Here is a 56915-nt window from a genome sequence, read left to right on the forward strand (position 1 = left end):
GGGAGGGCCGCGGGGAGGGTGGGGAATGGGGTTGGTTTGGGGGTGGGGTCGATAAAGTCGGGGGGTGCGGATTCTTCATGAGGCTGTTCTTAACTGGTATGCCGAGCACAATCGGGATTTGCCTTGGCGGCGGGCGGAGGCTACGCCGTGGGGGATTCTGGTGAGCGAGATCATGCTTCAGCAGACACCGGTGGTGCGGGTGCTCCCCGTTTGGGAGGAGTGGATGGAGCGATGGCCGGAGCCGGGGGCGCTGGCCAAGGAGGCTCCTGGGGAGGCTGTGCGGTATTGGGGGCGGCTGGGGTATCCGCGTAGGGCTTTGAATTTGCACGCGTGCGCCAGGGCTATTACAGAGCACTTTGGGGGGCTTGTTCCGGCGAGTTATGACGAGTTGCGGTCGCTGCCGGGGATTGGGGACTACACGGCGGCGGCGGTGGCGAGTTTCGCGTACGGCGGGCGGCATGCCGTACTGGATACGAATGTGCGGCGAGTCCTGGCGCGAGTGATGCGAGGCGAGGAGTATCCGCCGAAGGCGACGACGACACCGGAGCGGCGACTGGCCGAATCGCTCATTCCCCCGGTGGACGCCCCCCGCTGGGCGGTGGCGGTGATGGAACTGGGCGCCCTGATCTGCACGGCCCGCGCGCCACGTTGCGCCGACTGCCCGGTGGCCGCCCGCTGCGAATGGCTCCTGACCGGCAAGCCCGCCCACGACGGCCCACCCCGCAAGGGCCAGACGTACGCGGGAACCGACCGCCAATGCCGGGGTAGTCTGCTTGCGGTGCTCCGAGACGCCCCAGGCCCGGTCCCGAAGGCCGCCCTGGACGCCGCCTGGGCCGACGCCCCGCAACGGGAACGCGCCCTGGACGGCCTGCTCGAGGACGGCCTGGCCGAACTCCTCGACGACGGCAGCTACGCGTTACCGAGCTGAAACCCGGCGCGAAGATCCCGACCTGATCTCAATGGGACCGAAGGTGTTTCACGCCACCAAACGTAGTACTACACTTCGTAGAGTGAATTCGGCCGAGTCACACCAAGTGGATCACAAGTCGCCACGTCTACGGTGAGCTCGCTGCCGACGTCATCCTGGCGACGTACCGAACATCGCCTGCGGGGCTGACGCGTAGACCGGTGCCCGAGAGCAAGCTCGCCGTACCGGGCCGGATTCCCGGCACGGAAGGGACTCGTGTCCCATGCGACCAGGACAGGTCGTGTGGGCCAATAAGGGTCGGAGCTTGGAGGCATTCGATGCGGCTGCGCCACCACGACGGGACGGTCGTTCACCTGGCCTACAACGCGGGGGTCCACCCCGCCGAGGACCTGGAGAACCTGATCGCCCACCTGACCAGGTACGCCGTGCCCGTACGGCGCCGCCTTGGCGTGGAACGACTCGGCATCGGCCTATGGCTGGCGCCCCAGGTCGCCGACCACCTGATCGCCGACCGGATCGAACTGGTCCGGCTCCGCCGCTCACTGGAGGAGCGCGGCCTGGAAGTGGTCAGCCTGAACGGCACCGGCGGCCGCAACCAGGAGGCCCCCGGCCCCGACTGGGCCAAGCCCGAGCGCTACCGCTACACGATGGCCCTGGCCAAGATCCTCGCCTTCCTGCTCCCCGACGACGTCCGGTTCGGCAGCATCTCCACCATCCCCATCGGCTGGCGCCGCGACTGGCCGGCCGACCTGCACGCCATCGCCTCCCGCCGCCTGGAGCGCCTCTCCCGCGAACTGCGCGGCATCTACAGCGTCACCGGCAAGACGATCAGGGTCGGCTTCGAGCCGTGGCCCGGCTGCGTCCTGGAGACCACCGAGCAGGCCCTCCAGCGGGTCTGCGGCATCGACTCCGAGCACCTCGGCGTCTGCCTGGACGTCTGCCACCTGTCCTGCGGCCCCGAGGAGCCCGAGGCGGCCCTGCGCGGCCTCGCCCAGGCCGGCGCCCCCGTGGTCAAGCTCGGCCACGTCCACAACCACAGCCACGAAATCCCCAGCACCCAGCCCATCCTGCAGGACACCCTGACGGCCCTGCTCTCCGGCGCCGTCAACGGCTCCGCCCACATCGAGGTCGAGGCCCACGACTGGACCGCCCCCAAGTCCAGAGGCCCCGCCGCCCTGGTCGCCCGCCTCGCCGACGACCTCGACTGGACCCGCCAACACCTCACCGCCCTCGGCCTGAAACTGGCCGCGTGACCTCCTACCGGATGGCGGCGCTCGGCAGGGCGTCGTAGGCGGCCAGGACCTCCTCCGTCAAGACGGCGAACGACGCCGCGACGACATCGGGATCGTCGAGCACGCCCACCGCGCGCACCGCGAGACGGGCGAGCTCACCGTCGGGTTCACCGCCGTGCCGCCGCAAGATCGCCACCGCCTCAGTGGTCACCCCAGCCGCCAGCGGGTCATCACTGAGGCGCCGAAGATCACGGGCCAGCGGTTCCGCCTCAACGGCCCGGAGCAGGCGCAGCATGTCCAGTCCATCTTTGGGCTTGAGCCGATCCCGCTGGTCCAAGCGTTCCTTGACCTTGATGGCCTTCGCCACGAGCAGCGCGGCCACCCCGGCCACGCGGATCGTGAAGGTCCGCTCATCGGTTACGTCCAGCGCTTGTAGTTCATGATCACGGTTGTCCACAAGCGCCGGTTCCAGCCCGACGGTACGGCGGGCGACGCGATTTCCGTGTACGGGAAGCCGGGCACCTCGCCTGCCGCCCGAACCACTCAGCGCCTCCGGCACCATCAGGTCCACGGCGATATGGGACGTGCCGTGCCAGGTTCCTGGATTCGCACCGGGGACGAATCCCGCGCTGCGGAGAGCGGCCTCAAGAAGTGGCTCATCATGGAGAAGGTCGGGGGCGAGGGCGATGTCCGCATCCGTTGTGGTCGGTGCCACGGCCAGGTCGGCATCGCCGGTGTGCAGGTAGACCGCCTGAGCGCCGACTAACACCACCGCGTCACGATGAGGCCCGAGAGCCTCCAACACGTCCAGCAGGACCTGGCGCGCCAGCACGTATTCGGTGGGATTGGTGACGGTCATCGGTTCCATTCCGGGTCAGTGGTGGCCAGGAGTTCGATCAGTTGTGCGGCCTCTTCGGCTGATCTCCCGGGGCCGGTCAGCAAGTCGGCGATCGCCTGAGCCGGACTGACGTAGCGCAGCCGATCACGTGCCGTGGCGTTCTGGTGGACGACGTCGTCGAAGGGCTCGATGAGCAGGACGTTCGCACCGCGCTGGGTAGCACGCAGGCCAAGGTCCCGTTGTGCGGTGACGGCGTTGTCGACGTACAGGGCCAGGAGCGCCAGCGGCGCCACCGCGGCACGTTCGGGTGGCAGATAGGCCTGAAGCGCCGCACCCATCGTCAGGGAATAGCGGCCGGGGTAATCGCGCAGATCATGCAGAACTCGATCGACTCCCCGCGCGGCCAGTACAGGCACCGCGTGGTTCGACAGGGTGACCCCATAGTCCTCCACCCAGCGGCGCATCAGGGAACGCTTGCGGGTCGCGGTGATCGCCCCGCCTGGGTCGCGCTCCACCAGGCTCTCCCGGGCCAGCAGATCGAGCACCCGCGAACTGGTGGCCGCGCTGACCCCGGCGTCGCTCGCCAGCTCCCGTACCCCCCGGTATCCCTGCCCGTCCATGAGCGCGCGAACGATACGCGCGGCGGCCCGTCCACGGAGTGATCGCAACGGTCGATCGGGCGCCGGATAGGGGTTTCGATCAGCTCCGTGCCGATCTATGAAGATCAGCGGCTGCGGCAGTTGCAGACGCAGATTTCCGGCTGAATCAAACCACCCTGTGTGTTCCGCAGCGAGCAATTCGCGGACTCTGGGGGAAATGTAGGAGGCCACGATTACTCTGCCGCTCCGACGAAGCGTCTCGCCGGGCAGCCGCTCTTCGTAGGCCGACATCACCCGAAGCACCCTCGGAAGATCGCGCGGCTCCAGATGGCGTTTTATCGCGATATGGATGCGGCCACGCGCATTTTCCGCTGCCTCGATCTCGTAGACGGCGTCGATTCCGGTATCCGAACTCCACGCCGGTTCCGGCACGTGGGCAATCGTCCAGTCCGGGGGCAGCACCGAGCGCACCGCCTCTCCGAAGAGGTGTTCGAGTTCTGTTTCGCGAGGAGCCCCGTTCCGCGTCACGTGAAACAGTCTAATCTGTGGAACACCCCCGGTGGTGCTGATCAGAGAACACGCGAAAGCGCCCCTCCCCCAGCGGGGAAGGGCGCCTTCGTGGTTGTTCTCGGTTACTTCTTGATGGTTTCGACGATGGAAGCCGCCGAGTCCGGGACCGTGGGGGTCTTGTTCTCGCCGACGAAGGTGAAGACCGCTGCTTCGCCCTCGCCCTCGATGTCGACCTTGACGATCTGGCCGGGGCGGAGCTCGCCGTACAGGATCTTCTCGGAGAGGGAGTCCTCCAGCTCGCGCTGGATGGTACGGCGGAGCGGGCGGGCACCGAGCACCGGGTCGTAGCCGCGGTCGGCGAGGACCTGCTTGGCGGCCGGGGTGAGGTCCAGGCCCATGTCGCGGTCCTTGAGGCGGGCGTCCACCTGGGCCAGCATCAGGTCGACGATCTTGATGATCTCGCCCATGGTCAGCTGGTGGAAGACCACCGTGTCGTCGACGCGGTTGAGGAACTCGGGCCGGAAGTGCTGCTTCAGCTCCTCCTGGACCTTCGCCTTCATGCGGTCGTAGTTGCCCTCGACGTCGTTGTTCTTCGCGAACCCGACCCCGATGCCCTTGGAGATGTCCCGGGTGCCGAGGTTGGTGGTCATGATGATGACCGTGTTCTTGAAGTCCACCACCCGGCCCTGGGCGTCGGTCAGGCGACCGTCCTCCAGGATCTGCAGCAGCGAGTTGAAGATGTCCGGGTGGGCCTTCTCGATCTCGTCGAAGAGGACCACGGAGAACGGCTTGCGCCGCACCTTCTCGGTGAGCTGGCCACCCTCCTCGTACCCGACGTAGCCGGGCGGGGAGCCGAAGAGCCGGGAGACGGTGTGCTTCTCCATGAACTCCGACATGTCCAGCATGATCAGCGCGTCCTCGTCCCCGAACAGGAACTCGGCCAGCGCCTTGGAGAGCTCGGTCTTACCGACGCCGGACGGGCCGGCGAAGATGAACGAGCCACCGGGACGGCGCGGGTCCTTCAGCCCGGCCCGGGTGCGGCGGATCGAGCGGGACAGGCCCTTGATGGCGTCGTCCTGGCCGATGATCCGCTTGTGCAGCTCGTCCTCCATGCGGAGCAGGCGCTGCGACTCCTCCTCGGTCAGCTTGAAGACCGGGATGCCGGTGGCGGTGGCGAGCACCTCGGCGATGAGCTCCTCGGTGACCTCGGCCACGACGTCCATGTCGCCGGCCTTCCACTCCTTCTCCCGCCGCTCCCGCTTGATCTGGAGCTGCTTCTCCTGGTCGCGGAGGGCGGCCGCCTTCTCGAAGTCCTGCGCGTCTATCGCGGACTCCTTGTCCCGGCGGACGTTGGCGATCTTCTCGTCGTACTCGCGGAGGTCCGGCGGCGCGGTCATCCGGCGGATGCGCATCCGGGAGCCCGCCTCGTCGATCAGGTCGATCGCCTTGTCGGGCAGGAAGCGGTCGCTGATGTACCGGTCGGCCAGCTGGGCCGCGGCCACCAGGGCGCCGTCGGTGATGGAGACCCGGTGGTGCGCCTCGTACCGGTCGCGCAGACCCTTGAGGATCTCGATGGTGTGCGACAGCGACGGCTCGGCCACCTGGATGGGCTGGAACCGGCGCTCCAGCGCCGCGTCCTTCTCCAGGTGCTTGCGGTACTCGTCCAGCGTGGTGGCGCCGATGGTCTGCAGCTCGCCCCGGGCCAGCATCGGCTTGAGGATGCTGGCGGCGTCGATGGCGCCCTCCGCGGCGCCCGCGCCGACCAGGGTGTGCAGCTCGTCGATGAACAGGATGATGTCTCCGCGGGTGCGGATCTCCTTCAGCACCTTCTTCAGGCGCTCCTCGAAGTCACCCCGGTACCGCGAGCCGGCCACCAGCGCGCCGAGGTCGAGCGTGTAGAGCTGCTTGTCCTTGAGCGTCTCCGGCACCTCGCCCTTGACGATCTTCTGGGACAGCCCCTCCACCACGGCGGTCTTGCCGACGCCGGGCTCGCCCACCAGCACGGGGTTGTTCTTGGTACGGCGGGACAGCACCTGCATGACCCGCTCGATTTCCTTCTCCCGGCCGATCACCGGGTCCAGCTTGCCCTCCCGGGCGGCCTGGGTCAGGTTGCGGCCAAACTGGTCCAGCACAAGGGAGGTCGACGGCGCGGCCTCCTGCGGGCCACCCGCGGCGGCCGGCTCCTTGCCCTGGTAACCGTGGAGCAACTGGATGACCTGCTGCCGCACCCGGTTCAGGTCGGCGCCCAGCTTCACCAGCACCTGGGCAGCCACACCCTCACCCTCGCGGATGAGCCCGAGCAGGATGTGCTCGGTGCCGATGTAGTTGTGTCCCAGCTGCAAAGCCTCGCGGAGCGACAGCTCAAGGACCTTCTTGGCCCGCGGGGTGAACGGGATGTGCCCAGAAGGTGCCGACTGGCCCTGGCCGATGATCTCCTCGACCTGCTGGCGAACACCCTCAAGACTGATGCCCAGGCTCTCCAGAGCCTTGGCGGCAACGCCTTCACCTTCGTGGATCAAACCAAGAAGAATGTGCTCAGTACCGATGTAGTTGTGGTTGAGCATCCGGGCCTCTTCTTGGGCCAGGACGACAACCCGCCGCGCACGGTCGGTGAACCTTTCGAACATCTCGTCGCTCCTCACAGAGCGGTCAGGCGCGGCCGGGAGATCCGGCCGCGTCGTTCCGCATGCCAGCTCCGGCCCGGCGACCGCCTCTATGTAGCAAGACGTTCCCCGGGCGCAGGGCGTTCACCCTCCATCCAACTACCGATCGGGGGCGAGGTGTTCCCGATACGCCGCAAGCGAACGACGTTTATTACCTGATAACGCGATCGTGCGGCCATGCGGGCCGTCAGGGAAGATCCCCGGCGACCGCATAACCGCACGATCAAGAAGTGACCAGTGAGCGTCTTAGTGCGCTTGGTCGTAGGCCTCGACGATCGAGGCGGCAATCCGGCCGCGCTCGCTCACCGGGTGGTTGTTCGCCTTGGCCCAGGCGCGGATCTCCGCGCTCTTCTCCCGGGTCATGGCCCGCTGGGTCCCACCGCCACCACGACGACGGCCCCGAGTTGACCCTGTTTCGCCCTTACGGGCGCTGGAGACGAAAGGCGCCAGCGCTTCCCGCAGCTTCTTGGCGTTCGAGTCGCTCAGGTCAATCTCATAAGGCAGGCCGTCAATCGCGAAGGTGACCGTCTCATTGGCCTCGCCGCCATCGAGGTCGTCGATGAGAATCACCTGCGTGTGCTTGGCCATCCGGCAATCCTTTCACGAGCATAGTTTGATTCGTCTGCCAAACATATACCCAGTTACGCCGGATGACAATTCGAGCCAAGGCATTTCTCAGGGAAGGGTGGTCTTGTCCGAGGGGTTCTCGGCGGGTTCGCGTCTTCCGCGCAAGCCTGCCGCCTCTGAACGAACCAACTTAACCACCCCGTAGACCACTGCCGCGCCGACCAGAAGCGGTGGGATCAGGGCTGAGATTACCTCGGTCATTCGTCTTCACTCCTTGCCGGGAGGTTGCCGGACTGTTTCAACCGGATCGCCCGTGAAAATAGGGGTATCCGGCGCCTGATGGCCGTCCTGTGCAGCTGATCCATAGCCTGGCGCGGAGGACAAGTATCCACCAGGGTGGTCAGAATGCTTACCCGATAGAACAAAATCGTACCCAGGAATGGCGAGTGGGGTGGCCGGGAGCGGCCACCCCACTCATTGGAACACAGATCGGGCTACAGCTTCACCACGACGGTTCCGGCGACCTTGTCGTGAATCGCCTGCTGGAGCGGCTTGTCCCAGAGCGGCCAGAGCACGTTCACCAGGCTGAAGATGCCGGCGATCATGTTGAGGACGGTATTGAAGCCAAGAATCTGCGGGCCGTACAGCACCCCGATCCGCTTGATCAGCGTCTCGGTGTCGACGCCGCCCTGAAGGGGGGCGCCGAGCTTTACGATGCGGATCTTCATGACCTTCTTGCCGATTGTCTGCCCGTCCCGTGACACCAGGAAGAACTCGTACGCGCCGTACAGCAGGACGCTGATGATCGCGCTCAGCAGCAGGCCGGTGAAGGAAACGGTCTGGACTTGGGCCGAGACACCCAGCACGCTGACTGTCTCAGTCGTGCTGAAGGCGGACGCGATGATGCGGCCAATAATCAGGTACACGACCACGCCGAGGATAACGCCGTCGATCAGTCGTGCCACCAAACGCTGCCACCACTCCGCGAGCGGCGCGGGAACTCCGGGCGGAAGGGGCATGCCCATGGGGGCGTTGTAGGCGCCGGCAGGCGGGTATCCGTGCTGCGGCGGCGGCGGGTATCCGCCAGGCGGCGGGTATCCACCCGGAGGGGGAGCCGAGCCATACGGGTTCTGGCCGGGGGGAGGTTCCGGGTTCATTGCGTTGCCTCTCGTGACATCTATGAGGACCGGTGTTCTTGGTCCCATCGCACGGTAGCAGTAACCCGTTACGGCTTTTAGGGTGTTATTTCGGATGGAACGGCCCGAACACGCTGCGTGCACGAAACAGGGCCGATGGTCCGTTCCATCGGCCCCGTTCCGGATTTTCCTGAGGTCTATGTCACTACTTGACCTTGACGACCACCGTGTTCGCCACCTTGTCGAGAAGCGACTGCTGCAACGGCTTATCCCAGAGGGGCCAGAGCAACGCGGCCAGCCAGTAGAGGTAGACGAGCCACGGAAGAATGGTCTGAAGGCCGGGAATCCATGTCAACAACACCGGCCCGGCAAGAGCTCCCGAACGGCGCAGCGCGGTCTCATTGTCCAGCCCGCCCGCCAGTCCCTGCCCGACGCGCACCACCTTGATACCCATAACGATCTTGCCGAGGGTCTGGCCGCGCTGCTTCAGCAGAAGGAATTCGTAGCCGAACAGCGCCGCCGCGCCGAGCAGCGCGGGCACCAGGAAGGTGAGAATCGACGGCGAGCTGAGCTGGCCGGTCTCGAAGTCGAAGGTGGTGTTCCGCACCCAGATGGAAGCGGCGATCATGCCGATCACGAAGCTCAGCACGAAATAGAGCGCGCCGTCGATCAGCCGGGCCACCAGGCGCTGCCACCACTCCGCCAGCGGGGCGGGCGCGCCCGGCGGGACGGGGGCCGCGGCGTAGCCGGGGGCCGGAGCGCCCGGCTGCGGGTAACCGGCGTATCCGGGCTGCTGGCCGTAACCCGGCTGGGGCTGCTGCTGGTAGCCCTGACCGTAGCCCTGGCCATACCCCTGCTGGCCGTAGCCCTGCTGGGGCTGCTGGTAACCCTGCTGGCCGTAACCGGGCTGCTGGGGGTAGCCCGGCTGGGAGTAGCCCTGCTGCTGGGCGTGCTGCTGGTCCTGGCCATAACCGGGTTGCTGGGCGTAGCCCTGCTGCTCATAACCCTGCTGCTGCTGAGCGTAGCCCTGCTGCTCGTAACCCTGTTGCTGGCCGTAACCCGGCTGGGAGTAGCCCTGTTGCTGGGAGTAGCCCTGCTGCTGGCCGTAACCCTGGCCATAGCCTTGCTGCTGCTCGTATCCCTGCTGCTGCCCGTACGGCTGCTGGCCGTAGCCCTGCTGGCCGTACCCCTGCTGCTGGCCGTATCCCTGGGCCTGGGGCTGGGACTGGCCGTAGCCCTGACCGTACGGCTGCTGCTGGCCATAGCCGGGCTGCGGCTGTTGCGGCTGTTGCGGGTAGCCCTGCCCGTAGGGGTTGGTCCCCTGCTGCTGCCCGTACGCCCCGGAGCCCTGCTGCCCGTACACCGGCTGCTGGCCGGTGCCGGAGGGGTTGCGGCTCACGATGGTGACGTCGGGGTCGAAGTTCTGCTGGTCGCCCTCTTGGCTCTGATCGGATGGCGGCGGTGCGTTGCCGGCCTTGTCGTCCTGCGGGTACGGCGGCTCAGGATTGCTCACCGTGTCACCTCACTTCGGGTTCGAGCGTGGGCACGACACGCACGCTTGACAATCCCCAAAGTATCGATAGCCGGATTAACAGTCACCTTTCCCCCCCGTTATGGCGGGAGTCAACCCGCGGCCCGAGGTGCAGCAGCATGCGGGTGTTGCCCAGGGTGTTGGGCTTGACGTGTTCCAGGTCGAGGAACTCGGCGACACCTTCGTCGTAGGAGGCGAGCAGCTCCGCGTACACCTCGGGGGAGACCGGGGTGCCGTTGATCGGGACGAAGCCGTGCCTGGCGAAGAAGGCCACCTCGAAGGTGAGGCAGAAGACCCGGCGCACGCCGAGCTCGCGGGCGGTGTCCAGCAGTGCGGCCACCAGGCGGTGGCCCAGGCCCTGACCGCGGACGGACGGGTCCACCGCGACGGTCCGGATCTCCGCCAGGTCCTCCCAGAGCACGTGGAGCGCGCCGCAGCCGACCACCACGCCGTCCACCTCGGCGACCCAGAACTCCTGCACGTCCTCGTAGAGGGTGACCGTGGACTTGGTGAGCAGCCGCCGCTCGGCGCCGGAGTAGGCGTCGACGAAACGCCGGATGATGCGGACGTCCGCCGTGCGCGCGCGACGCACCACCGCCGAAGGCCGGACGGCTTCCTCGACGGCCGGCGCCACCTGTTCCATGTCCCCGAGAGTAGCGGCGGATCGCAGGGCAGGCACGGCGGGCCGAGTATCGGCCGTGCCCAAACCCTATACACAAGGTCACGGAATAACGATGAGTAAGGGCGTGGTGACAATTCGCGCACTCTCTGGCGTACCTGGGGCTTTCGATCGCCCCAACCACATCAAAGGGAACTAATCGCAGGACATTCTTGGTGGTCACGTGACCTTTTCGTGATCGTTCGGTTGTCGAACCTAGACGGATTTCTCAGTTCTGGTTGAGCACGAACCTGACGTGCACTAATGTCCAGCGCGGATTGTCGGCCTCCCGAACCCGTCGGCTGATCCGGTAGGCGGCTCTGGAGAGGAGATCGGTTGCGCAGTCGTGGCAGGCATACCCGCGGCCCTCGAAGACCCCGGGTGCTCAGCAGGATCGTGTTCGTCGGCGCCGCGCTGACCATGATCACCATCGGCGCCCCGGTCGTCTCGGCCACCGCCGACCCTGAGCCCACGCTGAAGGAGCTCACCAAGGAGGTCGAGGACCTCTACGTCGAGATCGAGACCGTCACCGAGGAGTACAACGGGGAGAAGGTCCGGCTCAAGGAGGCCCAGCGCTCCGCCGAGCTGGCCAAGACCACGCTCGCCAAGAGCGAGGCCGAGCTGGCCGGCCTGCGGGAGAAAGCCGGCCTCTTCGCGCAGAACTCCTACATGACCGGCGGCGCCAACGGCTTCGGCCTGATGAACGCCGCCGACCCGGACACCTACCTGGACGTCGCCGCCACCACGTACGCGCTGCAGCTGCAGAGCGGCGAGGAGGTGCTTCAGGTGGAGAAGGCCATGGAGACCGCCCAGCGGGCCCGGGAGGGGGCCAAGGCGCGGCAGGACGAGGTGGCCAAGCTGCTCAAGAGCCTGGACGCCCGGACCGACAAGATCCGCAGACTGGTCAAGAAGACCGAGAGCTCCCTCTACCGCCAGGTGGCCGGCCAGGTCCGCCGTCCCTCCCGTCTTGACCTGCCCGTGGTCGGGGACGGCAAGGCCGCCCAGGCCGTACGGTGGGCGCTCACCCAGCAGCTCAAGCCGTACGTGTGGGGGGCCGAAGGGCCCAACTCCTACGACTGCTCCGGCCTGGTGATGGCCGCCTACCAGCGGGTCGGCATCAGCCTGCCGCACTACACCGGCGACCAGTGGACGGCCGGCACCCACGTGAGCAAGGAGGACCTGCGCCCGGGCGACCTGGTCTTCTTCTACAACGACCTGCACCACGTTGGCCTCTACATCGGCGGCGGCTACATGGTGCACGCGCCGCAGACCGGCGACGTCGTCCGGGTGGCGACGATCGCGACCCGCCCGTTCGCGGGAGCCGTCCGGATCGCGGACTGACGACCGGTCACCGGCACAGCCCGTAAACGAGCACGCGGACCGCTCCAGAAGCGGTCCGCGGTTGTTCGCACCCGATCAGATGAGGCGGCGGCGGGCCGCCCAGGCGACCGCCTCGATCGCGGTCGCCACTCCGATCCGATCGCAGATACCGCGGAGCCGCCGCCGGACCGTACGCCCGCTCACGTCGAGCCTGCGTCCCACCCGGTCCACCGTGACTCCCTTCGCCAGCTCCGCGAGGAGCAGTAGTTCGTCATCGGTCAGACCGGCACGCTCCATATCCAACTCTTTTCGGCCAACCTCTGTTCGGCCAACCTCTACGCGGCCAACCTCACTGCGGGCAACCACCTCGGAAAACGACATCGTGAGCCCCTCTCCCACGACGAATGATTTCGCCACCCTTGGGGACGGTAAACGCCGTCGTGAAAGGTCGTCAAGGAGGGTCATTGACAGGGCAACCATTAGGTGTAGTGCGTGTCCCCCACCGCTGACCTGCCCAGACGACCGGCCCGGGGGCTGTCTCCCGGGCCGGGAAATCTCTCAGAAAACCCTCAGAAATTAGGCCGCACCAGCGGGAAGAGGATGGTCTCCCGGATGTTCCTTCCGGTGAAGGCCATGATCATCCGGTCGATGCCGACCCCGACGCCGCCGGTGGGGGGCATGGCGTACTCCAGCGCCGCCAGGAAGTCCTCGTCCAGCTGCATGGCCTCCAGGTCGCCCCCGGCGGCCAGCAGCGACTGCTCGGTGAGCCGCCGCCGCTGCTCGATCGGGTCGATCAGCTCCGAGTACGCGGTGCCCAGCTCGGTGCCGAAACCGATCAGGTCCCACTTCTCGGTCAGCAGCGGGTTCTCCCGGTGCTGCCGGGTCAGCGGCGAGGTCTCCACCGGGTAGTCCATGACGAAGGTGGGCTGGATCAGCGTGTGCTCGACCAGCGCCTCGAAGATCTCCTGGACCAGCTTGCCCGCGCCCCACTTCGGGTCCCAGTGGATCTCCCGCTGGTCGGCGTACTTGCGGAGCCGCTCCAGCGGGGTCTCGGTGGTGACCTCCTCGCCCAGCGCCGCGGAGACCGAGCCGTACAGCGTGATCCGCGGCCACTCGGCCAGGCCGAGATCCACCTCGTGCTCGCCGTGCCGGACCACCGTGGTGCCCAGGGCGGCCACCACGGCCCGCTGGTACATCCGCTGGGTCAGGTCGGCCATGCCGTGGTAGTCGAGGTAGGTCCCGTACGCCTCCAGCATGGTGAACTCGGGGTTGTGGGTGGCGTCGGCGCCCTCGTTGCGGAAGTTGCGGTTCATCTCGAAGACCTTCTCGATGCCGCCGACCACCAGCCGCTTGAGGTAGAGCTCGATCGCGATCCGCAGGTAGAGCTCCATGCCGTAGGCGTTGATGTGGGTCTTGAAGGGCCGGGCCGTCGCGCCGCCGTGGATCGGCTGGAGCATCGGGGTCTCGACCTCCAGGTAGCCCTCCTCGTGCCAGAAGTCGCGGACCGCGCGCACGGTGTCGCTGCGCACATGGGCCAGCCGCCTGGCCTCGTCGTTGACGATCAGATCCACGTACCGGAGCCGGACCCGGGCCTCCGGGTCGCTCAGGCCGGCGTGCTTCTCCGGCAGCGGGCGCAGGCACTTGGAGGTGATCTGCCAGCTCTCGGCCATGATGGACAGCTCGCCCCGGCGGGAGGTGATCACCTCGCCCTCGACGCCGACGTGGTCGCCGAGGTCCACGTCGCGCTTCCAGGCGGCCAGTGACTCCTCGCCCAGCCGGTCCAGGGACAGCATGATCTGCAGGTCGCCGGAGCCGTCCCGGATGGTGGCGAAGCAGAGTTTGCCGCCGATCCGGGAGAGCATCACCCGGCCGGCCACACCGACGCGGTCGCCGGTGGCCGCACCGGGCTCCAGGTCGGCGTATTTCTCCCGGATCTCCGCGTTGGTCGCGGTGCGCGGAAAGGTCACGGGATAGGGATCGACGCCCTCGGCGCGCAGCCGGTCCAGCTTCTCCCGCCGGACCCGCATCTGCTCCGGAAGCTCGTTCAGGTCTTCGCTCACCCGGTAAAGGCTACCGAGTCGCGGCGAGCGGAATTGCAAGCGTTGTGCTAGCGACGGTCAGGGCGGGTGAAAGGGCGTGCGCGTATCTATGTATCACCACCCCGAAGGAGCCCTGATAACAATGAAGCGCCTCATATTCGCCCTGGTGACCGGCTTCGTGGCCGCCGCCCTCGCCCTCCCCGCCACCGCCGCCAGCGCCATGCCCGCCAACGAGTGGGGTCCCTACTACTCCGCCAACGACCTCGCCCGGGTCAAGGGCACCATCGACATCAGCTGGAACCAGCACCAGACCGTGAACACCGTGCACGTGACCGGCCAGCTCTGGGACGACGACGCGCGGTACTACAAGCACGGCGGCAAGTGCGCGTACGTGAAGTTCCAGGTCACCAACCTGTACAGCCACAAGTGGTACACCACCAAGACCTACAAGCACTGTGGCGCCGGCACCTTCAAGCACTTCGAGTTCTGGAAGAAGAGCGTGAGCAGCCTGCGCTTCAAGGTCTGCCAGTACAACCCGTACAACAAGAAGGTCTCGTACTGCGGTGACTGGAACTACCTGTACACCGCCGAGAACGAGTGATCCGCACAGCTCGAGGGCCCGTCTCCCATCCGGGGGCGGGCTCTCACGTCGTGTTGCGGGCGTAGATCAGACGCAGGCCGATCAGGGTCAGCCAGGGCTCGTGCTCGTCGATGGTGCGGGCCTCGCTGACCACCAGGGGCGCGCCCGGGCCGGTGGCCACCACGGTCACGTCGGCCGGGTCGTCGGCCAGTTCGGCGGTCATCCGGTCCACGATGCCGTCCACCAGGCCGGCGAAGCCGTAGATGATGCCGGACTGGAGGGCCTCGACGGTGTTCTTGGCGATCACCGAGCGGGGGCGGATGAGCTCCACCTTGTGCAGCTGGGCCCCGGCCGCGGCCAGCGCGTCCACCGAGATCTCCAGGCCGGGGGCGGTCACCGCGCCGATGTACTCGCCCCGGGCGGAGACCGCGTCGAAGGAGGTGGCGGTGCCGAAGTCGACGATCACGCAGGGCCCGCCGTACAGGGTGGTGGCGGCCAGCGCGTTGACGATGCGGTCGCTGCCGACCTCCTTGGGGTTGTCCATGCGGACCGGCACGCCGGTGCGCACGCCGGGCTCGACGACCACCGTGGTGACGTCGCCGTAGTACCGGCGGGACATCTCACGCATCTCATTCAGCACCGATGGAACGGTCGAACAGATGGCCACGCCCCCAATATCCGCATTTTTCAGGATGGGCGACTGGGAGAGCAGGCCCTGGAGGACGACGGCGATCTCATCGGCGGTCCGGCGGGGGTCGGTGGCGATCCGCCAGTGTTCAAGGACTTCCTCACCCTCGAACAGGCCAAGCACCGTGTGGGTGTTGCTGACGTCGATGGTGAGCAGCATTCCCTGATTATGCACTACGAAGATCCAGAGCAATATCGAGCGCAGGGGCCGAATGTGTCAGTCCGCCCACGGCGAGGTAATCCACCCCCGTGGCGGCGACCTCGGCCGCGTCGGCCAGGGTGAGGCCGCCGCTGGACTCCAGCCGGGCCCGCCCGCCCACCAGCCGGACCGCCTCGGCCAGCTCGGCCACGGTGAAGTTGTCCAGCAGGATCTCCTCGGCGCCCTCGGCCAGCACCGGCTCGATCTGGTCGATCCGGTCCACCTCCACCTCGATGGGCAGCTCCGGGTACGCCTCCCGGACCGCCCGGAAGGCCGCCGCCACGCCCCCGGCGGCCACCACGTGGTTGTCCTTGATCAGGGCGGCGTCGTACAGGCCGATCCGGTGGTTGACGCCGCCGCCGCAGCGCACCGCGTACTTCTCCAGGGCGCGCAGGCCGGGGATGGTCTTGCGGGTGTCCCTGATCCGGGCGCCGGTGCCGGCCACCGCGTCCACCCAGGCGCGGGTGCGGGTGGCGATGCCGGACAGGTGGGTGAGGAAGTTGAGCGCGGTCCGCTCCATGGTGAGCATCGCCCGGGTGTGGCCGCGCACGGTCAGCAGCACGTCCCCGGCCCGCACCCGGTCGCCGTCCCTGGCCACCCGCGCCACCTCCAGACCGGCCTGCCGGAAGACCAGCTCGGCCACCGGCAACCCGGCCACCACGCCGTCCTTCCTGACCACCACGTCGGCGGCGCACTCCTGCCCGGACGGGATGGTGGCGGCCGAGGTGACGTCCTCGCCCTCGGCCAGGTCCTCGCGCAGGGCCGCGGCGATCAGCTCGAGGACCTCCCGGGGGTCGAGCCCGGCGGCGGTCAGTTCCTCGGCGTGGTGGTCGGCGGTGGTCATGGCGAGTTCCCCGTTCTCGGTCAGGGTCACGTCGATGTGACTGAGCCAGCGGCTGTCCCGGCGCGGGAAGTCCTCCCGCCAGTGGGCGCCCCTGGTCTCCTCGCGGAGCGCGGCGGCGGCGGTGAGCGCGGTGGCCACCGTGTGCAGGTTGGTGGTCTCCCAGGATTCGGTGCAGGGCTCGACCGCGACCGGGGTCCAGCGGAAGTTCTCCAGGGCCCGGCTCACCTCGGCGAGGGAGTCGCGGCTGCGCAGCACGCCCGCGCCGCGGCTCATGAAGGTCTGCACGCGGGTTCTGGTCCGGGGGTCGATGAGGCCGGTGGGGCGCTCGTCGTCGATTTCGCCGGGTGTGGGGCGGGCCTCGATCAGGTCGGAGGCGATGCGCTCGGCGAAGACCAGGCCCTCCAGCAGGGAGTTGGAGGCCAGGCGGTTGGCGCCGTGCACGCCGGTGCAGGCCACCTCGCCGCAGGCGTACAGGCCGGGCACGGAGGTACGGCCCCGCAGGTCGGTGCGGACGCCGCCACTGGCGTAGTGCGCGGCGGGGGCGACCGGGATGGGCTCGGTGACCGGGTCGATGCCGTGTTCCCGGCAGACCGCCAGGATGGTGGGGAACCGGGACCGCCACTTGGCCTCGCCGAAGGCGGTGGCGTCCAGGTGGACGTGGTCGGCGCCGGTCTCGGCCATCCGGCGCATGATGGCCTTGGCCACCACGTCGCGGGGGGCCAGGTCGGCCAGCTCGTGCACGCCGGTCATGAAACGTTCCCCGGTGGCGTCGACCAGGACGGCGCCCTCGCCGCGTACCGCCTCGGAGACCAGCGGCTGCTGGCCGGTCGAGCCTTCGCCCAGCCAGAGCACGGTGGGGTGGAACTGGACGAACTCGATGTCCCTGACGGTCGCCCCGGCGCGCAGCGCCAGCGCGACCCCGTCCCCGGTGGAGACCAGTGGGTTGGTGGTGGCCGCGTAGATCTGGCCCATGCCGCCGCTGGCCAGCACCACCGCCCCGGCGCGTACGGCGCCGACGCCGTCCCTGGCGCCCTCGCCCATCACGTGCAGGGTCACCCCGCGGGCGGCCCCGGTGGCGTCCTTGATCAGGTCCAGGACCAGGGCGTGTTCGATGATCTCGATGCCCGGCTGCCGCTGGGCCGCCTCGACCAGGGCCCGCTGAACCTCGGCGCCGGTGGCGTCGCCGCCCGCGTGCACGATGCGGTTGCGCCGGTGGCCGCCCTCCCGGGTCAGCTGGAGCTCCCCGTCGGCGTCCCTGTCGAACTCCGCGCCGTGCTCCATCAGGCGCTTCAGCGCGTCCGGCCCCTCGGTGACCAGGACCCGGACGGCCTCCTCGTCGCAGAGCCCGGCTCCGGCCAGCAGGGTGTCGCGCAGGTGCTCGCCGGGGGTGTCCTCGGGGTCGAGCACGGCGGCGATGCCGCCCTGGGCCCACTGGGTGGAGCCGGCCGCGAGCACGTCCTTGGTGACGACCAGGACCCGGCCTTCGGGGGCGAGTTCGGTGTAGCGGAGCGCGACGGTGAGGCCGGCGATGCCGGAACCGACCACGACGACGTCGGCCGTCACCGTCCAGCCGGGGTCGGGTGCGGTCAGCCTGCTGGGTATCCGGGTCATCGCGAGCCCCTTTCGTCAATATGACGATAACGCCTGGGCGCACGTTTCCCGTCCCCGGGTGGCCAGATCGCCGTCAGCCCAGGTCAAGCACCATATTGTCGATGAGCCGGGTGGTCCCGACCTTGGCGGCCACGGCCAGCACCGCCTGCCTCCGGTAGCCCTCCCCCACGTCGGTGAACGAGGCGGGGTCCACCAGCGCCAGGTAGTCGAGCAGCAGCGGCGGATCCAGCCGGGCCGCCTCCTCCAGCACCGCCCTGGCGGCCTGCCTGATCCGCGCCGGCTCCCGCTGTACGGCTCCCGCCCGCAACGCCCGGGACAGCTCCAGCGCGGTGACCCGCTCCCTGGCCGACAGGTACCGGTTCCGGCTGGACAGCGCCAGCCCGTCCGGCTCCCGGACCGTCGGGGCCGCCACGATCTCGACCGGCACGTCCAGGTCGGCCACCATGCGCCGGATCAACGCCAACTGCTGGGCGTCCTTCTGGCCGAAGATCGCCAGGTCCGGCTGGACCAGGTTGAAGAGCTTCAGCACCACGGTGAGGACCCCGTCGAAATGGCCGGGCCGAAACGCCCCCTCGACCACCGTGCCCATGGCGCCGGCCGAGACCGCCACCTGCCGGTCCGGCAGGTACATGTCGGCGGCGGACGGGGCGAAGACCGCCCGGACCCCCTCCTGCTCGCAGACCGCCAGGTCGGCGTCGAAGGTCCGGGGATAGCGGGAGAAGTCCTCGTTCGGGCCGAACTGGAGGGGGTTGACGAAGATGCTCACCACCACGTGCTCGGCACGCTCCCCGGCCAGCCGGATCAGCGACCGGTGGCCCTCGTGCAGCGCCCCCATGGTCGGCACCAGCGCGTACCGGCCAGGACCGGCGACCTCCCTGGCCTTGCGCAGCTCGGCGCGGTTCCCGGCGACGATCAGGTCCATATGTTCCCTCCCAGCGCGTCCAGCAGGAGCTCGGCCGCCTCCGGTTTGAGCAGCCCGGCGGCCAGCGCCCGGTCGGCGGTCAGCCTGGCCAGCGCGATGTAGGCGTCGGCGGCCTCCGGCGCGGCCAGGATCAGCGCGTCCACATGCTTACGCACCGTCCCGGCGTCGCCCCGGACCACCGGTCCGGTGAGGCCGTTGATGCCGAGCCTGAGCACGTTGTCCAGCGCGGCGCCGAGCAGCGGCCCGAGCATGCGGCCCGGGTGCTCCACCCCGATTCTGGCCAGCAGGTCCTGCGACTCGGCGATCAGGGTGACCATGTGGTTGGCGGCCCCGGCGATGGCCGCGTGGTAGAGCGCGCGGTCGGCCTCGGCGATCCAGACCGGCTCGCCGCCCATCTCGATCACCAGCGCCTCGGCCACCGGGCGCAGCCCGTCCGGCGCGGTCACCCCGAACGAGCAGCCGGTGAGCCGGTTGAGGTCGTCGGGGCGGCCGGTGAAGGTCATCACCGGGTGGAGCGCCAGCGGGACGGCCCCCGCCGCCACCGCCGGGGCCAGCACGCCCAGACCGTACGCCCCGCTGGCGTGTACCAGGAGCTTGCCGCGCAGGTCCGCGCCGGTGGCGGCGAGCCCGGCGACCAGGCCGGGGAGCACGTCGTCCGGCACGGTGAGCAGGACCAGTTCGGCCCGTCTGATCACGTCGTCGGGCCGGGACAGCGCCACTCCCAACGTTTCGCTCGCCCGCCGCTCGGACGCGTCGGAGACCCCACTGGCCGCCACCACCCGGTGGCCCGCCTGCGCCAGTGCGGCCCCGAGCACGGAACCGACCCGGCCGGCGCCGAGCACCCCCACGGCCAACCGTGCGGGGCGATCGCTTGTGTCCATGCCGTCCTCCCGATCGCCAGCGTAACGGGGGGAGATGAAGAAGCACGGAAGGGAGCGGGCAAGCTGGGTTAGGGCTTGATCACTTTCCTGTCGCGTTATTGTCGCGGGCGCTGTCTGTAACGGCGTACCGTGCCCGCCGGGGGAGCGGGCCGGGACGCCGCTCCACGGTACCGCAAAGAATGCGCATGGCGTGGTCAACCCGCTACTCCTCGTGTCGCGATAAGGTCAGCCGTTGTGTGGCTCAGCTGGCGGGAGGCGATGGCCAGGGCGCTCTACGGCGCCGGCGGCTTCTACCGGCGCGAGCGCCCGCACCGGCACTTCCGGACCTCGGTCCACGTCTCGCCCGCGTTCGGCGCGGGGGTGACCCGGCTGCTGGCGCGGGTCGACCGGCGGCTCGGCGGCCCGGCCGTGCTCGACTTCGTGGACATGGGCGCGGGGGACGGCAGACTCGCCGCCCAGGTGCTGGCGGGCGCGCCGCCGGAACTGGCGGGGCGGCTCCGGGTGACCGCCGTGGACCTGTCGGACCGGCCGCGGGACCTGGACGGGCGGATCCGGTGGGCGGCGGCCGTCCCGCCGGGGGTGACGGGGCTGATCTTCGCCAACGAGTGGCTGGACAACGTGCCGCTGGACGTGGCGCGCGGGTCCCGGCTGGTGCTGGTGGACCCGGCGACCGGGGCCGAGCGGGACGGCGGGCCGCCGTCGGAGCGGGACCGGGAGTGGCTCGCCCGCTGGTGGCCGGGCGGGGAACGGGCCGAGATCGGATGGCCGCGCGACGACGCCTGGGCGGAGCTGGTCGCCGCGCTGGAGCGGGGCATGGCGGTGGCCGTGGACTACTCGCACACCCGGCAGACCAGGCCGCCGCTCGGCACGCTGACCGGCTACCGGGACGGCCAGCAGGTCGCCCCGGTGCCGGACGGCTCCCGCGACCTGACCGCGCACGTCGCGCTGGACGCCTGCGCCGCCGCCGGCGAGCGGGCCGGAGCCGCGGAAACCGTGCTCACCACCCAGCGCGAAGCCCTACGTGAGCTGGGCGTACGCGGCGCCCGCCCCCCGCTGGAACAGGCCCGCACCGACCCGGCGGGCTACCTGCGCGCGCTCAGCCTGGCCACGGCGGAGGCCGAGCTGATCGACGCCACGGGCCTGGGCGCATTCGGCTGGCTGACCCAGATACGGTAAACGTCGTGGAAATCGAACAGACTTCACTGCCGGGGATCGGACTCAAACACGAGTTCACCACCCACACCGGCCGCCGTATCGGCGTCGTCTCACACCGGACCGGGCGCCGGGACCTGATCATCTACGACAAGTATGACCAGGACAGCGCCTGCGAGAACATCCACCTCAACGACGACGAGGCGGACGCACTGGTGGAACTGCTCGGGGCGCCGCGCATCGTGCAGCGCCTCAACGCCCTGCACCGCGAGGTGGAGGGCCTGGTCAGCCTGCAGCTCCCGATCACGCCGCGCTCGCCGTACGACGGGCGCACCCTCGGCGACGCCCGGGTCCGCACCAGGACCGGCGCCTCGGTGGTGGCCGTGGTCCGGGCCGGGCAGGTCCACGCCAGTCCAACACCGGACTTCCGCTTCCTGGCCGGGGATGTGGTGGTCGTGGTGGGAGACGAGGAGAACACCGCCGCCGTAGCCGACATACTGACCGACGGATAGGCCGCCGCGTGCCCGCTCTCCTCGCCGTAAGCGCGTCCTCGGATTCGGTCGCGATCCTTTTCCTCGAACTAGGCGGAGTCATCCTCGGCCTCGGTGTGCTCGGCGCACTGGCACTGCGCGTCGGCATCTCTCCCATTCCCCTCTACCTGATCGCCGGTCTCGCCTTCGGCACGGGCGGCATCTTGCCGCTGGCCACCAGTGAGAACTTCATCGAAGTCGGCGCCGAGCTGGGCGTCATCCTGCTGCTGCTGACTCTCGGCCTGGAGTACAACGCCGACGAACTGGTGACCAGCCTCAAGAGCAACGCCCCGGGCGGCCTGGTCGACCTGGTGCTCAACGCCGCGCCGGGCGCGATCGCCGCGCTGTTGCTCGGCTGGGGGCCGGTCGCGGCCGTGGCCATGGCCGGGGTGACCTACGCCACCTCCTCCGGCATCACCGCCAAGGTCCTGTCCGACCTGGGGTGGATCGGTAACCGCGAGACCCCGGTGGTGCTCTCGCTGCTGGTCTTCGAGGACCTGACCATGGCCCTCTACCTGCCCATCCTGACCGCGCTGCTGGCCGGGGCCGGGCTGGTGACCGGCTCGATCACGGTGGCCATCGCGCTGGGCACGGTGACCGTGGTCCTGGTGATCGCGCTGCGCTTCGGCAACTGGATCGAGAAGTTCGTGGCCAGCCCCAACTCCGAGGTGCTGCTGCTGAAGGTGATCGGCCTGGCCCTGCTGGTGGCCGGCATCGCCCAGCAGCTCCAGGTCTCGGCGGCGGTCGGGGCGTTCCTGGTGGGCATCGCCCTGTCCGGGGAGCTGGCGCACGAGACGCGGGCGCTGCTGATGCCGATCAGGGACCTGTTCGCGGCGGTGTTCTTCGTCTTCTTCGGCCTGCAGACCGACCCGACGAAGATCCTCCCGGTGGCCGGCCTGGCCGCGCTGCTCGCCCTGGCCAGCATGATCACCAAGCTGCTCACCGGCGCGTACGCGGCCCGCCGGGCCGGGATCGCCAAGGCCGGGCGCATCCGGGCCGGTATCGCGCTCGTCCCCCGCGGTGAGTTCAACATCGTCATCGCCGGGCTGGCGGTGGCCGCCGGCGTGCACCCGGACCTGGGCCCGCTGGCCGCCGGCTACGTGCTGATCCTGGCCGCCTTCGGGCCGCTGGCGGCGCGGGGCATCCAGCCGCTGGTGAACGCCATCGCGCTGCGCAAGCAGAGCAGCCCGGTGCCGTCGGAGCGGGGCATCTCCGAAACGGGGTATCCCTAGACCGACACCTGCAGCGACTCCAGGCCGCGGATCACGTAACCGGGCTTCCAGGTGGGCTCCTCGACCAGTTCCAGGTCCAGGTCGAGGAGCGCGCCGAAGGACTCGGCGAGCTCCACCCGGGCCAGCGGCGCGCCCAGGCAGAAGTGGATGCCCGCGCCGAAGGAGATGTGCGGGTTGTCGGCCCGGCCCACGTCCAGCCGGTCCGGTTCCGCGAACGCCTCAGGGTCCCGGTTGGCCGAGCCGAAGAGCAGGGCGACCTCGACGCCGCGCGGGATGCGCACCCCGCCGACCTCGATGTCCTCAAGCACCCAGCGCTCGAACATCTGGAGCGGGGTGTCGTAGCGCATCAGCTCCTCGATCGCCGCGGGCAGCAGCGAGCGGTCGGCGCGGAGCCTGGCGAGCTCGCCGGGGTTGCGGAAGAGCGACCACCAGCCGTTGCCGGTGACGTTGACGGTGGCCTCGTGCCCGGCGTTGAGCAGCAGCACACAGGTGCCGATCAGCTCGTCCTCGGTCAGCTCGACCCGGGTGAGCGCGCTGATCAGGTCGTCCCCGGGGTTCTCCCGGCGCAGGCGGCTGAGTTCGCGCAGGTAGTCGGCGAACTCCTTGGCGGCCCTGACCGCCGTGTGCTGGGCCTCCAGGGTGGGGTTGAGCTCGTACATGCCGCAGATGTCGGCCGACCAGGGCCGGAGCAGGGGGCGGTCGGTCTCGGGCACGCCGAGCATCTCGGCGATGACGGTGACCGGCAGCGGCTCGGCCACCTCGGCGATCAGGTCGCCGCCGCCGCGTTCGGCCAGGCCGCGGGCGAGTTCGGCGGCCATCGCGGCGATCCTGGGGCGGAGCGACTCCACCATCCGGGGCGTGAACGCCTTGGAGACCTGGCGGCGCAGATGGGTGTGGACCGGGGGTTCCACGTCCAGCATGCCCGCCCTGACCACCCGCCAGAACGGTTCCTGGAAGTCCGGCTCCGCTTCCCTGCCGAACTCCTCGTGGCCGGCCACGTGCAGGTAGGACCGGCCCAGCCTGCGGTCCCTGAGCAGCGCGTTGACGTCCTCGTGGCGGGCGATCAGCCACTGTCCTGTGGGCTCGAAGAAGCTGACGGGGCGCTGGTCGCGGAGCTCCCGGTACGCCGCGTAGGGGTGGGCCACGAACTCGGGATTCCAAGGATCAAACTGCACAAAACACATGCTAGAGGGCGGGATGGGTGCTGTATCCGGCGTATCCTGCCGAGAATTTCGTCGCAACGGTGGGCTATAGTCTCGACTCAGGTCATGAGTGCCAGCGCACAGCCCCGGCTTGCTGGCCGGCAACCCTCCGTCCGTGGCGGGGTGCCCCGGGTGAGGACCGGGTCCGGCGCGGGGTGCGCCGGGCAAGCGCGGACTCCTGAGGGGGTCCCATGACCCCAGGAGGCGTCCCATGTCCGCCACGCTCACTCTCGGCCTGCCCGCCGTCGTCGGCTCCGATCTTCAGGCGCCGTTGCGGGACGGGCGGCTGGTGCCGTACGCGAACCTCGACTACGCGGCGAGCGCGCCCTGTCTGGAGACGGTCAGGGACGCGGTGGCCGCCGCCCTGCCCGCCTACTCCAGCGTGCACCGGGGGGCCGGATACGCCTCCCAGGTCACCACCTGCCGCTACGAGCGGGCCAGGCAGACCGTGGGCGCGTTCGCCGGCGCCAGGACCGACGACGCGGTGCTCTTCGTGCGCAACACCACCGACGCGATGAACCTGCTGGCCAGGAGCCTGCCCGAGGGCACCACCGTGATCGTCTTCGACACCGAACACCACGCCACCCTGCTGCCCTGGCCCTCCCCCGTACGGCTGACGCCCCCCGCCCTGCCCGGCGAGGCCATCCGGGCCGCCGACGAGGCGCTGGCCGGCGTCGAGGGACCCGCGCTGCTGGTGGTCACCGCGGCCTCCAACGTGACCGGGGAGCTCTGGCCGATCGCCGGTCTGGCCCACGTCGCGCACCGGCACGGGGCCAGGATCGCGGTGGACGCGGCGCAGCTGGCCCCGCACCGGCCGCTCAACGTGGCCGCGCTCGACCTGGACTACGTGGCCTTCTCCGGGCACAAGCTCTACGCGCCCTTCGGAGCGGGCGTGCTGATCGGGCGGCCGGACTGGCTGACCGCGGCGGAGCCGTACCTGAAGGGCGGCGGGGCGGTGCGCGCGGTCGGCGAGACGGCGGAGTGGAGCGCGGACCCGCAGGCCAGGCACGAGGCGGGCACCCCCAACGTGCTGGGCGCGATCGCGCTGGCGGCGGCCTGCGAGACGCTCGCCGCCACCGGCTGGGCGGCGCTGATCCGCGAGGAGGAACGCCTGCTCGGCCGCCTGCGGGCGGGGCTGGCCGCCCTCCCCCGGGTGCGCGAGCTGGCACTCTGGCCGGGCGACCATCCCCGGGTGGGCATCGTCTCCTTCACCGTCGAGGGGCGGACCGCCCGGGAGGTGGCCGAGATTCTCGCCGGCGAGCACGGCATCGGCGTCCGGGACGGGAAGTTCTGCGCCCATCCGTTCGTCCGGCACCTGCTCGGGGTCGAGGACGGCGGCTGTGAAGACGGCACCGCGAGCGCGGTCCGGGCCTCGATCGGCCTGGGCAGCACCGAGGAGCACGTCGACCGGCTGCTGGCCGCCCTGCGCGCGCTTTGACGCATCGTGGCGTCGTGGCAGCATGGAAAGGTGTCGCATGAGGTAGTCGTTGGGGTCGGCGCGGGCGCCGCGGCGGTGCCCGGCAAGGAACTGGCCACCGAGGACATGATCCTCAACATCGGCCCGCAGCACCCGTCCACGCACGGCGTGCTCCGGCTCCGCCTCACCCTGGACGGGGAGCGGATCGCCACCGCCGAGCCGATCGTCGGCTACATGCACCGGGGTGCCGAGAAGCTCTTCGAGGTGCGCGACTACCGCCAGATCATCGTGCTGGCCAACCGGCACGACTGGCTGTCGGCGTTCGCCAACGAACTCGGCGTGGTGATCGCGGTGGAACGCATGCTCGGCATGGAGCCGCCGGTGCGGGCGGTCTGGGCGCGCACCCTGCTGGCCGAGCTCAACCGGGTGCTCAACCACCTGATGTTCCTCGGCTCCTACCCGCTGGAACTGGGCGCGATCACGCCGGTCTTCTACGCCTTCCGGGAGCGGGAGACCATCCAGGCGGTGATGGAGGAGATCTCCGGCGGGCGGCTGCACTACATGTTCAACCGGGTGGGCGGCCTCAAGGAGGACCTGCCGCTCGGCTGGCTGGACCGCACCACCCAGGCCGTGGCCGAGGTGCGCCGCCGGTTGCCCGACATCGAGCAGCTGATCAGCGGGAACGAGATCTTCCTGGCCCGCACCACCGGCGTGGGCGTGCTGGACCGCGAGACCATCCTTCAGTACGGCGTGAGCGGCCCCATCGCCCGCGCCTCCGGCCTCGACCTGGACCTGCGGCGGGACGAACCATACCTGGCCTACGGGGAACTCCCGGTCAAGGTGGTCACCCGCTCGGCCGGGGACTGCCACGCCCGCTTCGAGGTCCTGCTCGACCAGCTCAAGGTCTCCCTGGACCTGGCCGACGCCTGCGTGGCCCGGCTCAGGGAGCTCCCGCCCGGGCCGATCAACCAGCGGCTGCCCAAGATCCTCAAAGCGCCGGAGGGGCACACGTACGCGTGGACCGAGAGCCCCCTCGGGCTCAACGGCTACTACCTGGTCTCGCGCGGCGAGAAGACCCCGTGGCGGCTGAAGCTGCGCAGCGCCTCCTACAACAACGTCCAGGTGCTGCGCGAGATGCTGCCCGGCCACCTGGTGGCCGACATGGTGGCCATCCTCGGGTCGATGTTCTTCGTCGTCGGCGACATCGACAAGTAGCTACTTCTGGTCGCGGTCCTTCTGGTCGGGGACGCGGCAGCTGAACTCCAGGTAGAGGGCGGCGCAGATGAGCAGCACGCAGGAGACGAACGAACCGCCGGCGATGAACGCGTCCTGCCGGGGGTCCGGCACGTCGATCAGCTCCAGGGTGTGGATGACGAAGCCGCCGAACACCCCCGCGAACACCGCCCCCGTGGCCGAGGTGGCCTTGGCCAGCGCGGCCAGCCGGGCCACCGCCAGCGGCTCCACCGGCCTGGTCCCGGGCTTGCGGGCGATCCTGCCCCGGGTCAGCCACCCCGTGTACGCCTCCCCCAGGGCCAGGATCAGCAGCGTCGGGATGGCCGTCCACGGCAGCGCGGGCAGCGTGGTGTACACCTGCTTCAGCACGGCCCAGGTGAGCACGGCGAAGATGATGACCAGCCCCACCAGGACGCCAGGGTTGCTCGGCTTCACAGCTGACTCTTCACGGATGCGCTCCTAGACCGGGGGTTGCAGCGAAAGGTCGGTGCGGAGCCGGACCCCGCTCTGGTCGAGATCGTCGAGCAGGTCCGCCACCGGACCGTACCCGGGCAGTTCCGCGGCCGGGTCGGCCTGGAGCCAGGGCGCCAGCACGAAGGCCCGCTCGTGGGCGCGCGGGTGGGGCAGGATCAGCTCGGGATCGTCCGAGATCAGGTCCTCCACGGCGATCAGATCCACGTCCAGGGTGCGCGGGCCCCAGCGTTCCTTGCGCTCCCGGCCGAAGGCGTCCTCGACGCTCAGCGCGCGCTCCAGGATCGAGCGTGCGCTCACCTCACAGTCCGCGATCACCACGGCGTTCAGGTACGCCCCCTGCTCGGGACCGCCCACCGGGTCGGTCTCGTACACCGGGGAGAGCGCCACGAAGGTCATGCCGGGGGCGTCGAAGAGCGCGTCCACGGCGCCCTGGAGGTTGTCGATCCGGCGTCCGAGGTTGCTGCCGAGGGCGAACACGACCCTCACGCCCGGGACCTCCGCACGGTCACCACCACGTCCGCGAACGGCACCTCGATGGGGGCGGCTGGCTTGTGCACCCGGATCTCGGCCTCGACCACCGGCTCATGGGTCAGACAGGCCGTGGCCAGCCGGTCGGCCAGCGTCTCGATCAGGTTCACCGGCTCCCCTGCCACGATCGCGGCCAGTTCCGCGGCCAGCCGGCCGTAGTCCACCGTCCTGGCCAGGTCGTCGTCGGCCGCGGCCGGACGGGTGTCCAGAAAGAGGGTGGCGTCCACGACGAACTCCTGGCCCAGCTCCCGCTCGGCCGGCAGGCAGCCGTGCCGCCCTCGTGCGCGGACCCCCCGCAGTGCCACGCTGTCCATCACCCGGATCCGCCTCCCGCGTTCTCCTCGCCGTCATCCTCGTCTTCGTCGTCACCCTGCAGGACCGGGGAGCCGTGGTGGTGCCAGAGCCGCCAGCCCTCCGGGGTGCGCACGTAGGTGTTGGTGGCCACCACCCGGCCCGCCGCGAAGCCGGTCTCGTCGGCGCCGGCCGCGGTCAGGATGTTCTCCGCGCAGGTCAGCACGGCCACGTCGCCGAGCACGGTGGTGCTCACGTCGGTCAGCACGAACTGGATGTAGGGCGTGTTGGCCATGATCAGTGCCCACGAGCGGAGCACCTCGGAGCGGCCGCTCAGCATCGGCCAGCCCGGATGCACGCACATGGCCACCCGGCCCGCGACGTCCTCCACCCAGATCTCGGACATACGGTCCAGGTCGGCGCTCTCGATGGCGTTGTAGAACGCCTGGTTGAGATCCTCAACGTCCTTCATGGCGTCCCTCACCGGTCGCGGATCTCTGTTTGCCCCGCCATTTGCCTCGCCGCGGCGGGGATGACGGATCGTTTCTCGGCCCGCCGCCAGGCCGCCGCCACCCGGACCGCGTCGGCGTTCGGCCGGACCTCGTGCACCCGGACGCACCAGGCGCCCGCCCTGGCCGCCAGGGCGGTCACCGCGAGGGTGGCGTCGTCGCTCTGGTCGAACGAGCGGGGCGCGCCGTCCTGGTCGGCCAGCAGCCGCCCCAGGAACCGTTTGCGGGAGGCCCCGACGATCAGCGGGTGGCCCAGTTCGGCCAGCGCGGGCAGGCCGGCCAGGAGCTCCCAGTTGTGCTCGGGCTGCTTGGAGAAGCCAAGACCCGGGTCGAGCACGATCTGCTCCTCCCCGACCCCCTCGGCCAGCACCGAGTCCACCCGCTTGCGCAGTTCCTCGGCCACCTCGGTGACCACGTCGGCGTAAATGGCGCGGCTGTCCATGTCCCTGCTGTGGCCGCGCCAGTGCATCACCACGTACGGCACCCGGGCGGCGGCGACCACGCGGGGCATCACCGGGTCGGCCAGCCCGCCGCTCACGTCGTTGACCAGCCGGGCCCCGGCCGCCAGGGCCGCCTCGGCCACCTCGGCGCGCATGGTGTCCACGCTGACCACCACCCCGGCCTGGCTGAGCGCCCGGATCACCGGCGTCACCCGGCGCAGCTCCTCCTCCAGCGGGACCCTGGCCGCCCCCGGCCGGGTGGACTCCCCGCCCACGTCGACCAGGTCGGCGCCCTCGGCCACCAGCTCGAGACCACGCGCCACCGCCGCGTCCACGTCGAACCAGCGGCCACCGTCGGAGAAGGAGTCGGGGGTGACGTTGACCACGCCCATCACCAGGCATCGCCCCAGATCGGGCAGCCCTGGCACGGCCATCTTCTCGCTCCTCACCTGCGACCTGAACGCCACGCTCCTGAACACCAAGCCTAGGCTCTTACCCGACGTCGTCAGTCGCGTGGGCGCAGCCTGTGGATAACGATCGGGATCATCGCGCGATGATCAACGACATCGCCTCTGCACGGGTCTTGTCGTCCTCACGGAACAGGCCACGCACCGCAGAGGTGATGGTCTTGGCCCCCGGCTTGCGCACCCCGCGCATCGCCATGCACATGTGCTCGGCCTCCACCACCACGATCACGCCGCGCGGCTCGAGCACCTCCACCATCGCGTCGGCGATCTGCGAGGTCATGCGCTCCTGGACCTGCGGGCGGCGCGCGTACACGTCCACCAGTCTGGCCAGCTTGGACAGACCGGTGACCTGGCCCTTCTCGTTCGGGATGTAGCCGACGTGGGCCACCCCGTGGAACGGCACCAGGTGGTGCTCACAGGTGCTGTAGACCTCGATGTCGCGGACCAGCACCATCTCGTCGTGGTCCGCGTCGAACATCGTGGTCAGCGCGTCCGTGGGCGCCTGCCCCAGCCCGGCGAACTGCTCCGCGAACGCCCGGGCCACCCGGGCGGGGGTGTCGAGCAGGCCGTCCCGGTCGGGATCCTCGCCGATGGCGAAAAGGATCTCCCGAACGGCCCGCTCGATCCGGGCGTGGTCGAACTTGGGGGGCGGGCCCGGCACTCAGGCCTCGTCCTTCTTGGGCGTCGCGGGCTGAACCGCGGCGCCGCTGCCGGCCTGGAGCGCCGGGGCGGAGCCGTTGCCGTTGGCCAGTTCCTTGGCGGTCACGACCGGCGGGCGGTCGGACGGCAGGCGCTTGCCGTACCCGGCGTAGGAGGGACGCTTCTCCTTGGGCACCACCGGGGCGAAGATCTGGAGGACCTGCTCCCGGGAGAGGGTCTCCTTCTCCATCAGCTCCAGCACCAGGTTGTCCAGGACGTCCCGGTACTCCACCAAAACGTCCCAGGCGATGTCGTGGGCCGACTCGATCAGGCGGCGCACCTCGTCGTCGATGGTGGAGGCGATCTGCTCGGAGTAGTCCCGCTCGTGGCCCATCTCGCGGCCGAGGAAGACCTCGCCGTTACCTGAGCCGAACTTGCGGGCGCCCAGCTTCTCGCTCATGCCGTACTCGGTGACCATGCGCCGGGCGATGGCGGTGGCCTTCTCGATGTCGTTGGAGGCGCCGGTGGTGGGCTCGTGGAAGACCAGTTCCTCGGCGGTCCTGCCGCCGAGCAGCATGGCCAGCTGGTCGTTCATCTCCGACCGGGTGGCCAGGAACTTGTCCTCCATGGGCAGCGTCATCGTGTAGCCGAGCGCCCGGCCCCGGGACAGGATCGTGATCTTGTGCACCGGGTCGGAGTTGGGCAGCGCGTGCGCCACCAGGGCGTGGCCGCCCTCGTGGTACGCGATGATCTTCTTCTCCTGGTCGGACATCACCCGCGACTTGCGCTCGGGCCCGGCCATGACCCGGTCGATGGACTCCTCAAGGGTTTCCATCGTGATCAGCTTCTGGTCGTTCCGCGCGGTCAGCAGCGCCGCCTCGTTGATCACGTTGGCCAGGTCGGCGCCGGTGAAGCCGGGGGTCCGGCGGGCGATCACGTCCAGGTCCACACCCTCGGCGAAGGGTTTGCCGCGGCCGTGCACCTTGAGGATGCCCTTGCGGCCCTCCAGGTCGGGCCGGTCCACGGTGACCTGGCGGTCGAAGCGGCCGGGGCGCAGCAGCGCCGGGTCCAGGATGTCGGGCCGGTTGGTGGCCGCGATCAGGATCACGCCGCCCTTGACGTCGAAGCCGTCCATCTCGACCAGCAGCTGGTTGAGGGTCTGCTCACGCTCGTCGTGGCCGCCGCCCAGACCGGCGCCACGGTGGCGGCCCACCGCGTCGATCTCGTCGATGAAGATGATCGCGGGGGCGTTCGCCTTGGCCTGCTCGAACAGGTCGCGCACCCGGGAGGCGCCGACACCGACGAACATCTCCACGAAGTCGGAACCGGAGATCGAGTAGAACGGCACCCCGGCCTCGCCGGCGACCGCCCGCGCGAGCAGGGTCTTGCCGGTGCCGGGCGGGCCGTACAGCAGCACGCCCTTGGGGATCTTGGCGCCGATGGCCTGGAACTTGGCCGGGGCCTGGAGGAACTCCTTGATCTCATGGAGTTCCTCGATGGCCTCGTCGGCGCCGGCCACGTCGGCGAAGGTGGTCTTGGGGGTGTCCTTGGTGATCAGCTTCGCCTTGGACTTCCCGAAGTTCATCACCCGGGAGCCGCCGCCCTGCATCTGGTTCATGATGAACAGGAAGATGAGGACGATGATCACGATGGGCAGGAAGCTGAGCAGCAGGCTGACCAGGAAGTTCTCCCTGGGCACGTCGACGGTGAAGCCGCCCTTGACCTTGCCCTGGGCCTTCTGCTGGGCCAGCTGGTTGACCAGCTCGACACCCTGACCGGTCACCCAGGGCGCCTGGATACGCTTGGTGAGCCGGCCGTCCTTACCCGCCTTGACGTCGTTGATCAAGGTCAGCTCGATGCGCTGTTCCTTGTCGATCACCTTGGCGTTCTGCACGTTCCCGGTCTGGATCTGCTCCATCACCTGGGAGGTGTCCGTCGCGGTGTAGTTGCCGTCACTGGTGAACACCGAGGCGACGAGCAGGAGAACCACGACGATGCCAAGGATCCACAACAGTGGCCCACGTGTAAATCGCTTGAGATCCATCCGATGCGGAACCCCGGCGGGCCCGTCCCTTCCCTGACCACGGCCTGGCCCCCCTCCATCGAGGGGGTCGCGGCACCTGTTTGCCGCTCCAACTGACTACCCAGAGCTGTCCCTGCGCTATCAGAAGGTACACCGCCCCGGCCGCGCAGAGTCACTGTGCGGCCAGCGCCCGGTACTGCCTACCAACGTACGTCAGGGATGCCCGTGTTCCCCGACCTGGGAGCAAATAACGCGCCTTTGGCCGGGTACTTCGCTCAGGGCTTACTCGCCACCGTAGACATGCGGGGCGAGCGTGCCGATGAATGGCAGGTTCCGGTACTGCTCCGCGTAGTCCAGGCCGTATCCGATCACGAATTCGTTGGGTATGTCGAAGCCGACGTACTTCACGTCGATCGGCACCTTGACCGCCTCCGGCTTGCGGAGCAGGGCGCAGATCTCGGCGGAGGCCGGGTTGCGCGACTGGAGGTTGTTCATCAGCCAGGACAGGGTGAGCCCGGAGTCGATGATGTCCTCCACCACCAGCACGTGGCGGCCGGCGATGTCGGTGTCGAGGTCCTTGAGCACCCGGACCACACCGGAGGACTTGGTGCCCGCCCCGTACGAGGACACCGCCATCCAGTCCATCTGGACCGGAAGGTGCAGAGCCCTGGCCAGGTCGGCCATGATCATGACGGCGCCCTTGAGCACCCCGACGAGCAGCAGATCCTTCCCGGCGTAGTCCGCGTCGATCTGACCGGCGAGTTCTTTGATCTTGGCCTGGAGCTCGTCTTCGGAAATGAGGACGTTGGACAGGTCACTGCCCAGGTCGGCTGCATCCACCTGCGGGATTCCTTAGGATTAATGAGAAACTCGTGATCTGGGCAGCCACAGCGGAGAGCCCCCTGGTCGGAGGCTATGTGGCTGTCCATGGGACGGGTTTCTCGTTAACAGAGGTTGCTGGCGAATATCAGGGTGCCACATCGTCGCTGTGCGCCGACCCCCCCGGGTAGGTCGACGCCGCGCTGGCCGCGCCAGTCGGTGACCAGGCGGTCCACCTCCTCGATGTGCACGGCCGCGAGCGCGCCCGCCGGGGATCCGGCCGCCACCGCCGCGCGCTGGATCACCCGCCGCCGGACCGCGGCGGGCAGCGCCCGCAGGGTGGCCACGTCCAGGCCCGCGCCCAGCTCTCTGGCCTGGGCGTAGACCGCGTCCGCCCACTCGTCCAGGGCGTCGGCGTCGTCCCGGCAGAGCCGGGCGGTGCGGGCCAGCGCCTCGGCGATGCCGGGGCCGAGCGCGGTCTCCAGCGCGGGCAGCGCCTCCCGGCGCACCCGCACCCTGCGGTAGGCCGGATCCTGGTTGTGCGGGTCCTCCCAGACGGCCAGCCCGAGGGCGGCGCACGCCTGCTCGGTACGGGTACGGCTCAAGCCCAGCAGCGGCCGCCGGTACCGCCCGGCGCGCTCGGCCATGCCCGCCAGGGAGCGGCTGCCGCTGCCCCGGGAGAGCCGGAAGAGCACGGTCTCGGCCTGGTCGTTGAGGGTGTGGCCGAGCAGTACGGCGGCGGCGCCCAGGCGGTCGGCGGCGGCGTCCAGAGCGGCGTACCTGGCCGCCCGCGCAGCGGCCTCCGGGCCGCCCTCGGTGCCCACGGTGACGGTGAGCGCCTCGGCCGGGTCGAGGGCGAGGCCAGGCGCCAGCAGCACCAGGTCGCGGGCCCGGTCGGCGGAGCCGGGCTGCAGACCGTGGTCGACGGTGAGCAGACCGGCCCGCAGGCCCATCCGGGGCGCGGTGAAGCCGAGGCAGGCGGCCAGGGCCAGCGAGTCGGCGCCGCCGCTGCACGCGGCCAACACGAGCGCTCCGGGCGGCAGGTCGGCCAGGGCGGCCCTGATGGCCCTGCGGATGTCGGCGACGGCGGGATGGGGCCCCATGGAGCCATTGTGGCCCCAGGGGGACGCCTACTCCGCCGGGGCGTCCTCGCCGTGCTCGGCGGCGGGAGCGGCACCGTTCTGGCCGTGGTGACCGTTCTGGCCGTTCTGGCTCGGCGGGAGCGCGCCGCTGCTGAGCACCCGGCGCATCCAGGACTGCGGGTCAGCGATCTCCTGCCGGGTGGGCAGGGTCTCGGCCGAGGTCCAGACCTTGTTGAAGCCCTCCATCCCGGCCTCGTCCACCACGGTGCGGACGAAGGTGGAGCCCTCCGCGTACTGCTTCATCTTGAGGTCCAGGCCGAGCAGGCGGCGGATCAGCTGGTCGACCCGGGAGCCGCCGCCCCTGCGGCGCTGGAACTTGGCCCGGATGTCGGCCACGGTGGGCACCACGCTCGGGCCCACCGCGTCCATCACGTAGTCGCCGTGGCCCTCGACCAGGGTCATCACCGCGGTCACCCGGTCCAGCACGGCCTTCTGCTCGGGCGTCTGGATGGCCTCGATGATGTTGCCCTCGCCGCCGCGGAACGCGTCGGCCACCGCGTCGGTGACGTCCCGCATGCGCTCCAGCAGGGTGGACAGGTCAAGCTCGGAGATGGTGAGGAACTCGGTCATCTGCGCCTGCAGGTACGGCCGGAGCCAGGGCACGCCGGTGAACTGCACCCGGTGGGTCTCCTCGTGCAAGCAGACCCAGAGGCGGAAGTCGCGGGTGTCCACCCCCAGCTCCCGCTCCGCGTGCACGATGTTGGGCGCGACCAGGGTCAACCGGCCGGTCGGCGCGTTGCCGTCGGGGTCGGGCGGCAGGAACAGCTCGTACTGCCCGAGCACCCGGGAGGCCAGGAAGGCCAGCACGGCCCCGACCTCCACCCCGGTGATCCGGGAGCCGACGGCGCTCACGATGGCCGGCATGTTCGAGCCGACCTTCTGGGTCAGGGGTTCCAGGACCACCTTGAAGCCGTCCACGTTGGCCCGGATCCAGCCGGGCCGGTCCACCACCGTGGCCTCCTCGGGCGGCGCGGAGTCGATCCCGGTGAAGTCCTTGACGTGGCCCTCGGCCTCCCGGGAGAGCCGCCGGAGCTCGGCGACCGCCTGCCTGGCCTCCTCCCGGCTGACCTGCGGCCCGGGGCGGACCAAACGCACCCCCGTGGCGACGGCGAGGTCCCAATCGATCACTGCGGGCATGGCGTCCTCACCGTTCCTCTGCTTGGTTCCGCATGTTTCCCACCGTATGTCAGGCGGTCAGGACGCGCGCGAGACGATGGCGGCCAGCCGGTCGAGCATGGCCACCGCCTTCGTCGGATTAGCCACGTCGTTGGCCATGAACGCGAAGCTGAGCAGCCGTCCGTCCACCGTGTAGACCAGGCCGGTCAACGTGTTCACTCCGTTGAGCGTGCCCGTCTTGGCGCGCACCAATCCGGCTCCGGGCCGGGATTCGGCCTGGTCGTAGCGGTTGTGCAGGGTGCCGGTGTAACCGGCCACCGGCAGGCCGCTGACCAGCGTGTGCAGTTGGGGGTGGGCGGGGGAGGCGGCCAGCGCGACCAGTTTGGCCAGGGCGGCGGGGGTGATGCGGTTGCGGGTGGACAGGCCGCTGCCGTCGTGCACCTCGACGCCGTCGGCGGCGCCGAGCCGGGTGAGCACCCGCCGTACGGCCTCGGCCTGGCCGAGGAAGGTGGCAGGCTGCTGCTCCTTGATCGCGACCTGCCGGGCCAGCGCCTCGGCCAGGTCGTTGTCGCTCTCCGTGAGCATGTGTTCGACCAGCTGGTAGACGGGGGGCGAGTCGACCTTGGCCACCTCGGGGAAGGCGGGGGTGGCCTTGCCGGGGCGGATGGTGTCGCCGACCTTGATCCCATTCTTCTCCAGCAGCGCGGCGAAGGCGGTGGCCGCGGCCTGGGGCGGGTCGGCGGAGCGGGCGTCGCTGTCCGGGGAGACCCGGCCCTCGTCGATGGCCAGCGCGGTCACCGGGGCCGCGCTGCCCTCCGGCACGTACGTCGGTTTCCACCCGGGGGCGAGCACCGGCCCCTGGAACAGGGTGGCGTCGTACCGGAGGGAGACCGCTCTGACGCCGTCCGCCTTCAGTGCCTTGGCGGTGCGGGCGGCGAGCACGGCCAGCGAGGCGGGACGGGGGTAGATCCGTTTCTTGGCGTCGGTCCTGGGCCCGGCCAGGGTCGGGTCGCCGCCGCCGATCAGCACGATCGAGGTCTTCCCCGAGCGGGCCACCCGGGTGCTCAACCGCGCGTCGGCGCCGAGAGAGGCGAGCGCGGCCACCCCGGTGACGACCTTGGTGGTGGAGGCGGGGGTGAGTGCGCGGGCGGCCGCGGAGTCGAAGAGAGTCTGCCCGGTCTCGGTGTCGATCACAGCGGCGGCCAGATTGCCCGCCGCCTCAGGGTCCCCCAGCGCCGCGCCGAGCAGGGAGCTCAAAGTACCCTTGGCGGGGAGGGGTCCATCCTCCGCTGCGACCAGCACCGGGCCGGCGGTGACGATCGGGGTGGGGGTCGGTTGTGGTGACGCGATGGGGAGAGGCAGCCGGCCGATGCCGTTGGCGATCACATAGACGCCCACGGCGACGGCGAACGCCTGCAACAGGGCGAGGGTGACCAGCACCACCCACCGCTCGCGTCGCACCAACGTAACCTCTCCCTGCTATACGGGTTCCTGGATGTTCCCGGGCGGTGTTCCGGTACGACCGCCCAGGTCACGCGATTCTGGCTAAACGAGACACTAATGCCACCCCGGGACCGCCCGGAGTGCTTGAGCGGAGGAACCGCAGTGCAATTCGACGTTGTCGTTGAGATTCCGAAGGGGCAACGGAACAAGTACGAAGTGGACCACGAGACCGGGCGGATCCGCCTGGACCGCATGCTCTTCACTTCCACCCAGTACCCCGCGGACTACGGCTTCATCGAGAACACCCTCGGCGAGGACGGCGACCCTCTGGACGCCCTCGTCCTCCTCCAGGAGCCGACCTTCCCCGGCTGCCTGATCAAGTGCCGCGCGGTCGGCATGTTCCGGATGACCGACGAGAAGGGCGGGGACGACAAGGTGCTCTGTGTGCCCGCCACCGACCCCCGGATGGAGCACATCAGGGACATCCACCACGTTCCCGAGTTCGACCGGCTGGAGATCCAGCACTTCTTCGAGGTGTACAAGGACCTGGAACCCGGCAAGTCGGTCGAGGGCGCCAACTGGGTGGGCCGGGTGGAGGCCGAGCTGGAGATCGAACGTTCCATCAAGCGCGCCCAAACCGAGGATCATTGACGGATTAGGCCGGGCGGGTGGCGCCGACCAGATCATGGCGCCACATCGAGGCGATCCGGACCACGTCCCCCGTCTGGGGGGCGTGGACCATCCGGCCCCGGCCGATGAAGATTCCGACGTGGTGGATGGTGCCAGGGTCGGCGGTCCGGCGGCCGAAGAAGAGCAGGTCGCCGGGGCGCAGCCGGTTCAGTGGCACGTGCGGCCCTGACGTCCACTGGGTCCCGGTCCAGTGGTCCAGGCCGACGCCGGCGCGCTGCCAGGCCCGCATGGTGAGCCCGGAGCAGTCGTAGCTGCGAGGCCCGTCGGCCGCCCAGACGTACGGCTTGCCGAGCTGGGTGAGCGCCCAGCGGGCGGCCACGCCTCCCAGGCCTGCCGAGGCGGCGCGGGCCCAGCCGGGGACTGTCTGGTTCTCCTGTTCCCTGCGCAGCCGTTCCGCGCGCAGGCGCTCCACCCGGGATTTGGCCGCCGCCAGCTTCCCGGTCAGCTCCGTCTGCTCGGCCTTGATCTCCTTGGTCTCCCTGACCTGGGCGGCGACGGCCTCGGCGGCCTGCCGTTTCAGGTGCTCGGCCAGGGCCGCGGAGGCCCGGCGCTGGAGCAGCGCGCGGGCCGCCTGGTCCCGCAGGATGGTGTAGACCCGCTGGCTGGCCCGCAGGCTCCGCATGGCGGCGGACTTCTCGTTGCCGAGCTGGCTGACCAGGCTCGCCCTGCGGAGGAAGGTGCTGCCCGCCCCCAGCAGGGTGAGCATCGGGACGGTGAGCCCGGATTGGCTGTACTGCTCGGCCGCCATCGCGCCCACCTGCTCCCTGACCTGCTCGACCTCGTCCCGCGCCCCGTCGAGGCTGGTGCTGAGCGTGCGGTGCCGGTTCTCGGCGGCGCGGAGCCGGACCAGTTCCCCGTTGTACGCCTCGACCCGGCGCTCGGCCTGGGCGGTGAGCTCGTGCAGCCGGGCCTTGGCGTTGGCCAGGCGGAGCTGGGCGCGGTTGAGCTCGCGGCTGCGCTCCTTGACCTTCTCCTTGGCGGCGCGGATGTCCGCCGGGGTCGGGCTGGGGTCGGCATCGGCCGGTGACGCTCCGCTCAGGACGAGAACGCACACGGTCGCGGTGACCAACCATGGTGACCTGCGGAGTGGCATTGTTCTCCCTTCCCGTTACCTCCACTCCCACAGTTCCCAATGGTTACTCTGTGTAATCACTGATCTGGACAGGGGCGCTTTCGGGTGTGCTGGGGCTCGGGGGACGAGGAGGGCGTGGAAGGGGTCGCCGAGGGGGTCGCGGTCGGCTGTTCCGCCGGCGACGGGCTGGGGGCCGGAGTGGGCGGGCAGGTACGGCTTGGCCGGGGCCGCTGAGGCCGCTGAGGCCGCTGCCGGGCCGGAGGCGTCTCCGTGGTCACCGTGATGGTCACCGTGGGGGTGGGCTCGGGGGCGTCCGGGGTCGGGTCGGCTGTCTTGACCGGGGCTTTGGTGGGCGTCTGACGCTTGGTGGGGACCGGCCGGGCGTAGCTGTCCGGGCGGACCCGGTGCCGCACGACGGGGGGGACGGCAGGAGTCGTGGCCGGGGTGGACTTGAGGTCGTGGGGTTCCAGCGGCGTGTCCCTGGGCGCCGGCGGGTCGGGAAGCTTGGCGGAGGGCGTTTTCACCGGGAAGAGCTCGGAGGCGGTGACCGCGGTCTGGCCGGCCCGGTCGGAGCCGAGCTGGCTGAAGGCGAAGACGACGGCCGCCACCGCCGCGATCGCGGCCACCACGCCGAGCACCGCGTGCGGCCAGCGGCGCGGCCGGCCAGGCGGCACGGGGAACCCGGCCTCGTCCAGCCGGCCCACCCGGCGGGCGACGTACTGCCGGTAGGGCACGAGTTCCGGGTCGATGAAGCAGCTCATCACCCGGACCCTGAGCGTGTCCGGCAGGGGGGCCTCGGGAAGCAGGGCGAACACCCTGGCCGCGGAGACCTCGCCCGGGCCGGCCAGGGCTCCGGCCGGCGACAGGGCCGCTCGCAGGCGCTGGGTGGCGCCCTCGCGTAAGGCCTCGGCCTGGCGCGGCGAGCGGCCCAGGACGGCGGCCAGGTCGAAGCCGGAGAGGCCGTGGCGGGTGCTGAGCTCCAGGACCTCGCGGTCCTCGTAACTGAGGGCGCGGGTGGCGTTCCAGGCCGCCAGGCGCTGTTCGGAGTCGCCCTCGCCGGTGGTCACCGCGACCCCGGCCGGGTCGGTCTCGTCGGTCACCACGAAGCCCGGGATACGCCGCCGGGCGCACTCCGCGCGGGCCAGCGCCAGCAGCCACTGCCGGAGCCTGCGCGGTTCGGCCAGGGCGCCGACGTGCGCCTCGGCCGCGATCAGCGTGTCCCTGAGCGCCACCTGGGCGCCGTCGGGACTGCCCAGCATGGCCCAGCAGTATTGGTAGAGGCTTTCTGCGTAGGTGTCGTAGAGCTCGGCGAGGGCCCCCGGATCGCGCTCACGGAGGGCCTCGACCAGCAGGCGGTCATCCATGTGACCGAAGGTAATGGATTAGTAACTATCAGTTCCAGTGATTCGCGGTTCTGCTTCGTCCCGCCACATTTACCCAGGGAAATCCGCTCAGGCCAGTCAGAGTAGTATGACCACAAAAATGGTGGCGAGGGCGATACCGGCGAGAATCAGGGTCACCACGGCACAGTCCGAGGCGGCCTGAACCATGCCGGAGTCGGTGAAAGCGGACGGCCCGCCCCTGATGTCGTCCAGCGCCCGGGGCGCCAGGACCAGCGCGGCCACAGCTGGGAGCACGCCCAGCCCGGCCAGGAAGAACAGCGGCAATGAGGAGAAACCCAACCTGGTCGCCCATATCACGCGTCGCCGGTTGATTATCCGCTCTTGTCGCGTTTCCAACATTTGTGGCGTCATGCCAAATCGAACCTCCGTGCCGGTTTATTACCTCCTTTCACGCGGTACCCGGATGTTCGTTATTGATAACGTCAAGAAGGTTCAGGAAGGGGCGATTTGGAGGCCCGCCGCGGCGCAGCCCTCGGCCAGCGCGTCCAGGCCGAACGCCTCCACCGGGCCGAGCGCGCCGGTGCCGCCCACCCCGCGCACCAGCGCGGTGGTCGCCGCCCAGGCCAGCACCCGGGCCGTGAAGTCGTACGGGTCGCCCCCGTCCAGCCGTACCGTGGCCAGCAGCCGCCCCGCCCGGTCGTAGGCCTCCGCCACGGTCTGCGAGGAGATGGCGGGGTCGGCCACCGCCAGCCGGTTGCCGGTGCGGATCGCGCGGTCGGCCATCGCCTCGGTCATCCGGCGGGCGCCGGGCAGCGCCGCGATCACGGGGGTGGCCCTGGCCAGCACCCCGGCGGCCCGGGTCAGGCCGCCCAGCCAGCCCAGGTAGACGTTGACCTCGCGGAGCCGGGGGTAGGCGCGGGGCAGCGCGAAGTGCTCGCTGGCGCCCAGGGAGATGCCGTGGCGTTTCCGGCCGCCGACGTCGAAGAGCCGGGTCCGGCCGTGCTCGCGGATGATGCGGCCGTCGCGGAAGCCGTACATGGGCTCCAGGATCATGCCGAGCGCGGAGGCGCGGGTGCCCGCGCTGGCGCGGCGGGCCATGTTGCCGCGGACGAAGTATCCGATGTCCACCCGGACCGCCGCCGTGCCCGCCTTGCGCAGGGCCAGCGCGGCGGCCAGGTTGCCGGGCACGTAGTCGTACCCGAAGGCGGTGACCAGGGCGGCGCCGCGGGCCGCGGCGGCGGGGCCGTACCGCTGGAAGACCCGCTTGATGAACGGCGGCTCGCCGGTGGAGTCCAGGTAGATCGCCCCGGCCTCGGTGACCGCGCGAACCGCCGGCTCACCCCAGCGGGCGAACGGCCCGACGGTGGAGATCAGCACGTCCCCGGACTCCACGATGCGGCGCACCGAGTCCGGCCGGCTCACGTCGGCCACCGCCGTCGGCAGCCGGGTCGGCAGCGCCGCCGCCAGCGCGGCCAGCCTGGCCGGATCTCGGCCCGCCAGCAGCGGCAGGGCGCCCCGGGCCAGCAGGGCCTCGGCGGTGAGCCGGCCGGTGAAACCCGTGGCGCCGAACAGGACGATCCGGGGGGTGGTCATGTGTTCACGGTAACCCGGTCCCGATTTCAAGATCCAGAGTGGTTGGTCGCTGATCACGAGCGTTTGTCGAGGATCGCCTGGTACCCGCGATCCTTGGCGAACGGCTCGGTGGTGGGCTTGACCGTGTGCACCGGCACCGCCCCGCCCAGCGCCAGTTCCTCGTACGGCTTGGCGGTGGCGCCCCAGGTCCTGGCCATCACCTGGGTGGCGGCCACCTCGGCGTCGCCGCTCACGCTCTCCACAGTGATGATGAACCGGCGGTTGACGTCCGGCCGCACGTCGTCCACGAACGCCGTGCCGCCGCCCACCAGCTTGCCGGCCGCGTCCCGCAGCAGCGCGGTCACCACCAGGCTGCTGGCCGGCTTCAGGTACGGGTCCGCCACGTACCCCGTGATCAGGTAGTTTCCGGTGCCCAGCTTCTCGGTGCGCACGTTGCTCACCGGGAACGACTTGAACGCCGACGGGATGCGGGCGGCCAGGTGCCAGACCGCCGGGCGGTAGGAGATCTTCACGGTGACCGGCTTCTCCGCGGCCAGCGCCTCGCCCGTGAAGGCCAGCGAGGCCGTGGGCGGGACGGCGTCCAGCGGCTGCTCCATGCGCACGACCTCCTTGCCGGCCGCGTCCAGCGCGCTGATGGTGGCCACGGTGTTCTCCCCGAAGTGCCACCGGTTGGCGTTGGCGAGCACGCCCGCCCAGTTCACCACGTAACCGCCGCTGGCCTGCGCCACCGAGGAGGTCTGCTCCTTCAGCGCGAGCGGGGCGAGCTGGGAGGGTTTGGCGGATTCGTCTTTCGAGCATCCCGCGAGAACCACCAGGGTGGACAGGGCCAGTGCTGTCATACGCTGCGTCACTAGGCCGTGATAACCCGTGAACGCCCTGGCCTGCCCGGATTACACGCCGACCCCGGGGAAAGCTTTACCGCACGCGTTCGACCCGGCCCTCGTCCCAGACCGGCTCAGGGGCCTCGTACACCCGGCCGTCCGCGCCGAAGACCAGGTAGCGGTCGAAGTCGGCGGCGAACCAGCGGTCGTGGGTGACCGCCAGCACGGTTCCCGCGAACGAGTCCAGACCCTCCTGCAACGCCTCGGCGCTGGCCAGGTCCAGGTTGTCGGTGGGCTCGTCGAGCAGGAGCAGGGTGGCGCCGGACAGTTCCAGCAGCAGGATCTGCAGGCGGGCCTGCTGGCCACCGGAGAGCGTCTCGAAGCGCTGCTCGGCGATGGTGCCGGCCAGCTCGTACCGGGCGAGGATCTTCATCGCCTCGTTCCTGAGCCTGGCGTGCTCGGTCATGACGATCTCGCACGGGGTGCGCTTGGCCAGTTCCGGGCGGGCGTGGGTCTGGGCGAAGTGGCCGGGCACCACCCGGGCGCCGAGCCTGGCCACGCCGGTGTGCCGGATCTCCTCGCCCGCGATCAGCCGGAGGAAGTGGGACTTGCCGGAACCGTTGGAGCCGAGCACGGCCACCCGCTCGCCGTACCAGATCTCCAGGTCGAAGGGTTTCATCAGGCCGGTCAGTTCGAGGTTCTCGCAGATCACCGCGCGCTTGCCGGTGCGGCCGCCGCGCAGCCGCATGGTGATCTGCTGGTCCTTGGCGGCCAGCTCGGGCGGGCCGGCCTCCACGAACTTGCGCAGGCGGGTCTGGGCGGCGTGGTAGGCGGCGGCCATGCCGTCGTTGTAGGTGGCCTTCTGCTTGAGCATGTTGACCAGGCGCTTGAGCTTGATGTGCTCCTCGTCCCAGCGGCGGCGCAGCTCCTCCAGGCGCTCGTTGCGGTCCTTGCGGGCCTGGACGTACGTGGCGAAGCCGCCGCCGTGCACCCAGATGTTGCCGGCTTCGACGGTGACGATGCGGTCGGCGGCGTTGGCCAGGAGCTGGCGGTCGTGGGAGACCAGCAGCACGGTCTTCGGGGTCTCCCGCAGGGCCTGCTCCAGCCAGAGCTTGCCCGGCACGTCCAGGTAGTTGTCCGGCTCGTCCAGCAGCAGCGTCTGGTCGGGGCCGCGTAGCAGGGCCTCCAGGACCAGGCGTTTCTGCTCGCCGCCGGAGAGGGTGGTGACCTCGCGGTACTTCACATTGTCGTACGGGGCGCCGAGGGCGGCCATGGTGCAGGTGTCCCAGAGCACCTCGATGTCGTAACCGCCGGCGTCGGAGTAGTCGGTGATCGCCTGGGCGTACCTGAGCTGGGTCTTCTCGTCGTCCCGCTCCATCATGAGCAGCTCGACCTCGGCCAGCTTCTCGGCCGCCTGGCGGACGCGGACCGGGGCCACCGAGAGCAGCAGGTCGTGGACAGAACGCCCGTCCCGGATGCTCCCGATGAACTGCCGCATCACGCCGAGCCCGCCGGAATTGGCCACCGACCCCTCAACGGGCTGGAGATCCCCGGAGATCAGCCGCAGCAGGGTGGTCTTCCCCGCGCCGTTGGGGCCGATGAGGGCGGCCTTGACCCCTTCACCGATGCGGAACGACACGTCGTCCAGCAGCGGTCTGCCATCCGGCAGCACATACGTCAGATGACCGACCTCAACGTGTCCCACGCCCACTCCCTGAATCCCCGCGAAGGGTATCCGTCGGCCGGGTGAGGTGGCATCCCAATTTCTGGGATCGCTAGATGATCACGGTCATTGAGGTGCTGGTGATGGTGAAGCCGATTCGGGCGTAGGTGTTCTTGGCGTGGTTGGCGTAGGTCACCGCCAGGCCCATCTCGGTCAGGCCGCCGGCGGCGGCGCGGAGCTGGACGTGGCGGAGCAGGTGGGCTCCCAGGCCGCGTGGGGAGCGTTCGGGGTGGCGGAAGACCTCGGAGATCCAGGGAGTGCCTTTGAAGCCGTTGACCAGGACTCCCGCCACCACGTCGCCGTCGGTGTCCAGCGCCACCGCGCTACAGGGGAGGAGTTCGCCGATCAGCTTTCCGGCCACCAGGGGGACCAGTTCCTCCAGGAACGCCTGCTGGTCGTCGCGGGTGGCGGAATGGTCCGGGTGGCCGGGCGGGAACGCGGCCACCCAGGACTCGAACATGTCCTCCGCCGTACGCTCATGGGCCGGGATGAAGCGGAAGCCTTCGGGGGCAGGGCCTTCCAGCGGGGGCAGTGCGGACAGATCGGTCAGGTCGCAGTGCATGGTGTGGGCGTGGCGGGAGAGGCGGGCGCCCTTGTCGAGGAGTTGCCGGCCGAGGTCGACCGGGGTGGAGACCGCCCAGCCGGTCAGATCCGTCATGATCAGGTCGACCGGGTCGGGGCCGATCACCTCGACCATGTCCGCCCACGGCCGCCCGTCCCGGAACCCCTCAAGGTAACTGATCACCGGAACGCCTTGGGCATTCTTCCTGATCTGTCGCATTCTGCGAGAATCGCGTATCCGCCCCGGACCGGGCAATGGATTTACCAATCCCTGACGTGATCACGAGGTCCACCTGCCCGGACCTGCCCGAAGGGCCTGTGCAAGGCAAACACAGACCTGAAGGGTGCGAACCCAGTGAAGCGTTTTCTGATCGTGTCCGCCCTCGCCGTGCTGCCCCTGATGGCGGCACTCCCGGCGACGGCCGACCGATCCGTCCCGGGCAACCCGGACGGCCGGATCACCACCGGGAAGGACGTGGTCTCCCCCACGGTGACCGGTGACATCGCGTACGTCGTGGAGGGCTGGGACCTGCCCGCCAACGCCCGCCTGACCGTGTCCAGCAGCGGCCTCGCCACGGCCTGCTCCGGGGGTTCCACGCTCCGGGCCAGGAAGGTGCGCACGGACGACAACGGCCACTTCGTGCTCCCGGCCAGGGCGTCCAGCTGCGTGTCCGGCAAGTACCTGATCGAGGCCACCGAGGCGCGGGCCCCGTTCCGCACCCACTACACGACCCTCGCGGTCGGCACCCCCAAACGCTCCGGCGCCGGCACCTCCTTCACCACCGCCCCCGGCACCACGGTCCTGACCAGCGACGGCGTCATGGCCTTCATCCTGGACGGGGTGGACTTCGCACCCAACGCGAAGATCATTCTGGACAGCGCCGGCCTGACCAAGGGCTGCGACGGCGGGACCAACCTCAGGGACACCGTGGTGACCGCCGACAGGAACGGACGGTTCTCGCTGGCCGTGACCGGTAAGGGCTGCGCGTCCGGCGCGTACAAGATCGAGGCTACCGAGCAGGGCACCCCGTCCCGCACCCACACCACCTCGATCACCCTGGCCGAATCCGAGTAACGCCTGGGGTCATGGCGGTTCCCGGGGACTACTACCGGATCGTCCTGGTCGTCGATGACTGGTGGGGCCGGCCGATCCGGAGCGGCCTCACCCGGCTGTTCCTCGACCACACCGCCCGGCGGCGCGTTCGTCCGCCACGATCCGGTCGACGCTCTTGTTCTGGTACTGCTTCCGCTGGTCGGGGGTGAGCTGGTAGCGCCACTCCCCGTGCTGGTGGACGAAGGTGAAGGTTTCGGTCAGCTTGGCACGCGTGGCGGTCACGGCGGCCTTGGTCCCGGAGACGGCCACCTTGCCGATCACCCAGGGGACCCCTTCGCTGGGGGACGGACACTCCCGGAATCTGCGGAGGTAGTCGGCACGCCGCACCAGCGGTTGGTCCTCGCTCACCCACCGGTCCCAGAACTTGCCGTACTCCCCGCCGGCGTAGAGCTCCAGCGCCCGCTGCGCCGCCGCCCGCGCGCCCGCCCTGGTCAGCGGCTCATCGGGGGAAGGCTCCGGGCTGCTCAGCACCACCGGCTGGGTGCTGACCGTGCTGACCGTGCTGTCCACGGGACCACTCGCCACCGGCTCGGGTAAACGTTCCACCACCAGCACCACCGCCACGATCGCCGCGCACAACGCGGCGATCGCCACCCCGAGCGCCAGCACCGCGACCCCGCTTCCGGCCCCCCGCCGTTTCCTCGGCATCCGCGTCGCCATGACGTGCTCCCCCTCGAACCTCCGGCAAGGACCACTACCCAGTGGGACGTGCCAGAGACGCGTGAGGTTGCCGTGACGCCAGTTAGGACTCCCACTTCCTCGCCCAGTCGGGCAGCTCGGTGAAGGAGTTGCCATCCAGGTAGAGCGAGGTGAGGCCGGTCAGGTTGGCCATCGAAGCGGGCAACTCGGTGAGCGCGTTCCTGGACAGGCTCAGGTGGATCAGCGAGGTGAGGTTCCCCACGGAGTCCGGGAGCCGGGTCAACCGGTTGCGCTCCACGTTGAGCGACTCAAGGGCGGTGAGCCTGCCCAGCGAATCCGGCAGCTCGGTGAGCTGGTTTCCGCCGAGCCCCAGCGTGGTGAGCGCTCTCACGTTGCCCAGGCTGGCCGGCAGCTCGGTCAGCCGGTTCTCGCCCAGGCCCAGGTTGAACAGGGCGCCGAACTCGCCGAACCAGTCGGGCAGCTCGGTGATCTGGTTTCCGGCCAGCTGCAGGTAACCCAGCTCGGTGAGGTCCCCGAGCCGTTCCGAGATATGGGTCAGCCGGTTCCTGCCGAGGTTGAGCTCGGTCAGCGCGGTCAGCTCGCCGAGTTCGTCGGGCAGGTCGGTCAGGGCGTTGCCGTACAGGTTGAGGGTGTGCAGCACGCTGAGTCTCCCCAGCGAGACCGGCAGTTCGGTGAGCGCGTTGCGGGACAGCCCCAGGTAGACCAGCGACTTGAGCTCGCCCACCACCTCGGGCAACTGGGTGAAGGCGTTGCCCTCCAGGTACAGCCGGTTCAGCGCGGTGAGCTCGCCCAACGAATCCGGCAGCGTGCTCAGCTCCAGACCCGCGAGATCCAGCGACCGGGCGCCCTCCCGCCCCGCCCGCTCGATTCGTTTTTCGGCCTCCGGCGACATGCCCACCCCAACCATGATCCACGCCACGAAAACACCGCACTTTAGCACCGGCCACCGATTCCGATATGCCACATCCACCTGATGACCGATACAGATCACGACACATCCTGAGACGCACCCCTCGTCCCATTGGACCGATCTAACCTACTAGCTGGTTCCATCCGGTGGCGCCCCACACCCCGGAACGGCGTGGGGCGCCACATGGTTCAGAGCAGTCGGCGGATTTCGCCGTACGCGCGGTAGAAGCCGCCGCGGGCGGCGGGGCGGAGGCCTTCGACGAGATAGCGGGCGCCGGGTTCGCGGATTTCCTTGGGGAATTGGACGTGCCAGGTCTCGAAGCCGGGGGTGATCACGCGGATGCGCAGACGGCTGCCTTCTGGGACGCATTCGAGGATGACGCCGTCGCCGGGGACGGTGGTGGTCTCCAGGTGCAGGGAGGGTTCGACGGTGGGGAGGGAGGCGGCGGCCTTGATGTCGAGCCTGGTGGGCACGGTGCCCTCGCGGGCGGCGGCGATGGCGGGTTCGCTCGCGTCGATGCAGGCCAGGGAGCCGTCGGTGGTGACGATGTAGAGGTGGTCGTCCAGGAACTGCATGGAGAAGGCGGAGCCGCAGCCGGTGCCCAGCTTCCAGAGGCGTTCGCCGGAGGCGGTGAAGCAGTACACCGAGGAGTGGCTGTCGCCGGCGAAGACGTACCGGCCGCCGGGGGAGGTGGCGCAGGAGTAGACGGGGGCGTCGCACTGGTAGACGGCCTGCACGGCGCCGTCGGACTTGGCGAGGCGGTGCACGGTGCGCCGGGCCGTGCCGGCGTAGACGGCGTCCTGCTCGTGCCAGCCGAACAGGACGCCGTCGGCGGCCGAGGTCTGCCAGACGGGGCGGCCGTCGGCGATGTCGTAGCGGGCCACGCCGCCGGAGTGGCCGTGGTAGACCGAGTCGGCGTCGCAGCGGACCATCCAGGCGGAGTCGCCGTTGGCCTGGCGCGCCCACTGGAACTCGTCCTCGTAGTCGATGGTGGTGATCCGCCCCGCGCGGTCGGAGACGCCGAGCACGCCGTCGTGGATGTCCAGCCAGTAGATGTCCACGTCGGCCGCGATCTCGTACGCCGCCCGGGGCACCTTGCCGCTCAGGTCGTAGACCTTGCCGTCGTCGCAGCCCGCGTAGATCCAGAAGTCGTCGGCGACGATGCACTTGACGCCGTCGGGGAGGCGGAAGCGGCTGGTCACCGTGCCGTCGTGGGAGACGGTGTAGACGTCGCCGTCCTGGTTGCCGACCCAGCAGCGGTCGCCGTCCACGAAGATGCCGAACGCGGGGGCGCCGCTGGCGAAGCGCCAGAGCACGGGGGCCTGCTGGGCGGTGGAGTGGGAGCTGACGATCGGGCGCCGGGTGATGGACCGGCGCTGCCGCACGCCGCGGACGGCAGGGGCGTAGCCCTTCCGCACCTTTTCGGCGATCTTCTTCGCGGCAGCGGCCTGGGCCTTCTCCGCAGTGGGGAACGTGGTGACCTTGGCCTGCCCGCTCTCACCGATACGCCCGAAAGTGATCGTCACCTGGGTGCCGTCCACCACGGTTTCGTAGAACTTGTGCGCCGAGCCACCGTCCTCGGAAAGCTCAAGGTAGGTCATATCCGCGTTCCTCCGGAAATATCACTAGATCAACTGATCCGGAGAGTAGAGGAGACAGCTGACAGTTTCGCCGAAAGCTACGGCCCAACCGTCAGCCGCTTACGGAACACCCAGTAGGTCCAGCCCTGGTACAGCAGCACCACCGGGGTGAAGATGGCCGCCACCCAGGTCATGACCGTCAGCGTGTACGGCGTGGACGCGGCGTTGGTCACGTTCAGGCTGTTGGCCGGATCGAGCGCGGGCATCACGTCCGGCCACAGGTTGCCGAACAGGGTCGCGGTGATCGCCACGATGGCCACCGCGTTGGCGGTGAAGGCCCAGCCGTCCCGGCCGCGAGCGGTCGCGACCAGAGCGGCGAGGATGCCCGCCGCAGCGACCCCGGCGGTGACCCAGGTGGCCGGCCTGCCGCTGTCGAGCTGGGTGAGCACCAGGAACACGCCACCGACGAGCAGCGTCAGCAACCCGGCCTGGCGGCCGAGCCGGGTGGCGGTCGCCCGGAGCTCGCCCTGGGTGCGCAGGGCCAGGAAGACCGCGCCGTGGAAGGTGAACAGCGTGAGCGTGGCCGCGCCCCCGAGCAGCGCGTACGGATTGAGCAGGGTGAACAGGTTCCCGGTGTACTCGTGCGAGGCGTCCAGCGGCACCCCGTGCACGATGTTGGCGAAGGCCACCCCCCACAGGAACGCCGGCACCAGGGAACCCCAGAAGAACGCCCGGTCCCATCCCCGCGTGTGATCGCTCTTGCTCCGGTACTCCAGCGCCACCCCCCGGGCGATGAGCGCCAGCAGGATGAGGAACAGCGGCAGGTAGAAGCCGCTGAACAGGGTGGCGTACCACTCGGGGAAGGCGGCGAACGTGGCGCCGCCGGCCACCAGCAGCCAGACCTCGTTGCCGTCCCACACGGGCCCGATCGAGGCGATGACGGTACGGCGCTCGGCCTCGTCGCGGGCCACGAACGGCAGCAGCACGCCGACCCCGAAGTCGAAGCCCTCCAGGACGAAGTAGCCGGTCCACAGGACGGCGATGAGCACGAACCAGACAGTCGTGAGTTCCACGGTGACGGTCCTTCTAGTACGAGAGGGCGGGCAGCGGTTCGGCTGGTTCCGTGCCGGTTTCCGGCTCGGGTCCCAGGCGGACGTACTTGATGAGCAGCCGTACCTCGATGGCCGCTAGCACGGCGTACACGAGGGTGAAGCCGACCAGGGTGAGGGCCACCTCGAGCACGTCGGCGCCGGGTGAGACGGCGGCGGAGGTGCGCATCAGGCCGAAGACGGCCCATGGTTGGCGGCCCATCTCGGTGAAGATCCAGCCGAGCGAGTTGGCCAGGAAGGGCAGGCTGATGCCCAGCAGGGCGATCCGGGTGAACCACGGATTTCGGGGGAAACGGCCGCGGCGGGTGAACCAGAGCCCGGCCAGGGCCAGCAGCGCGGCGAGCGCGCCGAAGCCGATCATGAGCCGGAAGGACCAGTAGGCCAGCCCGACGATCGGACGGTAGTCGCCCGGGCCGTACAGGGCCTGGTACCTGGCCTGGATGTCGTTGATGCCCTCGACCTTGCCGTCCAGGGAGTTGGTGGCCAGCAGGCTGAGCCCGCCGGGGATCTGGAGGTTGACGTGGTTGCGGCCGTTCTCCACGTCCCCGACGGCGAACAGGGAGAATCCGGCGGAGGTCTCGTCCTCCCAGAGGGCCTCGGCGGCGGCCATCTTCATCGGCTGCTGCTCGGTCATGATCTGCGCCTGCCAGTGGCCGGAGACGGCGACCCCCACGGCCGCGACCAGGCTGACGACCATGGCCAGCCGGGCCGAGGTGCGGAACAGCGCGACATCCCGCCCCCGGGCGAGCTGCCAGACGCTGATGCCGATCATGAACGCGCCCGCGGTGACGAACGCGCCGAAGATGACGTGCGGGAAGGTGACCAGCGTCGTGGAGTTGGTCAGCACCGCCCAGATGTCGGTCAGCTCGGCCCGCCCGGTCGTGGGGTTGAGCCGGTACCCGACCGGATGCTGCATCCAGGAGTTGGCGGCCAGGATGAAGTACGCCGAGACGGCCGTGCCGATCGAGGCCAGCCAGATCGTCGCCAGGTGCACCCGCGGCTTCAGCCGGTCCCAGCCGAAGATCCACAGCCCCAGGAACGTGGATTCCATGAAGAAGGCGATCAACCCCTCCATGGCCAGCGGCGCACCGAAGATGTCGCCCACGAACCGGGAGTACTCACTCCAGTTCATGCCGAACTGGAATTCCTGCACGATGCCCGTCACCACGCCCATGGCGAAGTTGATCAGGAACAGCTTGCCCCAGAAGCGGGTAAGCCGCAGGTAGGCGGGGTTCCCGGTCCGGTGCCAGGCCGTCTGCAGACCGGCCACCAGCAGGGACAGGCCGATCGTCAGGGGGACAAACAGGAAGTGGTAGACGGTCGTGATGCCGAACTGCCATCGCGACAGATCCAAGGCGTCCATCAGTGCTCCAGGTCGTCATGGGACTCCCAGAAGCGTCGATCACCCGGCCCCGCCGCGCTTAGGGCCGGGAGACCCCCGCGCCGGGGACCTTGGTCCCACCCTGGCCGGGGGCGCAAAGTCCGCACCGACCGGGACCAACGCCTCTAAGCCGGCACCCACGGAACGCGGAGGGTGAGTTCCGGAGAACAAAACAGGAGGCAGATATGAAAGCGGCAACCGTCGTCGCGTTCGACCAGCCCATCGTGGTGGAGGAGACGCGCCTCCCCGCTCCCGCCCCCGGCCAGGTCCTGGTCCGGATCGAGGCCAGCGGCCTGTGCCACACCGACATCCACGCCGCCCAGGGCGACTGGCCGGTCAAACCACGCCTCCCGTTCACCCCCGGGCACGAGGGCGTCGGGATCATCCAGGGACTCGGCCCGGCCGTCACCGCGCGCACGGTCGGCGAGCGGGTGGCCATCCCCTGGCTCGGCTGGGCCTGCGGGACCTGCTCGTACTGCGTCAGCGGCCGGGAGACGCTCTGCGAGTCCCAGCGGAACACCGGCTACGGCATCGACGGCTGCCACGCCGAGTTCGCGCTGGCCGACGCCCGGTACGTCGTGCCCGTGCCCGATGGCGTGCCGTCCGCCGAGGCGGCTCCGCTCACCTGCGCGGGTGTCACCTCGTACAAGGCGGTGAAGGTGTCGGGCCTGCGGCCCGGCGAGCGGGCGGCGATCTTCGGGATCGGCGGGCTCGGCCACCTGGCCCTCCAGTACGCGACGATCTTCGGCGGCGAGACGATCGCGGTCGACGTCACCGAGGACAAGCTCCAGCTGGCCGACGAGCTGGGGGCGACCCACCTGGTCAACGCGGCCGACACCGACCCGGTCACCAGAATCCGGGAGCTGGGCGGCGCCGACGTGGCCATCGTGCTGGCCGCCAACCCGCACGTGCTTGAGCAGGCGCACGCGAGCCTGCGGCGCGGGGGCCGGCTGGTCCTGGTCTCGCTGCCCAAGCACAACGAGATGCGACTGCCGATCTTCCAGACCGTGCTGGGCGGGATCACGGTGATCGGTTCCATCGTCGGCACCCGGGCCGATCTCGCCGAGGTCTTCGAGCTGCACGCCACCGGCCGTACCCAGGTCAGGTACGAGACCCGCAAGCTCGACGAGATCAACGCAGCCGTCGAGGACCTGCTTTCTGGGCGCATCGACGCCCGCGTGGTCTTCGAGTTCTAACCGAATCATCCACAAGGAGGTGGAGTGATGAGCACACTCACGCGCCGCGACCGGGGACTAATCCCCGAGATCTTCGACCTGTTCGAGGCGCCGTTATTCGGACTGCGGCCGATGTCGCATTCCCTGAGGTTCGAGCAGTTCGTCAAGGAAGGCCGGTACGTGCTGCGCGCCGAACTCCCCGGCGTCGACCCGGCCAAGGACGTCGAGGTCACCGTCGGCGGGGGCATCCTGACCATCCACGCCCAACGCCACCAGGAGGAGACGGACACCACGCACACCGAGTTCCGGTACGGCACGCTGACCCGATCGGTCAACCTGCCCGCCAACGCGGACGAGAAGGACGTCACCGCCGCCTACGACAAGGGCATCCTGGAGGTCTCCGTCAACCTGACCGAGGCCAAGGAGCCCGGCACCCGGATCCCGATCACCACGCCCAAGGGCTAGCTCGCGTACCCGGGGCCCGCCCCGGGCGAAGGACGGACGTCATGCGCATCAAGGTCAAGGACATCATGACCACCGAGGTCGTCACCGTCAGTGGGGACACCCCGTTCAAGGACGTCGCCGAGACGCTGCTCACCCACCGGGTGAGCGCGGTGCCCGTCGTGGACGAGGAGAACCGCCTGGTCGGCATCGTCTCCGAGGCCGACCTGCTCCGCAAGGAGGAGTTCCGCGAGCACTACGCGGACGAGGGCTACCGGCAGCCGTGGCGGGTCCGGCTGCGCCACCGCCTGGCCCCCGAAGGCGCGCACCCCGCCGACAAGGCGGACGCCCGCACCGCCGCCGACCTCATGACGGCCCCCGCCTACGTCGTGCACCCCGAGTCCTCGGTCTCCACCGCCGCCCGCCTGCTGGACGAGTACGGCGTCAAACGCCTGGTGGTGGCCACCGAGAACGGCCCGGTGGCCGGCATCTTCAGCCGAAGCGACCTGCTGAAGGCCTTCGTCCGCGGTGACGCGGAGCTGGCCGAAGAGGTCCGGCAGGACGTGCTGCGGCGCTCGCTCTGGGTCGACACCGACGGCGTGGCGGTGCGCGTCGACCACGGGGTGGTCACCCTGAGCGGCGTCATCCCGCGCCGCAGCGACGCGGAGCTCGCGGTCAACCTGACCCACCGGATCAACGGCGTGGTCGACGTGATCGGCGAGTTGGAGTGGAAGGAGGACGACTCCCGTTAGGTCCCATCGGAAAGGGCCCGCGACGGCGAACCGTCGCGGGCCTTCCGGGCGTTCAGTACGCTCGTACTGTCGTTCGATATTCGGCTGTCACGGGGGTTCCGAGTGGTGACCACTGACGAGCAGCGGATCCGCGCCCTGATCGAGCGTTGGGTCGCGGCGGTCCACAACGGCGACCTGGACGGCGTCCTCGCCGACCACGCCGACGACATCGTGATGTTCGACGTGCCCCCGCCGTACGAGGGCGTGCGCGGCCGGGAGGCCTATCGCCGGGTGTGGCCCGATTTCTTCGAGTGGCAGCGGCAGGGCGCGTCGTTCGAGATCGACACGCTGGACGTCACCGCCGGGGACGATGTCGCCTTCGCCCACGCCCTGCTGCGCTGCGGAACTCCAAAGGATTTCACCGACAATCCAGACAACCGCCTGCGGCTGACCCTCGGCCTGCGCAAGGTGAACGGACACTGGGTGGTCACGCACGAACACCACTCCTTCCCGCTCACCTGACACAGCGGCTACCGGTAGGTCAGGTCCGACGAGGAATAGACGCAGTTGGTCCCATCGGCCCCGGTCCCGACCTGGGTGGGTTCGGCGCCGGTGCTGTTGCCGTTGTACTTGCGGCAGATCACCATCGACCGGCCGGAGTCATTGACGATCGTGATCCCCGAGAACCGGGCGGTGTCGCCGTAGTTCACGTTGATGCCGGCCACCGTGTTCCCCGGCCGGGTCAGGGTGACGTTGCGGATCACCACATTGCGGCGGTACTGGGTCGAGCAGTTGCCGCAGGAGCGGTAGAACGTCCCGAAGTTGGTCGCCTGGAAGTTCTGGATGGTCAACGTCCCGGCGCCGTTGTGCTGGAAGATCTTGTCGCTGGCGGCGCGGGCGCCGCCCCCGTCGACCAGGAAGGTGGGCGTGCCGCTGCCGCGGAAGGTGGCGGCGTCCTCGCCCACGTCCTCCCACCACACGTTGCGCAGCGTGCACGACCCGGCGCAGTGCACCCCGTCGCCGGCGGGTGCGCCGATGATGACGTTCTGCAGGGTGGCCCCGGCGGCGAGCTGGAACATCGGGTCCTGGCTCTCCTCCTGGCTGCCGTCGCCGATACAGCAGTAGCGGCGCATGCCGCCGTCGAAGGTGCCGGAGACCGGGATGGTGCCGTTGACGTTGACCTGGCCGGTCGGTGTCGGCCAGGTCCCTGCCGGGGGCGGCGTGACTGTCGGCGTCGGGGTCGGGGTCACCGTGGGTGTCGGGGTCGGCGTCCGGGTCGGGGTGGGCGTCGGCGAACTCGTGGTGACCCCGCCGGTGCAGGTCACGCCGTTGACCGCGAACGAGCCCGGCACCGGGTTGCTGCTGTTGTTCCAGCTGCCGTTGAAGCCGAACGAGGCCGAGGCGTTGGTCGCGAGGTTGCCGTTGTAGCTGAGATTCTCGGCGCGTACCGAACCGCCGCTCTGCGTGACCGTGGCGTTCCACGCCTGGGTGACCGTCTGCCCGGCGGTGAACGACCAGGTCATCACCCACGAGGTCAGCGGGTCGCCGACATTGGTGAGGGTGACGGTCGCGGAGAATCCGCCCGGCCACTGCGAGCCGATCGCGTAACTGACGCGGCACCCGACGGCCGCCTGCGCGGCGCCCGCCGTGGCCACGATGCCGACCGCGGCCGCGGTGGCCGCGCCCGCTGTGAAGATGTGCAGCGCCTTCCGGCGCCAACTGCGCAGCATGCTGCCTCCTGCTGCCGAGTGGGAACGTTAACAGGCAGCATCCGCGCCCCTGCGGAGCGCACGCCAATGAGCTGCGCTCTGTCCGTCGATCCACGCTGGTCAGCTGCTCGGCGGCCCTGAACATTTCAGCCCATTTATTGGGAAAGAAAACTATTTAAATCATGAGGGTGGTGAGCAGGTCGTCCAGACTCACCAGCCCGATCACCTTTCCGGCGTCGTCGCGGACGAGCGCGAGCTGGCTGTGCGCGTCGCGCAGCCTGGTGACGGTGTCGGACACCGTGGCCGTGGGCGGCACGGACGGCACCGGGTGGGCCAGGCGCAGGGCCGGGGCGGACGTGCCGCGCGCCCGGGCCAGGTAGGCGTCCCTGAGGTGGACGGCCCCGGCGGGGTCCTCGCCGTTCCAGGCGATCAGCCGTGTGCGTCCTGACCGCGCCGAAGCGTCGATCACCTCCTGCGGGGTGGCCGTCACCGGGACACCGACGATGTCGGCACGCTGGATGATCAGCGGCTCAATGGTGGCCGTCGGGGCGTTGAGGGCACGGCTGAGCACCCCGTGGTCCTCCGGTTCGATCAGCCCCAGCCGCCGTGACTCCTCGACCAGGTGCTGGAGTTGCTGCGGCGTACGCGGATTGTCCATCCCGTCGCGCGGGTGCACCCCGAACGCCTTGAGGATCAGGTCGCTGACCCCGTTCAGCACCCTCAGCAGCGGGCGCACCACGACGGTGAAACCCCGGAACGGCAGGGCCAGCGCGGTCGCCGAGCTCTCCGGGTGCGCGATCGCCCACGACTTGGGTGCCATCTCCCCGATGACCATGTGCAGGAAGGTCACCAGGCCGAGCGCGATGACGAACGCCACGGCGTGCGCGGCCGCCGACGGAAGGCCGAACTCCTCGAACAGCGGGGTCAGCGTGCCGGCGATGACGGGTTCCGACACCACGCCCAGGCCCAGGGAGCACAGGGTGATGCCCAGCTGGGCGCCGGCCAGCATGAGGGACAACTCCTTGATGCCGGCGACCGCCGCGGCGGCGGCGCGGCTGCCCTGCGCGGCGGCCCGCTCAAGACGGTGCCGCTTGGCGGCCACCAGGGCGAACTCGGCGGCCACGAAGAACCCGTTGCCCACGAGCAGGGCCAGGGTGACCAGCAGTCCGGTGGTGAGGTTCACGGCAGCGGCTCCTCGTGGCGGTGCCGCGCGGGCGTCAGCCGTACCCGGGCGGGGACATGGCGGTCCAGGGTGAGCACCTCGATGTCGGCATGGGTGGGGGCGCCGCCGTCGAGCGTGGGCGGCAGGGCGACGGTGATGACGTCGCCGGGGACGGCGAAGCGGCCGAGCCGGTGCAGGATGAGGCCGGCGAGGGTGTCGTACTCGTCCTCGTCCGGCAGCTGGAGGTCGGTGGCCAGCGCGATCTCGTCGACCCGCAGGCCCGCGTCGAGCTCCCACCCGTCGTTCCCGCGGACGATCGCCGCCGCCTCGGCGTCGTTCTCGTCGGCGATCTCCCCGACCAGTTCCTCCGCGACGTCCTCCCAGGTGATCAGACCGGCCAGGCCGCCGTGCTCGTCCACGACGCAGGCGACCTCCTCCCCCCGGGTGTGCATCTGCGCGACGAGGTCGGGCAGCGCGGTCGAGAACGGCACGACCAGCGGCGGACGGGCGATGTCCCCGACGCGGGTTGCGGCCGCGACGCCCACGGGGACGGCGCTGAGCTCGCGCAGGCCGACCACGCCGACCACGTCGTCCAGCCGCTCACCGAGCACCGGATAGTGGGTGTGCCCGTGCCGGGCGATCAGCAGGTCCAGGTCGGGTACGGTCGCCGACGCGCTCACCGTGACCATGTCCACCCGGGGCACCATGACCTCGGCGGCGGTGTGCTCGGAGAATGCC

General features: G+C 69.8%; 55 protein-coding genes and 1 riboswitch (1 of these 56 running past the window's edge). Of the genes, 15 read left to right on the forward strand and 40 right to left on the reverse strand.

What is annotated here, in order from left to right; all coding sequences use genetic code 11:
- Positions 1-160 precede the first annotated feature (160 nt).
- Together KIP79_RS25330 and KIP79_RS25335 are read left to right on the forward strand one after the other, a co-directional pair.
- Positions 161-928, forward strand: a complete 768-nt coding sequence (locus tag KIP79_RS25330; protein WP_308169884.1) for an HhH-GPD family protein — start codon at positions 161-163, stop codon at positions 926-928.
- Between the two features lie 317 nt (positions 929-1245).
- Complete coding sequence (locus KIP79_RS25335) at positions 1246-2181, forward strand: sugar phosphate isomerase/epimerase family protein (protein WP_214107413.1); 936 nt, start codon at positions 1246-1248, stop codon at positions 2179-2181.
- Positions 2182-2185: 4 nt separating this feature from the next.
- Here KIP79_RS25335 and KIP79_RS25340 read toward each other — a convergent pair whose 3' ends face one another.
- The 7 genes from KIP79_RS25340 to KIP79_RS25370 all read right to left on the reverse strand — a co-directional run bounded on the left by KIP79_RS25340 (position 2186) and on the right by KIP79_RS25370 (position 10647).
- The gene (locus tag KIP79_RS25340; RefSeq protein ID WP_214107414.1) at positions 2186-3019 is read right to left on the reverse strand and encodes a hypothetical protein; all 834 of its coding nucleotides are present in this window, start codon (positions 3017-3019) and stop codon (positions 2186-2188) included.
- Positions 3016-4125, reverse strand: a complete 1110-nt coding sequence (locus tag KIP79_RS25345; RefSeq protein WP_214107415.1) for a hypothetical protein — start codon at positions 4123-4125, stop codon at positions 3016-3018. The genes KIP79_RS25340 and KIP79_RS25345 overlap by 4 nt, the downstream gene beginning before the upstream one ends.
- Positions 4126-4229: 104 nt before the next feature.
- Entirely contained in the window at positions 4230-6734 is a 2505-nt protein-coding gene (locus KIP79_RS25350; RefSeq protein WP_214107416.1) for an ATP-dependent Clp protease ATP-binding subunit, read from the reverse strand.
- Between the two features lie 282 nt (positions 6735-7016).
- Positions 7017-7358: a histone-like nucleoid-structuring protein Lsr2 gene (locus KIP79_RS25355; protein WP_214107417.1), complete on the reverse strand. Its 342-nt coding sequence runs from the start codon at positions 7356-7358 to the stop codon at positions 7017-7019.
- Between the two features lie 473 nt (positions 7359-7831).
- Positions 7832-8362: an RDD family protein gene (locus tag KIP79_RS25360; RefSeq protein ID WP_214107418.1), complete on the reverse strand. Its 531-nt coding sequence runs from the start codon at positions 8360-8362 to the stop codon at positions 7832-7834.
- 316 nt (positions 8363-8678) lie between these two features.
- Positions 8679-9986: an RDD family protein gene (locus KIP79_RS49640; RefSeq protein ID WP_214107419.1), complete on the reverse strand. Its 1308-nt coding sequence runs from the start codon at positions 9984-9986 to the stop codon at positions 8679-8681.
- 82 nt (positions 9987-10068) lie between these two features.
- Complete coding sequence (locus tag KIP79_RS25370) at positions 10069-10647, reverse strand: amino-acid N-acetyltransferase (RefSeq protein ID WP_214107420.1); 579 nt, start codon at positions 10645-10647, stop codon at positions 10069-10071.
- 396 nt (positions 10648-11043) lie between these two features.
- Here KIP79_RS25370 and KIP79_RS25375 point away from each other — a divergent pair, with 396 nt between their 5' ends.
- A complete protein-coding gene (locus KIP79_RS25375) occupies positions 11044-12003 on the forward strand; it encodes a C40 family peptidase (RefSeq protein WP_308169885.1) in 960 nt (319 codons plus the stop codon).
- A gap of 75 nt (positions 12004-12078) precedes the next feature.
- Here the strand turns inward: KIP79_RS25375 and KIP79_RS25380 are convergent, their stop codons facing one another.
- On the reverse strand, positions 12079-12279 hold the full coding sequence (locus KIP79_RS25380) for a LuxR C-terminal-related transcriptional regulator (RefSeq protein ID WP_155354495.1): 201 nt from the start codon (positions 12277-12279) through the stop codon (positions 12079-12081).
- Between the two features lie 272 nt (positions 12280-12551).
- Entirely contained in the window at positions 12552-14009 is a 1458-nt protein-coding gene (lysX, locus tag KIP79_RS25385; protein WP_250213816.1) for a bifunctional lysylphosphatidylglycerol synthetase/lysine--tRNA ligase LysX, read from the reverse strand.
- A 154-nt stretch (positions 14010-14163) separates the two neighbouring features.
- Between lysX and KIP79_RS25390 the strand changes: the two genes are divergently transcribed.
- The gene (locus tag KIP79_RS25390) at positions 14164-14622 is read left to right on the forward strand and encodes a hypothetical protein (RefSeq protein WP_214107422.1); all 459 of its coding nucleotides are present in this window, start codon (positions 14164-14166) and stop codon (positions 14620-14622) included.
- Between the two features lie 43 nt (positions 14623-14665).
- On the opposite strand, the gene KIP79_RS25395 is transcribed toward KIP79_RS25390, so the two are convergent.
- The 4 genes from KIP79_RS25395 to KIP79_RS25410 all read right to left on the reverse strand — a co-directional run bounded on the left by KIP79_RS25395 (position 14666) and on the right by KIP79_RS25410 (position 19745).
- The gene (locus KIP79_RS25395; RefSeq protein ID WP_214107423.1) at positions 14666-15448 is read right to left on the reverse strand and encodes a type III pantothenate kinase; all 783 of its coding nucleotides are present in this window, start codon (positions 15446-15448) and stop codon (positions 14666-14668) included.
- Between the two features lie 7 nt (positions 15449-15455).
- Positions 15456-17942: an L-aspartate oxidase gene (locus KIP79_RS25400; RefSeq protein ID WP_214107424.1), complete on the reverse strand. Its 2487-nt coding sequence runs from the start codon at positions 17940-17942 to the stop codon at positions 15456-15458.
- Between the two features lie 73 nt (positions 17943-18015).
- Positions 18016-18864 carry a pantoate--beta-alanine ligase gene (panC, locus tag KIP79_RS25405; RefSeq protein ID WP_214107425.1) on the reverse strand — a complete coding sequence of 283 codons (849 nt, stop codon included), beginning with the start codon at positions 18862-18864 and terminating at the stop codon, positions 18016-18018.
- Positions 18855-19745: a Rossmann-like and DUF2520 domain-containing protein gene (locus KIP79_RS25410; RefSeq protein WP_214107426.1), complete on the reverse strand. Its 891-nt coding sequence runs from the start codon at positions 19743-19745 to the stop codon at positions 18855-18857. The genes panC and KIP79_RS25410 overlap by 10 nt, the downstream gene beginning before the upstream one ends.
- 234 nt (positions 19746-19979) lie before the next feature.
- Between KIP79_RS25410 and KIP79_RS25415 the strand changes: the two genes are divergently transcribed.
- The 3 genes from KIP79_RS25415 to KIP79_RS25425 are packed head-to-tail and all read left to right on the forward strand — an operon-like array spanning position 19980 to position 22659.
- Complete coding sequence (locus KIP79_RS25415; protein WP_214107427.1) at positions 19980-20921, forward strand: SAM-dependent methyltransferase; 942 nt, start codon at positions 19980-19982, stop codon at positions 20919-20921.
- Between the two features lie 5 nt (positions 20922-20926).
- Entirely contained in the window at positions 20927-21409 is a 483-nt protein-coding gene (locus KIP79_RS25420) for a cation:proton antiporter regulatory subunit (protein ID WP_214107428.1), read from the forward strand.
- A gap of 8 nt (positions 21410-21417) precedes the next feature.
- Complete coding sequence (locus KIP79_RS25425; RefSeq protein ID WP_214107429.1) at positions 21418-22659, forward strand: cation:proton antiporter; 1242 nt, start codon at positions 21418-21420, stop codon at positions 22657-22659.
- On the opposite strand, the gene KIP79_RS25430 is transcribed toward KIP79_RS25425, so the two are convergent.
- Complete coding sequence (locus tag KIP79_RS25430; protein ID WP_250213810.1) at positions 22656-23843, reverse strand: cytochrome P450; 1188 nt, start codon at positions 23841-23843, stop codon at positions 22656-22658. The two genes, KIP79_RS25425 and KIP79_RS25430, sit on opposite strands and share 4 nt — an antisense overlap.
- 80 nt (positions 23844-23923) lie before the next feature.
- Positions 23924-24038, forward strand: a riboswitch (SAM riboswitch).
- Between the two features lie 34 nt (positions 24039-24072).
- Here KIP79_RS25430 and KIP79_RS25435 point away from each other — a divergent pair.
- Positions 24073-25299: an aminotransferase class V-fold PLP-dependent enzyme gene (locus tag KIP79_RS25435; RefSeq protein WP_214107431.1), complete on the forward strand. Its 1227-nt coding sequence runs from the start codon at positions 24073-24075 to the stop codon at positions 25297-25299.
- Positions 25300-25329: 30 nt separating this feature from the next.
- Positions 25330-26493, forward strand: coding sequence for an NADH-quinone oxidoreductase subunit D (locus tag KIP79_RS25440; RefSeq protein ID WP_214107432.1), 1164 nt, complete (start codon positions 25330-25332; stop codon positions 26491-26493).
- On the opposite strand, the gene KIP79_RS25445 is transcribed toward KIP79_RS25440, so the two are convergent.
- From KIP79_RS25445 to dacB, 11 genes are all read right to left on the reverse strand, one after another.
- Positions 26494-26946 (reverse strand): DUF3180 domain-containing protein, encoded by a 453-nt coding sequence (locus KIP79_RS25445; protein WP_214107433.1) that lies wholly within the window; start codon positions 26944-26946, stop codon positions 26494-26496.
- Between the two features lie 24 nt (positions 26947-26970).
- Entirely contained in the window at positions 26971-27471 is a 501-nt protein-coding gene (gene folK, locus KIP79_RS25450) for a 2-amino-4-hydroxy-6-hydroxymethyldihydropteridine diphosphokinase (RefSeq protein ID WP_214107434.1), read from the reverse strand.
- Entirely contained in the window at positions 27468-27827 is a 360-nt protein-coding gene (gene folB, locus KIP79_RS25455) for a dihydroneopterin aldolase (protein WP_214107435.1), read from the reverse strand. The genes folK and folB overlap by 4 nt, the downstream gene beginning before the upstream one ends.
- On the reverse strand, positions 27827-28276 hold the full coding sequence (locus KIP79_RS25460) for a nuclear transport factor 2 family protein (protein WP_214107436.1): 450 nt from the start codon (positions 28274-28276) through the stop codon (positions 27827-27829). The genes folB and KIP79_RS25460 overlap by 1 nt, the downstream gene beginning before the upstream one ends.
- Positions 28277-28284: 8 nt before the next feature.
- Positions 28285-29187 carry a dihydropteroate synthase gene (folP, locus tag KIP79_RS25465; RefSeq protein ID WP_443611859.1) on the reverse strand — a complete coding sequence of 301 codons (903 nt, stop codon included), beginning with the start codon at positions 29185-29187 and terminating at the stop codon, positions 28285-28287.
- A 109-nt stretch (positions 29188-29296) separates the two neighbouring features.
- Complete coding sequence (gene folE / locus KIP79_RS25470) at positions 29297-29881, reverse strand: GTP cyclohydrolase I FolE (RefSeq protein WP_214107437.1); 585 nt, start codon at positions 29879-29881, stop codon at positions 29297-29299.
- Positions 29882-31903: an ATP-dependent zinc metalloprotease FtsH gene (gene ftsH / locus KIP79_RS25475; protein WP_214107438.1), complete on the reverse strand. Its 2022-nt coding sequence runs from the start codon at positions 31901-31903 to the stop codon at positions 29882-29884.
- A 261-nt stretch (positions 31904-32164) separates the two neighbouring features.
- Positions 32165-32722 (reverse strand): hypoxanthine phosphoribosyltransferase, encoded by a 558-nt coding sequence (gene hpt / locus KIP79_RS25480; RefSeq protein WP_214107439.1) that lies wholly within the window; start codon positions 32720-32722, stop codon positions 32165-32167.
- A 104-nt stretch (positions 32723-32826) separates the two neighbouring features.
- Positions 32827-33804: a tRNA lysidine(34) synthetase TilS gene (tilS, locus tag KIP79_RS25485; protein WP_214107440.1), complete on the reverse strand. Its 978-nt coding sequence runs from the start codon at positions 33802-33804 to the stop codon at positions 32827-32829.
- Between the two features lie 27 nt (positions 33805-33831).
- Positions 33832-34980, reverse strand: coding sequence for an Rv3626c family coenzyme F420 biosynthesis-associated protein (locus tag KIP79_RS25490; protein WP_214107441.1), 1149 nt, complete (start codon positions 34978-34980; stop codon positions 33832-33834).
- Between the two features lie 57 nt (positions 34981-35037).
- Positions 35038-36420 carry a D-alanyl-D-alanine carboxypeptidase/D-alanyl-D-alanine endopeptidase gene (dacB, locus tag KIP79_RS25495; RefSeq protein WP_308169886.1) on the reverse strand — a complete coding sequence of 461 codons (1383 nt, stop codon included), beginning with the start codon at positions 36418-36420 and terminating at the stop codon, positions 35038-35040.
- A gap of 144 nt (positions 36421-36564) precedes the next feature.
- Here dacB and KIP79_RS25500 point away from each other — a divergent pair, with 144 nt between their 5' ends.
- Positions 36565-37053: an inorganic diphosphatase gene (locus KIP79_RS25500; RefSeq protein ID WP_214107443.1), complete on the forward strand. Its 489-nt coding sequence runs from the start codon at positions 36565-36567 to the stop codon at positions 37051-37053.
- Positions 37054-37057: 4 nt separating this feature from the next.
- Here KIP79_RS25500 and KIP79_RS25505 read toward each other — a convergent pair whose 3' ends face one another.
- The 7 genes from KIP79_RS25505 to KIP79_RS49645 all read right to left on the reverse strand — a co-directional run bounded on the left by KIP79_RS25505 (position 37058) and on the right by KIP79_RS49645 (position 44389).
- Positions 37058-38161 (reverse strand): C40 family peptidase, encoded by a 1104-nt coding sequence (locus KIP79_RS25505; RefSeq protein ID WP_214107444.1) that lies wholly within the window; start codon positions 38159-38161, stop codon positions 37058-37060.
- An 80-nt stretch (positions 38162-38241) separates the two neighbouring features.
- Positions 38242-39528, reverse strand: coding sequence for an RNA polymerase sigma factor (locus KIP79_RS25510; protein WP_214107445.1), 1287 nt, complete (start codon positions 39526-39528; stop codon positions 38242-38244).
- A 96-nt stretch (positions 39529-39624) separates the two neighbouring features.
- A complete protein-coding gene (locus KIP79_RS25515) occupies positions 39625-39846 on the reverse strand; it encodes a hypothetical protein (RefSeq protein ID WP_214107446.1) in 222 nt (73 codons plus the stop codon).
- Positions 39847-39999: 153 nt separating this feature from the next.
- A complete protein-coding gene (locus KIP79_RS25520) occupies positions 40000-41100 on the reverse strand; it encodes an NAD(P)H-binding protein (protein ID WP_214107447.1) in 1101 nt (366 codons plus the stop codon).
- Positions 41101-41153: 53 nt separating this feature from the next.
- Positions 41154-41951 carry a hypothetical protein gene (locus KIP79_RS25525; RefSeq protein WP_308169887.1) on the reverse strand — a complete coding sequence of 266 codons (798 nt, stop codon included), beginning with the start codon at positions 41949-41951 and terminating at the stop codon, positions 41154-41156.
- A 64-nt stretch (positions 41952-42015) separates the two neighbouring features.
- Positions 42016-43626, reverse strand: a complete 1611-nt coding sequence (locus KIP79_RS25530) for an ABC-F family ATP-binding cassette domain-containing protein (protein ID WP_214107448.1) — start codon at positions 43624-43626, stop codon at positions 42016-42018.
- Positions 43627-43696: 70 nt separating this feature from the next.
- Positions 43697-44389 carry a GNAT family N-acetyltransferase gene (locus tag KIP79_RS49645; RefSeq protein ID WP_214107449.1) on the reverse strand — a complete coding sequence of 231 codons (693 nt, stop codon included), beginning with the start codon at positions 44387-44389 and terminating at the stop codon, positions 43697-43699.
- Between the two features lie 171 nt (positions 44390-44560).
- Here KIP79_RS49645 and KIP79_RS25540 point away from each other — a divergent pair, with 171 nt between their 5' ends.
- Positions 44561-45280 carry a hypothetical protein gene (locus KIP79_RS25540; RefSeq protein ID WP_214107450.1) on the forward strand — a complete coding sequence of 240 codons (720 nt, stop codon included), beginning with the start codon at positions 44561-44563 and terminating at the stop codon, positions 45278-45280.
- 87 nt (positions 45281-45367) lie between these two features.
- Here the strand turns inward: KIP79_RS25540 and KIP79_RS25545 are convergent, their stop codons facing one another.
- From KIP79_RS25545 to KIP79_RS25565, 5 genes are all read right to left on the reverse strand, one after another.
- Positions 45368-45979 (reverse strand): hypothetical protein, encoded by a 612-nt coding sequence (locus tag KIP79_RS25545; protein WP_214107451.1) that lies wholly within the window; start codon positions 45977-45979, stop codon positions 45368-45370.
- An 82-nt stretch (positions 45980-46061) separates the two neighbouring features.
- Positions 46062-46898: a leucine-rich repeat domain-containing protein gene (locus KIP79_RS25550; protein ID WP_214107452.1), complete on the reverse strand. Its 837-nt coding sequence runs from the start codon at positions 46896-46898 to the stop codon at positions 46062-46064.
- Between the two features lie 179 nt (positions 46899-47077).
- A complete protein-coding gene (locus tag KIP79_RS25555; protein ID WP_214107453.1) occupies positions 47078-48490 on the reverse strand; it encodes a WGR domain-containing protein in 1413 nt (470 codons plus the stop codon).
- A gap of 77 nt (positions 48491-48567) precedes the next feature.
- On the reverse strand, positions 48568-49542 hold the full coding sequence (gene cydB, locus KIP79_RS25560) for a cytochrome d ubiquinol oxidase subunit II (protein WP_214107454.1): 975 nt from the start codon (positions 49540-49542) through the stop codon (positions 48568-48570).
- Between the two features lie 13 nt (positions 49543-49555).
- Positions 49556-50941, reverse strand: a complete 1386-nt coding sequence (locus tag KIP79_RS25565; protein ID WP_214107455.1) for a cytochrome ubiquinol oxidase subunit I — start codon at positions 50939-50941, stop codon at positions 49556-49558.
- A 203-nt stretch (positions 50942-51144) separates the two neighbouring features.
- On the opposite strand from KIP79_RS25565, the gene KIP79_RS25570 reads away from it, so the two are divergent.
- The 4 genes from KIP79_RS25570 (at position 51145) to KIP79_RS25585 (ending at position 53828) form a co-directional block, all read left to right on the forward strand.
- A complete protein-coding gene (locus tag KIP79_RS25570) occupies positions 51145-52155 on the forward strand; it encodes a zinc-dependent alcohol dehydrogenase (RefSeq protein WP_214107456.1) in 1011 nt (336 codons plus the stop codon).
- Positions 52156-52182: 27 nt separating this feature from the next.
- The gene (locus tag KIP79_RS25575) at positions 52183-52599 is read left to right on the forward strand and encodes an Hsp20/alpha crystallin family protein (protein ID WP_214107457.1); all 417 of its coding nucleotides are present in this window, start codon (positions 52183-52185) and stop codon (positions 52597-52599) included.
- Between the two features lie 41 nt (positions 52600-52640).
- Positions 52641-53327: a CBS domain-containing protein gene (locus KIP79_RS25580; RefSeq protein WP_214107458.1), complete on the forward strand. Its 687-nt coding sequence runs from the start codon at positions 52641-52643 to the stop codon at positions 53325-53327.
- A gap of 105 nt (positions 53328-53432) precedes the next feature.
- Entirely contained in the window at positions 53433-53828 is a 396-nt protein-coding gene (locus tag KIP79_RS25585; RefSeq protein WP_214107459.1) for a YybH family protein, read from the forward strand.
- Positions 53829-53836: 8 nt separating this feature from the next.
- Here KIP79_RS25585 and KIP79_RS25590 read toward each other — a convergent pair whose 3' ends face one another.
- The 3 genes from KIP79_RS25590 to KIP79_RS25600 all read right to left on the reverse strand — a co-directional run.
- Positions 53837-55036: a pectate lyase gene (locus tag KIP79_RS25590; RefSeq protein ID WP_214107460.1), complete on the reverse strand. Its 1200-nt coding sequence runs from the start codon at positions 55034-55036 to the stop codon at positions 53837-53839.
- Positions 55037-55190: 154 nt separating this feature from the next.
- Positions 55191-56198, reverse strand: a complete 1008-nt coding sequence (locus KIP79_RS25595) for a hemolysin family protein (protein ID WP_214107461.1) — start codon at positions 56196-56198, stop codon at positions 55191-55193.
- Positions 56195-56915: the 3' portion of a hemolysin family protein gene (locus KIP79_RS25600; protein WP_214107462.1), read on the reverse strand. The gene runs 629 nt beyond the window's last position; the window shows 721 of its 1350 coding nt (coding positions 630-1350); its start codon lies beyond the right edge, outside the window — the gene reads right to left on this strand; the stop codon is at positions 56195-56197. Before KIP79_RS25600 ends, KIP79_RS25595 begins: the two co-directional genes overlap by 4 nt.

It is taken from the genome of Acrocarpospora catenulata (genome assembly GCF_018476525.1).
GTDB classification, from domain to species: Bacteria; Actinomycetota; Actinomycetes; order Streptosporangiales; family Streptosporangiaceae; genus Acrocarpospora; species Acrocarpospora catenulata.

Excerpts from the sequence above, each read along its gene's own strand:
- KIP79_RS25335 (WP_214107413.1), top strand. The coding sequence starts at position 1,246 with ATGCGGCTGCGCCACCACGACGGGACGGTCGTTCACCTGGCCTACAAC.
- KIP79_RS25340 (WP_214107414.1), bottom strand. The coding sequence starts at position 3,019 with ATGACCGTCACCAATCCCACCGAATACGTGCTGGCGCGCCAGGTCCTG.
- KIP79_RS25350 (WP_214107416.1), bottom strand. The coding sequence starts at position 6,734 with ATGTTCGAAAGGTTCACCGACCGTGCGCGGCGGGTTGTCGTCCTGGCC.
- KIP79_RS25355 (WP_214107417.1), bottom strand. The coding sequence starts at position 7,358 with ATGGCCAAGCACACGCAGGTGATTCTCATCGACGACCTCGATGGCGGC.
- KIP79_RS25360 (WP_214107418.1), bottom strand. The coding sequence starts at position 8,362 with ATGGGCATGCCCCTTCCGCCCGGAGTTCCCGCGCCGCTCGCGGAGTGG.
- KIP79_RS25370 (WP_214107420.1), bottom strand. The coding sequence starts at position 10,647 with ATGGAACAGGTGGCGCCGGCCGTCGAGGAAGCCGTCCGGCCTTCGGCG.
- KIP79_RS25380 (WP_155354495.1), bottom strand. The coding sequence starts at position 12,279 with ATGGAGCGTGCCGGTCTGACCGATGACGAACTACTGCTCCTCGCGGAG.
- lysX (WP_250213816.1), bottom strand. The coding sequence starts at position 14,009 with ATGCGGGTCCGGCGGGAGAAGCTGGACCGGCTGCGCGCCGAGGGCGTC.
- KIP79_RS25390 (WP_214107422.1), top strand. The coding sequence starts at position 14,164 with ATGAAGCGCCTCATATTCGCCCTGGTGACCGGCTTCGTGGCCGCCGCC.
- KIP79_RS25395 (WP_214107423.1), bottom strand. The coding sequence starts at position 15,448 with ATGCTGCTCACCATCGACGTCAGCAACACCCACACGGTGCTTGGCCTG.
- KIP79_RS25400 (WP_214107424.1), bottom strand. The coding sequence starts at position 17,942 with ATGACCCGGATACCCAGCAGGCTGACCGCACCCGACCCCGGCTGGACG.
- panC (WP_214107425.1), bottom strand. The coding sequence starts at position 18,864 with ATGGACCTGATCGTCGCCGGGAACCGCGCCGAGCTGCGCAAGGCCAGG.
- KIP79_RS25410 (WP_214107426.1), bottom strand. The coding sequence starts at position 19,745 with ATGGACACAAGCGATCGCCCCGCACGGTTGGCCGTGGGGGTGCTCGGC.
- KIP79_RS25430 (WP_250213810.1), bottom strand. The coding sequence starts at position 23,843 with ATGTGTTTTGTGCAGTTTGATCCTTGGAATCCCGAGTTCGTGGCCCAC.
- KIP79_RS25435 (WP_214107431.1), top strand. The coding sequence starts at position 24,073 with ATGTCCGCCACGCTCACTCTCGGCCTGCCCGCCGTCGTCGGCTCCGAT.
- folB (WP_214107435.1), bottom strand. The coding sequence starts at position 27,827 with ATGGACAGCGTGGCACTGCGGGGGGTCCGCGCACGAGGGCGGCACGGC.
- KIP79_RS25460 (WP_214107436.1), bottom strand. The coding sequence starts at position 28,276 with ATGAAGGACGTTGAGGATCTCAACCAGGCGTTCTACAACGCCATCGAG.
- folP (WP_443611859.1), bottom strand. The coding sequence starts at position 29,187 with ATGGCCGTGCCAGGGCTGCCCGATCTGGGGCGATGCCTGGTGATGGGC.
- ftsH (WP_214107438.1), bottom strand. The coding sequence starts at position 31,903 with ATGGATCTCAAGCGATTTACACGTGGGCCACTGTTGTGGATCCTTGGC.
- tilS (WP_214107440.1), bottom strand. The coding sequence starts at position 33,804 with ATGGGGCCCCATCCCGCCGTCGCCGACATCCGCAGGGCCATCAGGGCC.
- KIP79_RS25490 (WP_214107441.1), bottom strand. The coding sequence starts at position 34,980 with ATGCCCGCAGTGATCGATTGGGACCTCGCCGTCGCCACGGGGGTGCGT.
- KIP79_RS25510 (WP_214107445.1), bottom strand. The coding sequence starts at position 39,528 with ATGGATGACCGCCTGCTGGTCGAGGCCCTCCGTGAGCGCGATCCGGGG.
- KIP79_RS25520 (WP_214107447.1), bottom strand. The coding sequence starts at position 41,100 with ATGACCACCCCCCGGATCGTCCTGTTCGGCGCCACGGGTTTCACCGGC.
- KIP79_RS25545 (WP_214107451.1), bottom strand. The coding sequence starts at position 45,979 with ATGGCGACGCGGATGCCGAGGAAACGGCGGGGGGCCGGAAGCGGGGTC.
- KIP79_RS25555 (WP_214107453.1), bottom strand. The coding sequence starts at position 48,490 with ATGACCTACCTTGAGCTTTCCGAGGACGGTGGCTCGGCGCACAAGTTC.
- KIP79_RS25565 (WP_214107455.1), bottom strand. The coding sequence starts at position 50,941 with ATGGACGCCTTGGATCTGTCGCGATGGCAGTTCGGCATCACGACCGTC.
- KIP79_RS25570 (WP_214107456.1), top strand. The coding sequence starts at position 51,145 with ATGAAAGCGGCAACCGTCGTCGCGTTCGACCAGCCCATCGTGGTGGAG.
- KIP79_RS25575 (WP_214107457.1), top strand. The coding sequence starts at position 52,183 with ATGAGCACACTCACGCGCCGCGACCGGGGACTAATCCCCGAGATCTTC.
- KIP79_RS25580 (WP_214107458.1), top strand. The coding sequence starts at position 52,641 with ATGCGCATCAAGGTCAAGGACATCATGACCACCGAGGTCGTCACCGTC.
- KIP79_RS25590 (WP_214107460.1), bottom strand. The coding sequence starts at position 55,036 with ATGCTGCGCAGTTGGCGCCGGAAGGCGCTGCACATCTTCACAGCGGGC.